This window comes from Porphyromonas pogonae (assembly GCF_036320655.1).
In the GTDB taxonomy this organism is placed as follows: Bacteria; Bacteroidota; Bacteroidia; order Bacteroidales; family Porphyromonadaceae; genus Porphyromonas; species Porphyromonas pogonae.
The window spans coordinates 115344-173014 of record NZ_CP143258.1 but is presented as its reverse complement, the minus strand read 5'-3'; the positions used below and the strand labels follow the sequence as shown (position 1 = coordinate 173014).

Below are 57671 nucleotides of genomic sequence, written 5' to 3'. Positions count from 1 at the left end.
AGACATGCCATATTTGCTGCCATCGATATTTATCGCAATAGAGCCGAGTATGATTATATTACCCGCAATCCTCTGCGCAAAATATATTACAGTGGTGGTAAAGATGATGAGAAGATTGATTTGACAGCCGATTCCGTCGATTAGACTTTATCACAATCCAGTCTCTGTTTTTTTAATATCTCTATTATTATTTACCTGTAGTGTCAGTGCAGAACCCTTCTTTATACGTATATACAGCATCGGCAGGTGCAGGCAAAACGCACACACTCACCGGGCGTTATCTCGAGCTTGCACTCTCTTCTTCTGATGCTTTCAGGCATATCCAAGCTGTGACTTTTACCAATAAAGCTACGGCAGAGATGAAAGAGCGTATTGTAAGCGAGCTGTACAATCTGGCATATGCGCCTGATCAATCGGCCTTCAGTACCGAGCTGATCAGCAAGTTAGGTTATTCTCAGGATAAATTGCAGGAGCAAGCCGCTGTTGTATTGCGGGAGATACTTCATGATTACTCTTCGTTCAGAGTCAAAACTATCGATGCCTTCTTTCAGGAAGTCACTCGGTCGTTTGCTCGTGAGTTGGGGCTGTCGGGTACCTATCGCATTGCGTTGGAAGAAGCTGTGGTTTTGGATCAGGCAGTGACTCGTCTCTTGGGTAAGCTGAGCGAAGAAGAGACCGAGTCGGACACTAACCGCTGGATTACGCGGCTTACCGAAGAAGAGATACAAAAGGGTAAAGGACACAATATAAAACGCATCCTACTCTCACTCGGCAAGGAGATATTCAAGGAAGATCTCAAGCAGATTACGTCACGTGGCGACCTCCCGTCCAAGGAGGATATCAGTCGCTTTGGCAGGGATATAAACCGACTCATGGATGATTTCACCATCGAGCTCCGTGCCATTGCCACAGAGGCTTTGGATATTATAGCTCGTCATGGACTTGAGGTCACCAGCTTTGCATACGGTAAAACGTCTGCTATGAACGAGTTTGCCAAGATCTCCGCAGGTGCTGATCCCATCCCTCCCGGTAAGCGATTTACCGATGCCGCACACAATCCCGATAAGCTCACGGCCAAGAGTGCACCACCACCCACCCGTGCCGCCATAGAAGCTGCTTTGGCTGGTGGTTTAGAGCAGTGTATGACTCGCTTGCTGTTGCTTTTTGAGAAGTCATACCCGGCCTTCAATACCGCCCGTGAGGCCGTGAAGCTACTGCCACGCTACGGGCTCATCGCTGATATATACAAAGAGGTGCAGGAGATAGAGAAAGAACAAAACATGATGCTCATCTCTGATGCCCCCACACTCATACATCGTATTATTGCCGGTAGTGATATTCCTTTTATCTATGAAAAGATAGGTAATAGGCTCAATCATCAGATGATAGATGAGTTTCAGGATACCAGCCGGATGCAATATCATAATTTCCTTCCATTGCTCACCGAAAGTCTTGCACAAGGTCATGACAATCTTATTGTGGGCGACGTGAAGCAGAGTATCTATCGCTTTCGCAATTCCGACAGCTCTCTGCTGAGCAGCGCCGTGGAGCAGGATTTTGTGCTTTATGCCAAGCCCGAAACTCTGCAACAAAACTGGCGTAGTTGCAAGGAGATCATCGAATTCAACAACGCTCTTTACCAACAACTGCCTGCGCTCCTTACCCACTATTTCCACTCACTCATCACGGCATCTATTGTCCCTGAAGCTGCCCCTATGGCAGAGATCTTCAAGCAAGCTTATCGTGAGGCTCCTCAGCTCTTACCCGAGTCCAAGGCTGATTACCATGGAGCCGTACGTATCCACAAATACTCCGTGCATGAAGCCGTGGAGGGAGATGCCGATCTGTGTGCACTATCAGATGATCTCATCACTTCCGATGATGTCACTGTGTTGCCCGGCGAACGCCAAATCGTGTGTGCACAAGTGGCACGTACTGTGATAGACATACAGCGAAGAGGTTTCAAGCCCTCCGACATAGCTATATTGGTACGTGACAAAGCCCAGGCACAACTCATAGCTCAAGCCCTATTGATGTACGAGCGTATGCCTGAAGAGATGTGCTTTTCTATGGATGTTATTTCCGCAGAGGCTTTGCGCATCGATCGCTCGTATGCTGTGAGGCTCGTAGTCTCCGCCATGAGATATATCAATGCTGCCGATGATACCATGACCCGCTATATCTTGGGCGAAGCATACGGTAGCTTGGTACGCCTCTCGCATCCTGAAGTCGTATCTCCACAGATTCCTGAGGATCATTACGCAGTACTGCTCGAGTACGGGCGTAAGAGTCTTTATGAGACGGCCGAGGGTGTTGTGGCGCTCTTCAATGAATATATTCCGGAGGAAGAAACTTCTTATATCCTGCGACTGCTCGATTTGGTCAATGACTTTCAGTTTGACCTCTCAGCAGACATTGCTTCTTTTTTAGTCTGGTGGGATCAGACCGGGCATAGGGAAACCATTGTAAGCCCTGATAGCGACAGAGCCATCTCGCTCATGACAGTGCACAAGAGCAAAGGTCTGGGATTTCCTGTGGTGCTTATGCCTTTTGCCAATTGGCCTGTGGGGCCTAAGGCCAATTTTGCACCTATTCTTTGGTGTGATCTCATGGGGCGAGCTCCTTTTGACAACCTGCCTGTGATACCTGTAGGCTATGTGGCGGAGCTGGCCAATACCTATTTTGCGAAAGATTACTTCCGTGAGCAAATACTCACGGCACAAGACAATCTCAATCTTCTCTATGTGGCTACTACAAGAGCTAAGCAAGAACTGCATATCTGGCTCAACGACGATGTACAGCCTGCTCCCGATGCCAAGTTAACGTCCATTGACCTTCTATTACACAGAGCTCTGGATGATGTCGATGCCTGTGTCCCTTATACCGTGACGGACGAGCAGCAGGGGATTGAGGATGCTTATCCCCCGTATACATTTCACGAGGCTCATGAAGAGGAGGATATGCCGGGTATTGTTCTTGACAAAATCAGGTCGTACTCTCTTGAGGATCGCTTGAGTATCCTCTTTGAAGGTCGCTCATTTTTTAGAGAAGATAGCCCTCGCAAACATGGGCGGACCATGCACCGCATACTTTCGGCAGTAGAGACATATCATGATCTACAAGCTTCCTTGGACAAGGCGGTGAGTGATGGCCTCATTACGGACGATGATGCCCTTGACTTGCAGGCGGAGCTGGAAGAGCTCATGACTGCGGGTGTGGCAGCACCGTGGTTCGATGGCTCAGGCACAGTGCTCAGTGAGGCTCCTATTATCGGAGGCGAAATAAGAGGCATTCGCAGGCCTGATAGAGTGATACTCTACCCGGATCAGAGTGCAGTGGTGGTCGATTATAAGTTCGGTGAGGAGCATGGTGCACATCGTCGCCAGGTCAAAGCCTATGCTACACTTCTTTCCGATATGGGATATGCTCCCGTGAGGGGTTTTCTGTGGTACGTAGCCAAAGGAGTGGTCAAGGAAGTATAACTACCCACTCCCGGACTTCTTATTGTATCATTATTCTTATGAATACATCCTTTGCCAATCAGCAATAACTTATTAGATATCTTATGTTTGTTCTTCTTATAATGAGACTGTTGCAAAAGTCAACAGTCTCATGGATTTTGGAGGCAAAGCCGACAAAATACACTTTGACCGGGCAGAGAAGGTAAAGTGCAAGGCGCTAAGAGTGAGTGCACAGGGAGTTTACTTCAGGTAAATGACCAAGCACGAATCTCGCAAGCAACGAAGCAATTTGCCTGCTATGCAACGGTCTCATAATCCCAGTCTTGTTTTGACACATTGATTGTTTATAAGCTAATACTGTGTCATTTTGCTGTGGATGAGGTGTTGTAATACTCCCAAAATATTATTGTAAGATCTTGGCAGTGTGGCAACTAAATTATTAGGACAAGTTGTTTTTAGTAAAAAAGACCTTCTTTTTCGGTAGAAAGAAGGTCTTTTGATAAGAAAATCGGGCCAAAATGAGTGCATCTGCAATGCTAATGACATAGCTTTGTGGATAGCAATTATACTCTGGTAAACACAGAGGTGTTTTAACTAAAATAGCGCCGTGTTTTAACTAAAATGTTTCGGTGTTTTAACTAAAATACGAAAGAGTCTTAACTAAAATGTTTTCGTGTTTTAGTTAAGATACGGGAATGTTTTAGTTGTAGTACTGCGACAAAAGAATATCATAAGAGTAGATGGAGCAATATATAAGTGACCGGGGGATGATGTAGCTATACCGGGAGTAGTACGTATCCGTAGGCTTGGGCATTATAAATCCTTATAAATTTGCTGATTGGTGAAGGTCTTGATTTCATGAGATAGACATAGTCTATATTCATCATATTGATGAATAAGTCATTATAACACGTGTGTGGGCAGGTCTTGTTATTGGTCTTGAATCCCATATTTGTCGAAATAAAATGAGTCTTTTAGGATAGATGTATGTTAGTAAAAGAACAAAGATACAACATACATACCCCCTTTGTCAAGCCTTGAAATAGAGTGGGTTTTTGTCAAATAGATATTTTAACCCTTAAAATTGCATCATTTTGTCAAATGTATCACGCCTTTATGTGATGTCGTATACTCTTACAAGGAGCCTAAGTTAGAGCTTGGATGGTAGGGAATTGTCTGAGGGGGCGATAGACTTACGGAGTATGATGGCAGCTTCGGGTCCCATGTTGAACAGCAGATCCAAGATGCTCAGGTTAGGGTGGAAGTGATTAGCTTCTGCCAAAACCTGATAGTAGGGGTGGGGGATGAAGAGGGGATCACTGGGCGAGTGCTTGGGTCTGATGGCATAGCGGTAGTCGCACGGGTTTTCCGTGACATAATCTGTGGTCTCTTCTATGCGGGTGTCTATCTCCAGCAGATCGCTGAGAAGGTGTATCATCTCCTTGTTGTAGTCCCACAAGTATTCATAGCGCTTCTCATAGAAGGGTGCCAGATCGTCCCAGTAAAACTCAAAAAAAGGAGTGCTGCCGTAGGAGGATATGAGTGCTTGGCTGTGGAGGTGTCGCCACTGTCCGTGGTCGGATATGCGCACATCTTTGATTGCTGTTTTGAGCTCGGGGCCTTTTTCTACCGGTATGGTGAGTGCCTGTATGCCTTGGGGTGCTAAGATGTGACAGCGATTGCGATAGGTCTGCTTCACAAAATTCTCGCGAGCCTCCAGCTGACACACGCCTTGGTGCCTGAATAGATGCGCGAAAAACTGTATGGGAGGGGCGTAAGCCGTAGAAAGTAATAACATGGGTATGGAGATATCAGAAGAGCACAACGCTCTCGATGTTTTGGGCCGGGATAATGCCTATGTGGCGTGAGTCAGGTTTGCCGTGAGCTTGATTGTCACAGAGAATCCAGTAATAGTCGCTTTTGAACACAAAGTCGTGCAGCCTCACGCCATCGAGAAAGAGCATGCCCGACTTGAATTTGTATTTGCCTTTGGCTATGTCTGCCGTCTCTGTCCTGATGGCGGATCTGTAAGCGATAAGGCTCAGGGGATCTATCTTGTACCGCCTACCGCCTACCGGTACGGCTATTGTGTAATTGTCCTGATACGTGACGCCGTGCGGTGACGATATTGCTTTGCCGTTGATCATGACCTTGCCCCTCACTACCTGTACGGTATCGCCCGGCATACCTATGATGCGTCCTATGGAGCGCATGCCTCGGGGCGAGAGGGAGTCAGGGTATGTGGTAAACACGATGCGGGAGTTGCGCCCGGGAGTCATGAGCTTGCAAGCTACGGTGTACTTGCCGCTACGCATTGAGGGCTCCATGGCGGTGGTATCTATCCGGAAGATGGTAAACACAAAGACACGAAGCAATATACCCAACACTACGATGGCGAGTGCTGCAAGTAGGAATTTGGTGCTATCCTTGAGCTTCTTTGGCTTTGTGTTTTCCATATATGGGTGTTATTTGTCTTTGACGGGGCGCATCATACGGCTCCATCTGATCTTACCGTTGAAGAGCCCTTTCTCGTCATTGGTAGATAGCCAGATAAATGCCGGTTTGCCCACGATGTGATCTTCCGGTACGAATCCCCAGTAACGGCTATCGGCAGACATGTGTCTGTTATCGCCCATCATGAAGTAGTAATCCTGACCGAAGGTGTAGGTGTCGGCGGGTTTGCCATCGATAAGCACGGTGCCGTCCGTATTGACTTTGAGGTCATGGCCTTCATAGTTCTTGATGCAGCGAGAATAAAGAGCCAAGGCATTCTCATTGAGCTTGACTTTCATGCCTTTACGGGGTATCCACACCGGGCCGTAGTTGTCACGTGTCCATCCCGTATTGATGGTGAGCGGGTATATGAGGTCGGTGCTGTTGTCTTGCTCCACAGATATACCCTTGACGTAAGGCTCTCTATTGATAGTCTCCAGCATCTTTGTGGTAAGCGGTAGGTGATAGATGACCCCGAATTGCCCATCGGCGAGGGCTTTGAAGCCTGTTCCTTTGATGAATTGTTGGGTAGCATCGCTTTGCATTACCGCCACATCACGATAGTTGATCCCGAGGTCATCGAGTAGTTCCTGATTGAGAGGAGTACCATCCGTCTGCACCCAGTAGTTGAGCTGCATGCGAGAGGGGTTGTGCTCGGGTTTGCCGTTGATGTATAGTTGATTGTTTATGATTTGCAAGTTGTCACCAGGCATCCCCACACATCTTTTCACAAAGTGGTCACGTCTGTCTACAGGTCTGTACACCACATTGCCAAACTGTATTTTGTCGCTCCATACGACATCTCGGCCGTATATCTTGCACAAGGTGTAGTAGTCGGGGTTGGTCTTTTTGAGCGCTACAGTGTCACCTGCGGGGAAGTTGAATACCACGAGATCTTCACGCTGTACATGCCCGAATCCTTTGAGACGCCTGTATTTCCACTGCGGGTGATCCATATATGACTTGCCCCCTGAAATGGGGAGGGTGTTGTGCGTAAGAGGTACGTGTATGGGTGTGATGGGCATGCGTGGGCCGTAAGCCAACTTGCTCACAAATAACTTATCACCGATGAGCATAGTCTTCTCAAGAGAAGATGAAGGTATAGCGAAATTCTGAAAGAAAAACATACTGATCAGTGCCACGCCTATCACAGCGAAGAGGATGTCTCCTATCCATGAGCAGGTGACTCTGACTGTTTTATTGGGGTGCGATCTGTACCAACTCCAGTGGATATATTTAGTGAAGTAAAGGTCGATAACCAAAGGAAGGCCTAGTAACCACCACGGACCCGCCCAAATGATAAAAAGGATATAAAGTATAGTTACTATGGCGCCTGTGATATAGCGCTTTTTCTTTTTGGCCGGAGTTTCGGCAGGGTTGATATGTTGCTTCAACATTGTAGTAAGTGTAGTATTCTGTGCTATTGGTTTAACATCTCTTGCATCGTAAGGTATCCGCTGTGCGATGCCGTGTATTCGGCAGCCAACACGGCGCCCAAAGCAAAGCCTTCACGGCCGAATGCTTCGTGGGTGATCGTTATACTGTCAACGGGCGATTTATATTCTATAGTATGAGTGCCCGGTACTTCACCTTGGCGCAAGGAGTAAATCGGCAGTACATCGCCTTCGCTCTTTTCTTCACTTTCCCACCGCCGCAACCTTTTGGACTCTGCTATAATGCCTTCTGCAAGGGTTATGGCTGTGCCGCTGGGGGCATCTACTTTGTGTATATGGTGCGTCTCGGTCATAGATACAGCGTACTGAGGTGCTGCATTCATGAGGCGTGCCAATGTTTTGTTGAGCTCGAAGAAGAGGTTCATCCCCACGCTGAAATTAGAAGCCCAGAAAAGGGTTTTATTTTCTTGTTCGCACCTTTTTTCCATCTCGGGTAAGTGCTCTGCCCAGCCTGTGGAGCCACACACCACAGGGATACTTCTATCCAAACAGCGGGAACAATTGAGGTAAGCCGATGCGGGGGAGGTGAATTCGATAGCTACATCAGCTTGTAAAAAACGGGGATCATCAAATAGTTCTTCTTGCCCGTGATCTATGGTAAGAACTATTTGGTGTCCCCGTTCTGTGGCGATACGTTCGATGATATGACCCATCTTACCGTATCCTATAATCGCTATATTCATATCTTATTTATTTCTGTACTTCGTCAGGGAGGCATAGCGCCTTCGCTCTATTATATTAAGTACAAAGATAATAAGATATTCAAATGTTACTTAAACTTTATTGAAGAAGCACCTGAACTCGATGTATTCTTTTGCTTGGGAGTGCCGTAGCAGTATATGTCCGAAGCTCCGGATGCTTGTGCATTAAGATTGTCGGAGACTCTGATATGTGCATTGGAAGAGCCTGAACTTTTGATGTACGCATTAACAGTGGAGAAGTCTTTGCCTTTGAAATCAGATGCTCCCGAAAGCATTATATCGGCCTGTCTGCAACTTCCTGTTACTTGCGTGTCGCTTGAGCCGGAAGCCTTTAGAATCAGTTGTGTACATACGAGTGTACCTGAGTAGTCACTGGAGCCTCCCAGCATGATGTTGCATACCCCGGCTTTAAGCTTTCCTTTCTTCATATCGGACGAGCCCGAAAGGGATACTTCTATTTGATTGTATTCGACATCGATATCTTTGATATCCGATGACCCTGATGCACTGATTCTCAACTTTTGTCCCTTGAATGGGGATTTGAAGTAAATATCAGATGCTCCTGAAGACCTTACACTACTTAGAGCTGTAGTGCTCACTGTGACAGAGATGGATCCCGTATTTCGATATGATCCGCTTTTTAGTCTGGCGTAAAGCGTATTGCCCTTCACATATACCAACACATTGTTTACTATATCGGATTTTGCCTTCACCGTAGCAATATTACTTGTGCCGTTGTAAATATAGACGTCAATGCTGGAGCTGGCATCTATCGCATTGAATGAGCCTACATTGACCTTTTTTTCTACGTATTTTCCGTTTTCGCTATCATATGCCGGTTTGTTGGCACAGCAGGATGTAGTCGAGATCCATGTAGTGATCATTATGAGCAATAGTGTGCTCAACCCTAAGTTCGTACCTTTTTTCATTGTCTTTTGTTTTAAGGTGAGTATTTCGTGTTTAACTATCTTATTGACGTATAATTCCGTGAGATGTTACAAGTTTCTTTTATTTTCTTGCTACAGCTTTTTTCTTTCTCTCTCCAGAATCTCTTGGAGGCGTTTCACTATTTCGGGGTTGTCTGATGCTACATTGGTATATTCAGCTGGGTCGTGCACAAGATCGTAGAGTTGGGGCTGTGCCAGAATACCAAGCTCGGTGTTCGTGGATTGTTGGTAGCTATTGCCCTCTTTGGGTTCGATATATTTCCAACCGTCCGAGATTACTGATAAGGTGTGACTCGCCTCTATTACATAGGCTCTGCCTATCTCTGTTTTTCCCAGCAGTGCCGCAAGCTCATCCCTGCTGTCTGCCGGTATATATTCCGGGCTACTTACTATTTTTGCTAATGACCCCATGAGGTCGACATGACTGATCAATGCTCTGCTTTTGGACCCAGCCCTTACTTTCCCTGCAGGCCAGCGTACGATAAAAGGTACTCGTGTGCCGGCCTCGAATGCACTATACTTTCCTCCTCGAAAAGGTCCCCAAGGTTTGTGTCGCCCCAGCTTCTCTACAGCCTGATCCTGATAGCCGTCGTCTACTACAGGTCCGTTGTCGCTAGTGAGTATCACGAGGGTGTTTTGCGTTATTCCCATAGAATCAATAGCCGCCAGCACTTGGCCTACGGAGCCGTCGAACTGGGCTATGGCATCGCCACGAGGCCCCATGTCTGTAGCACCTGCATAGCGAGGGTGTGGAACTCGTGGTACATGAATATCATTGGTACAAAAATAAAGGAAAAAGGGCTGATCTGTGCGGCTGTGCTCTTCTATATATTTCACCGCATGAGCGGTAATGCTATCGGCAATGTTTTCATCTTTCCAGAGAGCTTTGCGACCGCCTCTCATATAACCTATACGTGATATGCCGTTGACGATGCTCATGTCATGTCCGTGACTGGGCTTCAGCTTGGTAAGAAGTTCAGGATGGGACTTACCCGTGGGTTGGCCGGGAAAGTTATGGGTATAGCTTACTTCGATAGGGTCTTTGGGATCCAGATTGACCACTCGTTGGTTTTCCATATAAACGCAGGGAGTGCGATCTGCTGTTGCAGCCATGATATAGCTGTAATCAAAGCCGATCTCTTTGGGCCCGGGAGCTACGGTAGTATTCCAGTCCTGTCTGCCTGTCTCTGCACCCAAGCCCAAGTGCCACTTGCCTATGGCGGCCGTGTGGTAACCTGCCGACTTCATTACATCAGCCAGGGTGAGTGTCTCAGGACTAATAATCAGTTTGGCATCACCTGCAGCTATCCCTGTATCTTGGCGTCTCCACGGATATAGACCTGTAAGTATTCCGTAGCGACTGGGCGTACTCGTAGCAGCACATGCGTGTGCATCGGTAAACATGCAGCCTTCCTTAGCCAACCGATCTACATGAGGTGTCTTCACGGTATTGACACCTGAAGCGGCATAACAATGAAGATCACCATATCCCACATCGTCGGCTACTATCATGATAATATTTGGGAGCTGTTCGGCGATATTTTGTGATAGAAGTGAGGCGGGAAACAAGGACGCGAATCCGATAGGGAGAATAACTGTCTTCATCTCTTTTTAGTGTAAGAATTAATATCGATCCAACTTAGGTAATGCAATTTACTTATTCTATCTTATAAATCCAATATTTCTTTATTGTATACTTATTCTCATCCATGCGTGGCAAGAAGAGCATAGCAGACTATGCTTGCCCTGTTATCATCGGTCTTATCAAATCCCCTCACTGCTGTTCAAAGAGTTGTTCTATATTATAGTTTCACCCAACAGTACAAAAAGGAAATCTAATACCATACGTAGAAAAAATGGGGGCTACTAATACCTTTTCGTTGAAGACGTGTCTATATCGTAAAACACAGCTGTCAAAACTTTGGCAAGACGGAGCTACATAGAAGAACACAAGTCTTACCCTCTGTAACGCCTACTCCAAGACGGGCTGTGTATACAAGATAAAACACAAAAGGAAGTCTGACTAAAAAAACATTGCATCCATGAGAATCATGAGTAAGAAAAAAACATTTCATGTATTGCTGTTCTGCTCTATGCTTACTCTGCTGTTGTCTACACATGCCTATGGGCAAAAGGTGACGGTGGACTATAGGCAGCAATCGATCAAGGTTGTGCTGAAAGGTATAACCGATCAGCTCGGGTACACACTGGCTTATAGCAAAGAGGCTGCCAATCTTAATGACCAAGTCTCTATCAAGGCCTCCAATGAAGAGTTGAAAAGTGTACTGGGGCGTCTCTTGAGTTCAAGACATCTTGATTATGAGATTAAAGACAAGAAGCTTTACATCCTCTACAAGAATGAAATGACAACACATACAAATACCACTACAACTCAAAAACAACAAACCGGTAAGAGCATATCCGTAAAAGGCTCTGTAGTGGATGATAAGGGGGGACCTGTGATAGGAGCCAGCATTACGATAATAAACAAATCGGGTGGTGTGACATCGGACGTAGCGGGTAAATTTGTGTATAATTTTACCAAAGGGGATCGTATCAGAATCTCGTCCGTAGGTTATGCCTCGCAAGTCTTGGTGTACAACGGCGAGGCTACTCTCAAGATTGTACTCAAGGAAGACTCCGAACTTCTCAATGAAGTAGTGGTAATAGGTTACGGTACTATCAAAAAAAGCGATATGACGGGAGCTGTATCTTCTGTAGATACCAAAGAGCTGGGCAAGATAGCTACCACTAATCCTGCAGAAGCACTGCAAGGCAAAGTGTCCGGTGTGAGTGTGCGTAAGATGGGGGGTAATGCCGGTGCCGGTGTGAATGTGAAGATCAGGGGTATTAGCACCTTTGGCAGTAATGAGCCTCTTTACATCATTGACGGATTCCCGGGTGATATCAACAATGTAAACCCTCAGGATATAGAGTCTATGGAGATTCTCAAAGATGGTGCTGCTGCTGCGATCTATGGATCTGTTGCTGCTAACGGAGTGGTTATTATCACAACTAAAAACGGTAAGAAAGGTAAAACAAAGGTGGACTTCAACAGCTATGTAAGCTTTGTGAACGTAGCCAAGAAGTTGGAGATGCTTGATGCCCAAGGCTACAAGCAAGTACACAAGCAGATGTACGAAAACTATAATATGTACGCAACGGATGATGAGAAGATCAAGTTGCCTGCCTATATCACCAACCCTTCTGATGTGAATACGGACTGGCAGGACGCCATATTACGCACGGGACTTTCGCAGAGTTATCTGTTGAGCATTCGTGGAGGTGCAGACAATGCCACTTATTCCCTTTCTTATAACAGGGCTGCCGACAAGGGTATCTTCCTCGGTAATAACTACAGGCATGACAATGTGCATGCCAAGCTGAATCTGACCAAAGGGATATTCAAGATAGAATCTCATTTCGGATTTAAGTTCACCGATACCAAGCAACCCGGTTACTCACTCAAGGAGATGTATATGATATCCCCATTGGTGCCTATACTCGATCCCAAACAACCAAGTGGCTATGGACTCACAAATTTTGATGATCTGCCCAATAATAGAAATATTATGGCCGATTATAATTTTCAGAAGTATTCCAATAAGTCGTACCATACCACAGCCAATGGCGCACTTACTGTCAATATCACCGATTGGCTCAATTTCAAAACAGCTTACGGATACAGGGGCGAGCATCAGAGACGCGCTTATCATACCCCGGTGTATGTGGCGGACTACAAGTCTAAATCCGATTTCCCAACCAACAGCGAGACTACTGGCTACTGGGATGAGCAGGTGTTTGATAATATTCTTTCATTCAACAAGACTTTCGATAAACACTCTGTCAATGCTATGGCGGGTACTTCTATCACTGATCGTAAATACTCCTGGAACTCGGTATCGGTTGAGGGCAAGACTATTGTATATAAAGTAGAGAACGGCAGACTTGTTACTACTGAAGAGCCAAAGGGATTTCTCGACCAAAGTTTTGAGACGATCGATGCAGGGAAAGGCGGTACTTTCGATGGTAGCGGTTCCAAATGGATTTACAGAAGAGCGTCTTTCTTCGGGCGATTGAATTACAGCTATGATAGTCGTTACCTTCTTCAATTTACTATACGTCGTGATGGTTCTTCTAAGTTTGGTAAGGACTCTCGTTGGGGTACTTTCCCCTCTTTGGCACTCGGCTGGAAGATAAGCGAAGAAGACTTCTTCATTAAGGATGGCTTTATCAACAGTCTTAAGTTGAGAGCAAGTTGGGGTCGCCTTGGAAATGAGAATGCTTTGGGCTATTATGATTTCCAGGCTCTTATAAATACTGCCAACAACAAAGCTCAAGGCTATGTCAAAGGCAATGGTGAGAATCCGTGGCCGGGAAGTATAGCACGAGATCTTGAAAATAGGTCTCTGCAATGGGAGACTTCTGATAATAAGAATATCGGACTCGACTTCGGACTTTTCAATAATAAGCTCACCGGATCTTTCAACTATTTCTATAATCAGACCGAAGACCTCCTTATTACCAAAGTATTGCCCCCTTCTGCGGGGTATTATGACCCGGTGTTGAATGTGGGCAAGATACGTGACACCGGTATTGAATTTGAGTTGAAATACAATGGCAATATAGGTGACTTTAAATACGGTGCAGGCATGAACTTCAGCTTTATCAATAATAAAGTAGTGTCTCTGGCTGAAAAATACCAAGTATTATATGGCGAAGGCCTGAAATACGGATCAGAACATTTCCCTACCCAGACCCGAGAGGGTAAGCCTATCGGTAGCTTCTTCCTCTATAAAACGGATGGGTTGTTCCAGTCGGAATCAGAAGTGAAGGCATACAAAAACGATAAAGGAGTACTGCTCCAGCCTGAGGCTCATGCAGGAGACCTTAAATTTAAAGATATCAATGGAGACGGAGTTATTGATGAGAATGATAAAGAATATTGTGGCAATGCTACTCCTAAGTACGAGCTCAATTTCAACCTGAGTGCTGAGTACAAAGGCTGGGACTTCGTTGCCGTGTTAGGCGGTGCTTTCGGATACAAGCTTTATAATGGTAATAAATATTTCTATGAAGGGATGAATTCGGGATCCAATTTCCTCAAATCAGCCTTGGATGCATGGACACCCACTCATACCAATACATCTGTGCCACGAGCTGTGTACAAAGACCTCAACGGTAATCTCAAAGAGTCCGACCGATTCTTGGAAAAAGGCGACTTCTTCCGCCTGCGACAAGTGCAGCTTGGATATACATTGCCGACAGAGTGGACTCATAAACTGTACCTAGACAACCTCCGCTTCTATGTCAGCGGCGAGAATCTTTTTACCCTCACATCTTATAAGGGTATCGATCCGGAGTTCTCACGCTCCAGTGTCTTGAGCAACGGTATTGATAAGCTCATCTATCCGTTTACTCGTTCTTACACCATAGGTTTACAGCTATCATTCTAAAAAAGACAAACACAATGAAAAAGTATATATATAGTTCATTCCTGTTGATGTCTTTGTTATTGACATCATGCGACAATTTCCTTTCGGTAGAGTCTCCCGACAAGCTTACCACCAAGAAATTCTGGAGAGATAAGAAAGATGCTGAGTCTGCAATAGCTGCAGCGTATTCACAACTAGAGTACTCTGTAGATACATGGGCGTTTGCCGAAGTAAAGTGGCCTGTGGAGGCTTATAGGGAGGATATCATTACGCTTGGTAATGATGCTATGAATTATCCCAATTGGGTAGAATTGTCTACGTTTTCTTATACCAACGGTAATTCTCAGGTTACCGAATACTGGAAGAATAATTATGATGGAATCAATTTTTGTAATCAGATATTGGAGAATGTTCCCAAGATAGATAAGAATAAGATTGATGATGCTTCAAGAGCACAGATCTTGGGCGAAGCTCATTTCCTTAGAGCGTACTATCATCTCAAACTTTTGCTCAACTGGGAAAAGATTGTGATAAGAGATAAGTTCATCGCCGGCACACAAGACCTCAAGAAGCCTGTATCGGAGCGTGTGGCATGTTGGGATGCCATAGTGAGTGATTTGAAACAATCGCTTCGATTGCCTGCTCGATATGATGCAGACAATGTAGGACGTGCTACTTCCGGTGCGGCATATTCGTATTTGGGCTTTGCGTATCTTACTCGCGCATATGAAGAGAAGGCGAAGAAAGAGGAGTATTTGGGACAAGCTTTGGAGGCCTTCGAGCATGTCAAAGGGTATGAGTTGGAGGAGAAGTTCAGTAGCATGTTCTCCGGTGTTAACAAGAATTGTAAAGAATCTGTCTTTGAGCTTCAGTTTTCTATGAATACTGCCAGCGGAGCCAATTACCGTACCCAATTCCATAAGTGGATAGCAAGCTCTGAGCTTGGAGGCTGGGATGAAATACTTCCCAGCCAAATACTCATTAGTGAGTTCGAAAAAGAAGGAATGATCTCTACCCAGAGTTTGTATGATAAACGTATGTATGAGACTCTATTTTTCGACACACCCTTTTACAACGATGGTAAAAAGAAAGTGTTTGGCAGTGATTACAAAGATAAGTTCGGAACCTCCAAGCGCACTGTATTCCGTAAAATGTTACCATCCACACAGCAGGGGATGGATCAGAACTATTGTGCTATCAATATCCCTTTGATGCGATATGCCAATGTCATGCTTTTCAAAGCCGAAGTCCTGAATGCCTTGGGACGTTCGGCAGAAGCCATTCCTCTTATCAATGAGATACGAAAGGTACACGGCAATATGCCCCCGATGAAAGGCTCTTCACCGTCCGAGGTAATGGCACAGATAGAGCATGAGCGCATGATAGAATTCCCGTTGGAAAACTGGCGCTGGTACGATCTTCGCCGTTGGGGTAAGCTTACGCAGGCCATGAGCGCAGCCAAAAGAAGCGGTTTCAATGAGAGTAAAAATAGTTTCTATCCGTTACCGTTAAAAGAAGTATTGGCCAATCAATAATCTTTATGCAGGTATCGTATTTACGAAACCTGCTCAAAATATAAGCAGTAAATCTTTTCATGTCATGGCTTTGTCCGGGAGCGTCAGCTCCCGGTGCATTGCCTCATAACAACCTGTTGGTGATGGGTGATTGTACTGCTTTTTTCTCCGCATTTGACACAAAGCGATTACTTTTGCAGAGTAGCGGTACACTCTGTGTGTGCCCGTTATATTTATCGAGTAATCATCTTATAACATCTTTTTATTGACCATGCTTATTATCATATGCTTTCTGATTTTGGGGATAGGTATAGGCTATCTTTTCAGGCACAATAACCTCAAGTACGTAAGCAACATTATATCTGTGCTTACGTGGTTACTATTGTTTTTTATTGGTTATGAGTTTGGTTGCGACCGCAGTATCCTTGCCAATCTGACCAAAATCGGTTTTGATGCTTTGCTTATTACCCTTTTTGCAGTTCTTTTTAGCTGCTTGGCGGCCAAATGGACTTTAGGGTATTTTCAAAAATTCTATAAACGCACTGGTCATGAAAAGTAGTGTTATTACAGCCCTCATGTTTATTGCAGGACTCGTGCTTGGTGGTATGGGCAACGTTATTCCGCCACACGTCATCCCTGACAAATTATCTTTCTATCTACTCTGCTTCCTTCTCTTGTTTGTGGGCGTATCTATCGGGAGTGATGAGCGTGTAATAGGCAATTTTAGAAATTTTCAGGGGATACTCTTACTATTACCATTCGCCACTATGGCGGGTACGCTGTTGGGTAGCGCTGTAGTATCTTTACTCCTGCCTCATCGTTCTATCACAGAGTGCTTGGCTGTAGGCAGTGGTTTTGGTTATTATTCCTTATCCGGCATTATCATTACAGAGTACAAAGGAGCTGAGCTTGGTGCCACAGCATTATTATCCAATGTAATCCGGGAGATCTTTGCATTGCTGGGACCGCCCTTGTTCATCAAGTATTTCGGTAAATTGGCTCCCATTGCAGTAGGGGGTGCCACCAGTATGGATACCACACTGCCCATTATCCTCAAGTTTTCCGGAAAAGATGTTTTACTTATCTCTATTATTCATGGTATAACACTTGATTTTAGTGTTCCTTTTCTCGTTAATTTCTTTTGCTCATTTTAATACAACGGTGTAAAATATGAAACGAATTTCGACCTTGATTCTATGCTACATATTTGCTTTATGCTATGCAAGCCCTCAGCAACATACTCCTCAAAGAGTAAACTCTCCTTCTGATGCTTGGTGGCAGGATCCATTGGTCAATGGGGTCAATAGAGAGCCTATGCATGCTTTTTTCAGACCATTTCGCAATGAAGCGGCAGCAATAGCGCAGTTGCGCAAGCCTGATCACGAATGGCTCAGAAGAGATTATAAAACGGAGCGTGTTATCAGTCTTGACGGCATGTGGTCTTTCAAACTTACCAAGACAGTGGAGCAAATGCCTCATTTTTATCGTCGCGGTTTTGATTACTCCGGTTGGAAGTCTATTACAGTACCCGGAAGCTGGGAGTTGCAAGGCTTCGATGTTCCTATTTATACCGATGTACGCTATCCTTTCCCGGCCAATCCCCCTTTTGTGCCTAAGGATTACAACCCTTGCGGAGCTTATATCAAAGAATTTACAGTCCCGGCCGACTGGAACGGTGAAGACATATTCATTGATTTTGAGGGGGTGGAATCCGCCTTTTATTGTTATCTCAACGGCGAATTTATAGGTTACAGCGAAGATAGCCGGCTTCCTGCACACTTTAATATTACCAAGTATGTTCGACCGGCGGAGAAGAATATTCTTGCCGTCAAGGTGATACGTTATTCCGACGGGTCTTATCTCGAATGTCAGGACTATTGGAGGTACAGCGGTATAGAACGCAGTGTTTACATATATGCCCGTCCGCAAAATAGAGTGGCGGATTTTGTGATTCACAATAAGTTTTCTCCTGATTTCAGAGAGGCTACTTTGTCTTTCAATCTCACTCTCTGCAATCCCCGGGGGATGGAAGTCCAAGTCAAGTTGCTTGATGCCGAGTCCGAGCAACTATTCTCCCGCACGTTCACTCCCGCTTCAGCTCGCGACACACTGCATACCATCGATACTCGCATCACTTCACCTCGTTTGTGGAGTGCAGAAGACCCTTATCTCTATCGGTTGGTTGTAAATACGTTCGATAAAGATAGCCATAAACCGCTCGAATCATTTTGTCACCCATTCGGACTAAGGAGTGTAGAGCTCTATGACGGGCAACTTCTGGTCAATCGAGTTCCCATTCTTATCAAGGGGGTCAACCGACACGAGCACGAACCACTAAAGGGTCGCAGCATATCTGTAGAAAGTATGATCAGAGATATAACACTGATGAAGCAGCACAATATCAATGCCGTTCGTTGCAGCCATTACCCTAATTACCCTGAGTGGTACGCTCTATGTGATAAGTATGGTCTGTATGTCGTGGATGAAGCCAATATCGAAAGCCATGGGATGGAAAACCACAAGGATGGTACACTTGCCAATAACGATCCGTGGAAAGTGCCTTTTCGCGAGCGTATGCAACGTATGATCCATCGTGACCGCAACTTCTCGTCTGTAATTATTTGGTCTTTGGGCAACGAATCAGGGTATGGAAAACATTTTGAGTCCAATTACAAATGGAGCAAGCAGTATGACCCGTCTCGTCTTGTGCAGTACGAAGGCGGAGGAGAGGAAGGTATGTCTGATATTTTTTGTCCTATGTATGCGCGTTTGTGGCATTTGCAGAAGTTTGTTAACGAAAGACAGTCACGTCCGCTTATCCTCTGCGAATATGCCCATGCTATGGGCAACAGTGTCGGTAATCTAAGTGATTATTGGGATCTTATTTATAAGCACAAGAATCTTCAGGGTGGTTTTATCTGGGATTGGATAGACCAGACCTTTGAGCGACGTGACTCCGCAGGGCGGATTATACAAGCATACGGCGGAGATTTGGGGTGTGTGGGCGTGCCTAACGACTCTAATTTTTGTGCCAACGGGTTAGTGTCGGCAGAGAGGGTACTTCATCCGCACATTCATGAGGTAAAGAAGGTGTATCAGTATATCCGCTTTGCTCCCGCTGCTTTTTCAGAAAATAGCACCAAGATAACTAACTTGCATGATTTTATTGATTTAAGTGACTATTATTACCGTTGGACTATTCTTGCCGATGGTCATCCCATCCGTACAGTGACAGGTGATTTCCCTTCTACTCCCCCGGGTAAAAGCTCTTTCATCAATATCCCCTTGGGGGCTTATGCTCATGCTTCCGACGGTAAAGAATACTTTCTCAATATAGAAGCTTTGACTCGAAAAGATAAGGGGGTATTGCCACACGATTTTGTAGTGGCTGTGGAGCAGATCCCTCTCAACTCTGTAATCTTGCCCAAACCGCATCTTACTTCTGAAAGTAAAAGTATCGATGTGCGGGAAACCTCGCTCATGATAAATATAGGATCGCCTTTTGTGAAAATCGGATTTGATAAATCTTCCGGAGAGATGACTTCCCTTGACTATGGTTACGGTAACATCCTACTTAGGGGGTTGCAACCCAATTTTTGGCGTGCCCTTACAGACAATGATGTGGCCAACGGTACTGCCGAGCGCTGTGGCGTATGGAAAAGAGCATGGAGCAATAAACGATTGCTATCCATACGGCACGACAAGGTGAAAGGAGGTGCCGTACGTGTATCATGTAAATATCTGCTTACTCAAGCTCACTGTGCGGTAGACCTTTTCTATGATATTTATCCCGGCGGACTCATCGGTGTGACTCTGAATTTCTCTCCTGTCGACAGGAAGTTAGCACTGCCCGAACTACCACGGTTGGGTATGAGCATGACGGTGTGGAAGCATTTTGACCAAGTAACTTGGTATGGCCGTGGCCCTCATGAGAACTATCAGGATCGTAAGTCTTCCGCTCTTATCGGTATGTACCGATCATCCGTTTGGAATCTGTTTACACCCTATGTGCGCCCACAGGAGACAGGCAATATGTGTGACGTCAGGTGGATGAGTTTTACTGATCATGAGGGTAAAGGGTTCAAGGTCATGGCGCATCAAGCCCCATTGAGCATGAGTGCGTGGAATTTCGAACAGGAAGATATCGACTACATCCCATTCAAGATCAATCGTAAACACGGGGGTAGCATTGCCCAAAAAGAATTTGTAAGGGTAAATATAGATAAAGTGCAGATGGGTGTAGGTGGTGATAACTCATGGGGAGCTAAGGTGCACCCTGAGTATACCGTAAGTCCCGTAGATCAGCAGTACTCGTTCTATATCATGCCCTTGGGGATAAAGCGTTCAACTTCGGAATAAATAATAATATCGTATAATCAATGAAATATATCAAATATAGTATCGCTTCCGTATTGCTCCATATCTCTGTATGTAGTATAGTGTACTTATTCATGCCCCTAAGGATGGTGGCGCAACATGACTGTACTCACACTCTGTCTCGGTACCGTCTTGATGTCGCATATCCCAATATTTTTGACATCTCATACACCCCACAGGAGAAAGCGAAACCCAACGGATTCTTTTCCGATTGCGGTGCGTGGTTCGGATACACTATGCCACAACGAGATCGTTGGGTCAACGGCTTTTGCGGGCCATTCAGCTTGGACAAGTATAAATGGTTTGCTCGCTCGCTTGTACGTGTCGATATCCCTTTGAGCAGTTCTGACTCTTTAGTGGCGGATAGTACCAATTATTATCCCGGTGGCTTATACCTTAGTTCACGTAACACACATGCTGCCGTGGAGCAGCGATTGGTGATTACCGATAGTACTACTTCTTTATTGCATATACGTTGTCATGGTGTAGACCTATTCTCCCTCTCTGCTGAGGGGTTAGCCCCCGATACTGAGATTACAGCCAAAGACAATTTGATCTGCTTTTATAATAAATCATTCGATGAGAGTGTGCTTTTGCAGTTGCCCCCTTCTTCCCGTCTTACGGTGAAAGGGGATAATTACGCAGCTACTGTGCCTGCCAAAGAGGCGTATCTCACGCTTACATTCCGCTCAGGTCGTTTGTCGGCTGATAGTATATGCCCCTTGCCTATAAAACCTTGTGAGATACTCAAGAGCCATCATCAGCGTTGGGAACAGTATATTTCTCAAGTATTACGTCCGGACATGCCCCAAGCTTACAATCGTATTGCTGTCAAGTGTATAGCTACGCTTATCACCAACTGGAGGGCGCCCAAGGGTGACTTGTTGCATGCGGGTGTTGTGCCCAGCCATGCTGCCGGTTATTTCATGGGTTTTTGGGCTTGGGATTCATGGAAGCATGCTGTAGCCCTAGCTTACTTCCATCCCTCACTTGCCAAAGAACAGATCAAGGCGATGTTTGATTACCAGTTGCCTGATGGCATGGTTGTCGATTGTGTGTATGCCGATAAACGGGAAAATAATTTGCGAGACAGCAAACCGCCTTTGGCTGCATGGGCGGTAAATGAGGTGTATCAGCTCACGGGCGATGTAGACTTTGTGCGGGAGATGTATCCCAAGTTGATGAAGTATTATTTGTGGTGGTATCAGAAACGGGATCACGATGGCAATGGTATCTGCGAATACGGTTCCACTGACGGCACACGCGAAGCTGCTGCATGGGAGAGTGGTATGGACAATGCCATACGCTTTGACGCCGCCGCTATGTTGAAGTCTGCTGATGATGCCTGGAGTTATAATCAGGAAAGTGTCGATCTCAATTATTACCTGTGCTATGAGCAAATGTTGCTCAAGCGTATGGCCGGGCTTTTGGGTTTAGAGTTCAAAGGCTCTCGTACCGATCTCGATAAGCTTTCCCGTGCATTTTTCGATGAGCAAACCGGCTTTTTCTATGACAGGCGTTTGGGCTCCGGGGCTCTCATACGTCATCAGGGTTGTGAAGCCTATACTCCCATGTGGACGGGTTTGGCAGCGCCTGCACAGGTAAAGGCCATGTATCCCATTTTGCGCAAAAGCTTTAAGTTTTCTACCTATATTCCTTTCCCTACTGTTGCTGCCGATAACAAGAGATATAAGACCGATGGCTACTGGAGAGGTTCTATTTGGTTGGATCAGACTTATTTTGCAATCCGAGGGCTTAGAAATTATGGTTACAGAGCTGTCGCAGATGTTTATACACGGCAGGTTTTCGACCGTCTTCAAGGCCTTCAGGGCTCATCGGCAATATATGAAAATTATGATTGTCATTCGGGTAAGCCGCTTCAGGCAGCCCATTTTAGCTGGAGTGCTGCCCATTTGCTGATGCTATACCACGATTACGGCCGCTAAGACTGTGTCGAATAGAGCTCTGTATTTTAGATTTCCGGTTTGGGCAGGAGGTCGTTTTACCCCCCCCCCAATTTATTCCCTTATTAGAGCTGGTTTCCTGATTGGACACCGTTGCATAGCAGGCCAATTGCTTCGTTGCTTGCGAGATTCGGGCTTGGTCATTTACCTGAAGTAAACTCCCTGTGCACTCACTCTTAGCGCCTTGCACTTTACCTTCTCTGCCCGGTCAAAGTGTCTTTTGTCGGCTTTGCCTCCAAAATCCATGAGACTGTTGACTTTTGCAACAGTCTCGATTGACATTTTGTCAAAATATGCGTCCGTCTCTTTGGGTATAAGAATAATTGGAAAGGTCTGTTTGAAAGTAAACTAAATATATTGTGGATAGGTATATCAGCGTTGAAATTTATCGTGTTTAAGTTAAGAGGTAGGGCTTATTTGTACAAAGTATAAATAAGAAATGGCTTTTATAGGAATAAAACCTTCACAGTTACACCCCTTAATAAAATGGGTGTTAGGATTTAGACTACAAAGCGAATAATTATAAGATATACCCGCCATATATTTCATTCCATTGTCTTTATACTTGCCTGGGCTTGATTAGCTGTTATGTTCAAAATCCTATTAGGCTGGGTCAACCGTCCGTGCATAATAAGTCAACAGACCTTATATGACAAGTCGATCGACGGTCTATGATAGGTCTGTTGTCTTTATACATGAAACTGCCAACTTATTATGATCGGTTGGAGCTGTTAGCACATGACTGTAAAGTTTGGGAAGTGGTGTTGAGGGTAGTCTTGAAAGAAAATGCAGGCTCCTGTACAAGCTAATGATTAACTATCTTGGAAGAACGGATAGATGCAATATGGGGTATAGGATTTCGGTATTTAGGAGCTATGATGCATCGGCTGTATTCGGGTGAGGATAAGCTATACGCTGTATAGGTTTGTAATGTATCATAGCTAATGGACTTCATATTTATGTATTGAGACCGTTGCATAGCAGGCCAATTGCTTCGTTGCTTGCGAGATTCGCGCTTGGTCATTTACCTGAAGTAAACTCCCTGTGCACTCACTCTTAGTGCCTTGCACTTTACCCTCTCTGCCCGGTCAAAGAGTCTTTTGTCGGCTTTGCCTCCAAAATCCACAAGACTGTTGACTTTTGCAACAGTCTCGTATTGGTATCAATTAGGATTAATTCGTGAGTAGTCAGCACAATTTAGGATAAGCATCAATCTGTACAATGACAAAGATACAACATCATGCACCCTCTTGTCAAGACCTCGTCTTGATGTGACACACTGCGTAAAAGCTGCATTCAATGTCCCCTCTCTTTTTCTGACAAAATGGTAGTTCTATAGGGAGTTTGGACCCTAATCTTAAAAAAAGAGGCTATATCATGGATCGATCGGATTCGATTGGTGATATAGCCTCTTGTCCCTCGCGTAAAAAGGGATGATGTGAAAGAATATTTTGTGAGATTACTTTCTCTTCAATATCTGCGCACTTCTTGCGGGTATGTAGATATTGAAGTGGTATCCTTCGATTTCTTTACCGTCTTCATCCACGTTGCGCATGGTCTGGTGCGTGATGCTGTCATCGGATAGGCCGAAACCGCCGAATGCTTTGTCATCAGTATTGAGTAGTACTCCATACTCACCTTTAGGTGCGGGGATGGGATAGTCTGTATAGGAGTTTTCGGGGCTGAAATTGAAGATGAAAAGCATATCACCTCTGGAGTAGCAGAGTACCTGGTCATCATTGTTGGCATATAGCTCAGTGAGATCGAGTTTCTCGAAATGCTTGACGGAATTGATGAATTCGATCATGGCTTTGTCAAACTCCAACAGCTGATGGTATTTGAGGTCTTTGTTATCGGCAAGGCTCCATTGGCGACGTGCATGCTGATATGACCAATCATTGCCCGCTCTGGGGAAATCTATCCATTCAGGATGTCCGAATTCATTACCCATAAAGTTGAGATAGCCACCATTGATAGTCGTAGCTGTGATGAGTTTCATCATCTTGCTTTTGGCAATACCGCTATCTACTCTGATGTTTTTGTCCTCTTTGGACATGTGCCAGTACATATCGGAGTCGATCATGCGGAAGATAAACGTTTTGTCTCCTACCAGTGCTTGGTCGTGGCTCTCTACATAGCTGATGGTCTTCTCATCATCCCTTCTATTGGTAATCTGGTAGAAGATATCGCCCGGTTTCCAGTCTTCGTCACGGAGCTTGGCTATAGCTTCTGCCCAGAAGTCGGGTATATTCATCGCCATGCGATAATCAAAACCGAAGCCTCCGTCCTCAACCTTGACTGCCAAGCCCGGCATACCGCTTACTTCCTCTGCTATGGTGATAGCCTGAGGATGAAGTTGGTGAATGAGCTTGTTGGCTATGGTGAGATAAGCCATGGCATCGGCATCCTGGTGGCCATTGAAGTAATCGGCGTAGCTATTGAATGTTTCGCCCAACCCGTGAGAGTAGTATAACATAGACGATACGCCGTCGAAGCGGAAACCGTCGAGCTGGAACTCCTCAAGCCAGTACTTGCAGTTCGAGAGTAGGAAGTGCACTACATTGTTGCGTCCGTAGTCGAAACAAAGAGAATCCCATGCCGGGTGTTCGCCACGGGGGCCTTCGTGGAAGAAAAGGGTGCGTGTGCCGTCATATCTTGCCAGACCTTCCACTTCGTTTTTCACTGCGTGCGAGTGTACCAGATCCATGATTACTCTGATGCCCATGCCGTGAGCGGTATCGATGAGTTCTTTTAGCTCTTCGGGAGTACCAAAGCGACTGCTCGGTGCAAAAAAGTTGGAAACGTGGTAGCCAAACGAAGCATAATAAGGATGCTCCTGAATCCCCATAATCTGTATGGTGTTGTATCCAAGATCTTTGATTCGGGGCAATATGTTCTGAGTAAAATCGCTGTATGTATTGACTTTCCCTTCTTCTGATGACATCCCAATGTGGCATTCATAGATCAGCAAGGGCTCATCGGTATGATCGATCCTCAGGTTCTGAAAGGCATATTTCTTTTCCGGATTCCATATTTGAGCACTGAATATGCCTGTATCGGGATCCTGCACTACTCTGTTGGCCCATGCCGGGATTCTCTGGCCTGATCCGTGGCTCCAAACTACAAAGAGCTTGTAGTGATCGCCATGTTTCAGAGAATCACCAAGGATGTTTATCTCCCAGTTGCCGTAGTCGTCTATTCTGGAAAGGCTCCATACAGACATGACTTGCCAGTCGTTGAACGAACCGATGAGATACACTTCAGCAGCTCCCGGCAGGAAATCTCTGATCACCCATGAACCGTCGGTTTTCTTGTGTGCTCCGTAATACAAATATCCGTCTGCAAAGTCTCTGAGGAGGATATCACCGCCTTGTGTCAATGAGCGCTCTCGCTGTTGAGTATAAAGATTCCTTCTTCTTATTCTCTCTTCGTATGGCTTAAGCCAAGGGTCTTTATCTGTTAATTTCATAATAACCAATAAGGTAAATGTCTCAAATATTATGGAAAGGTAATACTAAATTTTCAAATTGAGGATAAGTGTTGATGGTATGAGCTGTAAAGAGTCGGAAAAATCTTCAAATAGTCTCTTCCATAAGTCGTAACTTACAATCATGAAAGTTGACTCCTCGAGAAGTTCCTTGGAAGGAAGAGCAGCCGAAGGTAACAGGGTTTCATGTTGCGGGTTTATTTTGTCTTTGATGTCGAGTTGGGTAGCCAAAGGCTGCACCTTGATTTCACCGTGGTTGTTCTCGCGTATTGCTCTGGCATAGGACATGAGGCTGCAGTCTTTCTCATTGTCGATCAATACCAATATATTTTTGGGCTTGACAAAGTCACGGTCTACCAGAATACCTACGGAGCATGGTGAGTGCTTGACGAAGAAGTCCATCTTGTCCTTGAGCATTCTGTGCATCATCAGCAGGCTTTCTGCTGTGGCTACAGGCAAGCTGCCGAGTTTGCGTCGCATTCTTTTGCGGTAGCTGGTAGCTTCCTTGTCGTTTACTCTGCTGGAGAGTCCCAATCCTGCACCTACGAGTAGGAGATTATACCCCCCCTCGGCCAATTTCTGCATTACGGTATGCTCTACATTATCTGCTACCTCATAATGTATTTTTACAGGAAGGTTTAGCTTTTCGGATTCTATGAGCAGCGGCTTGAAACTTTCCTTGTAATAAGTATCGGCATATACGGGGTTGAGCTCTTTGTCCAGGGTAATGTGCATGGCGGTGATCTCCGGATGTACATTACCTCGGCGGAGCAATTGGTTGGCAAGGTTGAGCAGAAGGGCTCCCGATGAAGGTCTACCGAACGAAACCAATACTCGACCCATAGAGTATATGCTGGTGGTGTCAATTTCTTTTTTCTTGCGACGTTTGTAGAAGATATTGATGAAATCTATGAGGGGAGCTGTCATCACGGTGGTGATGATGGTCATCAGTACCAATATAGCATAAACCATGGGGGGCAGTACTCCCAACTCAAACCCTATGGCCAGTACTACAAGCTCCATCAGACCTCGGGTATTCATGAGAGCCCCCAGATAGAGACTTTCTTTGACCGGCTCGCCACATGCTCTGGCTGCGATGAATGTCCCGCCTACTTTGCCTACTACGGCTATGGCTACAAAGGCCAAAAGAAGTAGCCACATGTACATGTTATTGATGAGTCCGAGCTCGGTTTGCAGACCGGATGCTACGAAGAACAAAGGCAGGAAGAGCATAAGGGATACATCCTCCACCTTGTCGGTAATAATCCTCCTGAAGTTGACATCTTCCGGCATGATCAATCCGAGGATAAATGCCCCGAAGAGAGCATGCATGCTGAGCAACTCCGTAACGTAAGAGGAGAGGAGTAGGAGGATGAATATAATACCCACGAGTGTGTGACTTACAACCTCAGTATTGTCGAATACCTTTCCTATTACCTTGAACAGAGGTCGTATGATGCCGAACATGATGCCCAGATAGACGAGTAAGAACCCTAGGTTGTATATGCTGCTTAGCATGGAACCGCTCTGGGTGATGGCCAAGATACCCGCAAGGATGAGCCATGCTGTGATATCACCGTTAGCCGCTGAGGATAGAGCCAGCTTGCCCAGATGGGTGCGTGACATATTGTTTTCCTGAATGATACGTGCCAATACGGGAAACGCGGTGATACTCATGGCGATACCTACGAATAAGGCAAAGGGGACGAAGGGAATGTGCCCGTCTGCCGAAACGGTACTATATATATAGTAACTTATAGGAAGCGAGAGTGCGAAGGGTATGAATATCCCGGCATGACTGATAATAACACTGCTCGTAAATCGTTCTTTGATATCCCCAATGCGTAGCTCCATGCCCACTGCGAACATAAAAAGGATAAGCCCGAACTGGCTGAGAAGTTGCACATTCTGGAGGCTTTCCTTGGGGAAAAGGAAAGCAAATGTTTCGGGAAATACGGCTCCCAGCAAGGACGGGCCGAGCAGGATGCCTGCCACGATCTCACCGATGACTGCAGGTTGCTTCATCTTACTGAAGAGCCATCCCATAGTGCGGGCAGCAATAAGTATGACAAGTATCTGAAGCAGCAGTAATCCTATAGTGGATACTACGTGGTGCTGTACCGTTTCCTGAAAGATGCCGAAAGCTCCCGTAAGAGAGTCGGGCTGTGAAGAGGCTTGGCTCCCTCCATGATGCGGAAAAGCCGTAGTGCCGGCTTTGAGGGCAAAGAATAATGCTGCGGAAAACATCCCCAGCATCAATACGTAAAATAGAGAAGCCTTGAACTTGTTATCTTTCATCAAATAGTGAAAATATTTACTTAGGGAGGCTAAATTTACTAATTATTCACCATTTCTAAAGTATATTTGTGGTCAAAATCAATAGTTTGTGTAATGTTTTTTGGGATTCATTCGCAACGATGCTTCATGAAATGATGAAAAAACTCAAAACAATAGAAATAGAGCGACTGGATACAGATGCTTTCAGAGCTGTACGCAAGGTTCCCATCACGGTAGTATTGGATAGTGTGAGAAGTATGAACAATGTGGGAGCCGTATTCCGTACAGCCGATGCTTTTCGTATTGATCAAGTGATGTTGTGTGGTATTACGGCTTGCCCACCGCATCCGGATATCCATAAGACAGCCTTGGGCGCGGAAGAGAGTATGACGTGGTGCTACCGTGCCTCTGCAGAAGAAGCCGTGACTGAGCTCAAAAGCGCCGGTGTCAGAGTATATGCTTTGGAACAAGCCACAGATAGCATTTCATTGGAAACCTTCCAGGTAGATACTTCTCTGCAATATGCTTTGGTACTCGGCAATGAAGTGAAAGGTGTACGGCAAAGCGTGATAGACCTCTGCGACGGCTGTATAGAAATACCCCAATACGGTACTAAACACTCTCTCAATGTAAGTGTGGCGGCAGGCATAACTATGTGGCATTTGTCACATCCTTTTTTTGAAGATTTGTAGTATTAGGCCAAAGAGAGATGATTACTAAGTCCGAGATTGTTTCTACAGAAGACGGTAGTGTTACGATTTATCATGCCGGAGTGGGCGAGCATTACCATTCTACCCATGGAGCCATGCAGGAGAGCAGGCACATCTTTATGCAGTCGGGGTTGGACTATCGAATTGCAACATTGCCTCAGGATCGGCATAGCCCTCTTACAATATTTGAAGTCGGTTTCGGTACCGGGCTCAATGCTCTGCTTACAATCCACGAATCCGAGATAAGACACACCTCCATACGATACTATTCTATAGAAAAATATCCCCTTCTTCCCGATGTATATAACCGCTTGTCATACGAGGTAAATGGTATGCCCGATGCTGACCCATTATTAAACAAGCTTCATGTGGCTGAGTGGGATAAGGACGTTGCTTTAACGGCTAACTTCACGTTACATAAGTTAAAAGGAGATCTCTTGGATGGATTATTCCTTAGACATCCCATTGACTTAATATATTTCGATGCTTTTTCACCCGAAGCCCAACCGTTGTTATGGGAAGAGCGCGTATTCAGGTCATTGTATGATAAATGTGCTGAAGGTGCAGTGTTGGTCACGTATTGTGCCAAAGGAGAGGTGCGCAGGCGCCTCGGGCGAGCTGGGTTTATAGTGGAAAGGCTTGCGGGACCTCCCGGCAAACGGGAGATATTGCGAGCAGTGAAACCTATTGTATGAGTTGTAATAACCATAATAAAAGCCCCGGCTCTCCAGTGGAGTGTCGGGGCTTTCATCGTGGTCTGCGTGCAGGCAGACACACTTCTCACAAATCACTAAACAGTATATAAAAACAGTAAAGGGTAGTTATTCTAAATCAGGGATCTTGGACCAATCGATCTCCATTACTTTATTAAGATCAAATTTTTCGGTACTGATATTCACTGATGTGATAATGGGGATGTAATTCAATTGCCAGAATAGACCCCTGTAAGGAGCAGTAAGATTGGACAAATCGAATTTGATACCGGTCTTTATCTTCACATTTTGAAGATCTTTGTTCACTTCATAGATTGCTGTATGCTCCAGAGTCCAATGTTTTAGGAATATATCAGGAAGTTCCTGCAAAGGAGTCATACCATTGTAGCCATAAGGGTGGGCAAAACCTACCGTGGCCTCTCTGAAGAAGGATGCTTCGCGTTGGACATTGGGGTATGCAAATCTGTCATAATCGTGGGTCCATGTTACAGCATTTGATACGGGGCTCACAACAGTTTTGGTATCTGCATTCTGCTGAGTATACTTGATTTCACGTCCTATATTGATTCCTGTAGAAAATACACCGGTTGAACTGACTCCGAGATTAAAACTGGTTTTGTCTGTAACCGTTTTTGTCTTGGGGGGGATAGTCTTGGGTGCATATGCCGATAGTCTTACTTGTGCTCCGCTTGACGGAGATATGGGTTCGATGTAATATGTGATGCCGGAAGGTACATTCAAGACCTTGTTGTTTACCCAGCTGAACCAGTTGCCTTCTGAGTAGTCTTGTGCCAGATTGGCCAGCGTACCGGGACCTTCGTTGTAAAACTCGATAACATTGTCGTTGCCGTATTTCTGCACTTTGAGTAATCGTGCTACCCAAGTAACCTGCACTACAAAACGAGCGTTGGACAGGTTGGAGGCAGGAGTACCTGATACTAATTTGTTGTTATAATCTACATAATAGAATGCCACAAATTTGATACTTGGTACTTTAAGATCTCCACGACCCGCTTTGAGCCCTACTTTGCCAATAGTTTTGCTTTCCGCCAGATCACGATCGATTTGGGTTTTTATGCTCATGTTCAAGTCCATGGCATGGTTGCTATTATTGCCGTAGATTACTTTGGGTGTGTTGAGATGTTGAGTGAGTTTGTCTTTTATTTCACTCCATCTTGTTTGAGAGTTTACCTTTTCCAAACTATCAAGTTGGGCTTGTGTGTAACCTGCTTTCTTGGCAGAATCAATAGCTTCAGGGGTTTTGTACTCCTTAACTATGTTTTCATACCCTCCTTCTAAGTAGGTCATAGGTATACTTGTAGCACTTCTGGGTTTTACATCTGATGTGATGTCATGCGGCTGATATACATTGACCTGATAAGAATCGTCTTTGTCATGGCTAAAGAAATAAAGTCCCTCTCCCAAGTTGATACCTGTGACTTCCTTTACTTTATTTTGTCCGTCTTTGTCTGTAACATTGATGAGTAAACTTCTACGATCGGTATAAGCTTTTGCAAGAAACTTCAGATTGTCCTCAGACGTAGCTTTGTCAAGTGCGGTGTAAATTAAGTTTACACTATCGAGCATGGGTAACATCTCATTGTAAGATTTGCCGTTTGCATGCACTTGGTTGCCCGATACCCATTGAGAGGAGTTGCCGGAAAGAGTAAGAATCTCCACAGATGCAAAGCTGCGAGGTGTTTGGTGCAAAACCTTGTCAGAGATGTCTTTGCTACATGAGCCTAAAGCAAAGAGTGACACTGTTGCTACCAGTAAAAGTTTTATTCTTCTGTTCATAATTCAACAAAAATTTAAACGAATAACAATAATTTGCTTCGATTCCGAATTTGCATCATCGGAAGTCATTAAAAATTATAGCTTGTAGCTGTAATGTTTTAATGGAATATTGTAGGTTTTGATTAATGGTTGATCCTCACATTGAAAAGTTTCTTGCTTTTCAATGAATGAATTAGAGCTACAAATTCATAGAAACGAAGCTAAAACAAACATCATCTCTCTATAGATGATATATCAAGAGGGTAATAAAGGTGGACATAACTGACAATGGTTGGGATTTTTTCTCAATCGATAAATAAGTATGTCCGTGCTCTCGTAGAGCAACCTTGATTAAATCAAAACTCTGTCTTTAATCCAAAGGGTGTATCGCCTTTTTGGGGGAAATCCTTTCAATCACAAAGATTACTCTATTGCCAAAACACGTAATCTCCGTATCAGAAGAGTCTGAAAAAAGAATAATTTTAATTGTTATTCATTTAATGCGCATTAAACGGATTGCACAAAAACAATCATTCTGTGCACAAAAGTATGATAAGAATTCTGATTATACAAGTTTAGAATGCTTTTTTACAATAAATTTTATCAATAAGTGTATAAATCGGGATGATTATAACCCGATGTTTAGAACCAAGATATACAGATGAAGACTTATATATCTCGTATCTTTTTTGCCGGATTACCTGCCCAAAGGGTATTGCCCGGTACATCCTTTGTAACCACACTGCCTGCCCCTATCACAGCGTTGTCTCCTATAGTAATCCCCGGCACTACCGTGACATTGCCTCCTATCCATACATTGTTGCCGATGATAATGGGTCTGCCTCGCTCTACTCCTGATTTTCTAAGATCAGCATCAAGCGGATGTCCCACAGTATAGAGGTGCACTCCCGGGGCTATAAGCACATCATCGCCGATAATAATGGGTGCAGAGTCCAAAAAGATAGCATTGTGATTGATAAAAACACGTTGCCCCAGTCTTATATTGTATCCGTAATCACAGATAAAAGGAGAGAGTATATTGGAGCCTTCGCCTATGCCTCCCAGCAATGATACGAGAATTTCATGAACATAATCGTATTGGTCGGGAGCAAGGCTATTGAAGTCGTGTAATAATTTTTTTGCATGCATGATCTCGGCAAATACTTCTTTGTCCATGGGGTGATACCATTGGCCTTGCGCTTTTTTTTCTTTTTCAGTCATGCTCAAAGTGGAGTTATTGTTTGTAACAAAAATAAACCGTTTCAGCGAGGTTTACAGCCTTATTCTATTAATAAAATAGAGAGAGGAAGAATTTATCATAGAATAATATGAATTATATTTGTGATATATACAATGTCCAAACTAAGTTTATTATGCCTTTGTGTCCTTATTGCTCGCTATGCGGTATTATGATGGAAAATCCTGCTTTGTATGGCACGGATGCCCATGGGGAAGTAGACAATCGCTATTGCATCTACTGCTATTCCCGAGGTGTCTTGCACCCGGTGGAAGATAACAAAGTAGCTGAAGATATATAATAGACCGATATTACCCACCGTTGACTTCCATGAAAATAATATCTTACATAGAAAAAATCATATTGCTTATCATATTTATGAGTGCTGCTTTTGTTGATAGTCGTACAGCTTTGGCTCAGGGAAAAGACTATAGTGTTTTCAGAGTAATGAGCTACAATGTGGAAAACTTGTTTGACTGTGCCCATGACGAAGGTAAAGATGATACTGACTTTACCCCTGAGGGCTCTATGCACTGGACAGAGAGTAAGTATAGGCGTAAGCTTCATGCTATAGCAGAGGTGATCTCGAGTGTGGGGCAGTGGGGTTGGCCTGCATTGGTGGGACTTGTGGAGGTTGAAAATGACGAAGCTCTGCAGGCTCTTCTCTCCTATACCCCTCTGGGACGTGTGGGGTATAAGTACATCATGACACATAGTCCTGATAGACGTGGTGTAGATGTGGCTTTACTTTATCTCCCGGACAAATTCAAACTGATCACAAGCTATGAGTACCAAGTGGAATTTTCGGATTCTCCGGACAAAGTATCGAGAAATGTATTGCATGTTCAGGGACAATTGGAGAATGGAGCCACTCTTCATGCTATGGTTTGTCATTTGCCGTCTCGTCGCGAAGGAGCCCGAAAAACGTCATTCTTCAGACGTGATGCTACAGGGCTGATCAGAGAGAAGTGTGACAGCTTGGCAGGAGTGGATCGTAGTGTCCGAGTAATCATTATGGGAGACTTCAACGGTGAGCCGGAAGAAGCTGCTACTACACTGGAGCTAAGAGCAGGTTTGCTATTGCCACATCGAGAGGCAAGTGATATAGAGTTCCCTCCTCAGCTTTACAATCTCTTCGGTAAGCATGCATCATTGAACCCTCCCGGCAGCTATGTTTACAAAGGCCGTTGGACACAGCTGGATCAAATCATTATATCACAGTCACTCATCCTCAAAGATGCTCCTCTTGTATATAAGAGAGGTACTGCACGTACAGTATATATACCGCGACTGGTAAAGCCCGCAGATAATGTGGGGCAGATGCAACCCTACCGCACCTATTTGGGGACTTATTACCAAGGAGGGTATAGCGATCACTTACCTGTAATAGCGGATTTTGTGTTGCAGTGACATCTTGTCACTTGCATCACTTTGGCACACACGTTGTATCTAAAGAGAATAGAAGCATTTTTAATGTTAAATATTAATTTAATAACTAACAAAAATAAGATTATGAACATTAAACCATTGGCAGACCGTGTGCTCGTAAAGCCGGCTCCGGCTGAAGAGAAAACTATCAGCGGTATCATTATTCCGGACTCAGCAAAAGAAAAACCTCTCAAAGGCGAAGTATTGGCTATTGGCAACGGTACTAAAGACGAAGAAATGGTAGTAAAACCCGGTGATGAGGTACTATATGGTAAATATGCAGGTACCGAACTGGAATTGGATGGTGAGAAATATCTCATCATGCGCCAAAGCGATATCCTCGCTATTATTTAATTACATCTATCTTATCTTAAATTTTTAACGATAATGCCATATTCCGCATAGGACATGAATGTGGATTATCAGCATATTGAAACAAACAACTAATTATAATGGCTAAAGAAATTAAGTTTAACATGGAGGCCCGCGACCTGCTAAAAAAGGGCGTGGATGAACTGGCAAATGCCGTAAAAGTAACTTTAGGGCCTAAAGGACGTAATGTGATTTTGAGCAAAACTTACGGTGCTCCACACATTACTAAAGATGGGGTATCGGTTGCGAAAGAAATCGAACTCGAGTGTCCTTATCAAAACATGGGAGCACAACTCGTAAAAGAAGTGGCAAGCAAAACCAATGATGATGCCGGTGATGGTACTACTACTGCCACCATATTGGCTCAAAGTATCATCAGTGTAGGTCTCAAAAACGTTACTGCCGGTGCTAATCCTATGGATCTCAAGAGAGGTATCGACAAGGCTGTGGAGACTGTAGTGGCTGATATCAAAGCACAGGCACAAGAGATCGGTGATGATTTCGGCAAGATTGAGCATGTAGCTAAGATTTCTGCTAATGGTGATGAAAACATTGGAGCTCTTATCGCTGAAGCTATGCGCAAGGTGAAAAAGGAAGGTGTAATCACCGTTGAGGAAGCCAAAGGTACCGAAACGACTGTAGATATTGTAGAAGGTATGCAGTTTGACAGAGGATATATCTCTCCCTACTTTGTAACCAATACAGATAAGATGGAAGCTCAGCTCGAGAATCCTTATATTCTTATCTACGACAAGAAGATATCTGTTCTCAAAGAAGTACTCCCCATCCTCGAACAAACTGTACAGTCAGGACGTCCTTTACTTATCATCGCTGAAGATATTGATAGCGAAGCATTGACTACCTTGGTCGTGAACAGACTGAGAGGTAGCCTCAAGATTTGTGCTGTGAAAGCTCCTGGATTTGGCGATCGTAGAAAAGCTATGCTTGAAGATATTGCTACTCTTACCGGGGGTACGGTGATCAGCGAAGAGGTAGGCCTTAAGCTTGATGCTGTGACAATGGATATGTTGGGTACCGCAGAGAAAGTAACTGTGGACAAAGACAACACAACCATCGTGAATGGAGCCGGGGAGAAAGGTAAAATTGCCGATCGTGTAGCTCAAATCAAAGCTCAGATGGAAAGCACTACGTCTGACTATGACAGAGAAAAACTTCAAGAGCGTTTGGCAAAGCTTGCCGGCGGTGTGGCTGTACTCTATGTAGGTGCTGCCAGCGAAGTGGAAATGAAAGAGAAGAAGGATCGCGTTGAAGATGCTTTAAGCGCAACTCGTGCTGCTGTTGAAGAAGGTACAGTACCCGGTGGTGGCACTGCTTATATTCGTGCTATAGCTGCGTTGGATAACCTCAAAGGCGAAAACGAAGACGAAAGCACGGGTATTGATATTGTAAAGAGAGCTATTGAAGAGCCTCTTCGTCAGATTGTAGCTAACTCAGGTAAAGAAGGAGCTGTGATCGTACAACGAGTGAAAGAAGGTGAAGCTGACTTTGGATACAATGCACGTACTGATAAGTTCGAGCATCTGTATGCTTCCGGAGTTATTGATCCTGCTAAGGTTACACGTGTGGCTCTTGAGAATGCTGCTTCCATAGCAGGAATGTTCTTGACCACAGAGTGTGTAGTAGCAGACAAGAAAGAAGAAGGTGCTCCAGCCATGCCTCCTATGAACCCAGGTATGGGCATGGGCGGTATGATGTAGTCTATAAAAGAATAAATAGGAGAGCATTGTTGTAAACTAATGCTCTATATAAAAAATAACCCTCTGCAGGAAGCTGCAGAGGGTTATTTTTTATTTGATATTTTGTTATCTTCTTTTGGGGAAGGGCACTCCTTTGAGCATATTTGCAGAGGGTTTGTCAGTAGTGTCTTTACCATTTGTAAGCCACTCCAGCGATACTCGTGTGAAGTAAATATCATATGCGGGATGATCATCTTCTTCAGAGATAATCCCGATAGTTCCGTCAGGCATTACAGTGAGTTCACTGTACGCAGCTTCCCCTTTGCAGATTACTTTCTTTACAGGCCAAGTTTTACCTTCATCCGTACTAAGGAACAAAGTTAGATTAGTTCTTTCTTCATTAGCAGGCAGGGTGTGCAGTAGACGATCTTTTTTTGCTCCTTCCTTGATCAATGAATATCGTAGAATAGAGGCGTTGCAATTATTACCGTTTATCTCAGGCCATTGAGCCAGTTGTGTCCATGTCATCCCTAAGTTTGATGTAATAGCATAGCTACGGTTATTGGGGTTTTTATCCCTGTTGCGACTCGATACTAGTAGTCTGCCATCAGCAAGTTCTACCACTTTGGACTCGTCTCCGTTGAATCGTAACGGGTTAGAAGTCTTCCATGTCTTACCCCCATCTTCAGAGTAAACGAGTACATTAGCCATTTTACCGCCCCATTCGGCAGATGTGCGGAAAGCACCCACAAATATGATCACACCTTTGGAGGTCACAATGCCTCTTCCCGAACCTATAAATCCTCCCGGCCATTTGCCTTTTTTGTACAAAGGATCGCTTATCTTTCTGGGAGCCGACCATGAACGCCCGCTGTTGAAACTCTGCGAAACATATATATTGAGTCTGTTTTCCGGTGTTGACCCCCATAGCCCTGTTTTTCCTCCGATAAACATCATGGTGATTGTATTACCATTTACAGCTATAGCCGCATCCCCATATCCGTAAGAAGGTGAGCCTTTGGCTACCGTAATCGGTTGTGACCATGTTTTGCCACCATCAAAACTCCGCTTTACTTCTACGTCAATGTCATTGGGCAGATCCGCAGAGTTGTTTTTGCGACGGTCTGCGCTTACAACCAAAGAGCCATCGGCACACGTCACAATGCCCGGTATTCTATAACTTGCTGCACCTTTGTCTCCCGGTGACCACAATAGGGTTCTTTGCAAAACTATTTCATAGCTTGTGGGCGGTGTGGAGACAAAATCAAATGAATCACAATTGTCCATTTGCAGTTTCACCGGTTTTGTTTGTACTATATTACCTTCTTTGGCATTGTCGGCAATCGTATACACCAGCCACACGCACTTATTAGGGGTCCATCTTATAGGCCCTTTATTGCCTTTGATAGCCAGCTTATCTCCTTCGGGAGCACCTTCACCTATCAGTTGCAAAGGATGAGTAGGGCTGTATCTGTCGTTGATGTCAGAGAGATAAAGCCTTGCCGATACAATGTCTTTGGGGTCTGTGGATCCTGTGAGATCGAATGTAAATTCTTTGATGCCTCCAGCTTTATCGGCTTTGTCGAAATAGGGGATGTACACACTGATGGGCTGATTAGATCCTCTACCGATAAGGCTTGCATTAGTGGCATGCGAAGCAATGCTGTCAAGATTTGTTTTGTTGGGAACGGGCTTCGCTGTCGAACGTGTCTGTGCACCCGCCACCATAGTGGCCGATATACATAACGTAGAAAATAAAAGTGTTTTAAAAGCTCTACCTAAGTAAGTCATTTTATTGTTGTTTGATTTCTTTTTTCAATAACGTAGTAATAGGTTATTTTCTTATTTTGAAATAATAGACAACCTGTACAAAAGAAAGGGTGGAAGTAAAAATAAGGATGAAGTTATAAAAGGCCGTTAAAGGATGTTAACTTCTATTTATATTAAATAATTTACTTTCCAATATTTACAAAGATAGGTATTTTATCCAACTAAAGCCAAAACATACCATGGGTATAGTCACTATAGTAAATACACAAAAAATGGAAGCTCTGAGTGGGCTTCCATTTTTTATTGTATCATCCAACGCTCCCTCTTACACGGGGTTGCCATGGTTAGTTTATATGATTTTAGCCGTCGTGTTTGTCCCACGACTTACATCATCTTGAGAGCAATTTTTGTGAATTTGAGCATTTGGTCAAAAGCAATAAGCCACTCCCATAACCAGGAAGTTGTAGCCCAATTGTGTGGAGGTGCTACTAATAGCTTTTTCATTATTGTTTATTAACGTGAGTTCGGTCTAAGCGTGGTGTACTAAGTGGGTTGATGGATTGTGTATGATTTCTAGGTTTAATTCCGGCTTTTTGGGTAGCAGATTGTAGGCAATTATGCCGGCAATCAAATTAATGGCGAAATTATTGACGCTTCTATGTCGTGTATGCTCTATTTGACAAACGTTTTTGAGTAGATCATTAACGGTTTCCACAAGTGCTCTTTTTCTGAGTAATATCCTATCATACAGGCTCATCAGAGTGTTTTTCATGTTTTTCTTTATCTTCGTAATCATGTGTATGTCGTCAATGAAGAGCTTATCGAAAAGACTTTGTGAGATGTATCCTCTGTCGGCAACAAGTTTGCCGAATAGTTTCTTCGTGAAGGTTCCGCCTTTAAGTGGAGCACGGTCATCCGTATTCCCCGGTGTGATTTGATATTGAATGATTTCCCCCCGGTCGTTAATCACAATATGTAGTTTGAAACCATAGAACCATCCCATACTGCATTTGCCCTTTTGGGCCCATCCTTTCATGGTCTTATGCCCGTGTGCCCGCTTGATATGGCAGGTGCGTAAAGGTGTGGAATCAATGAATGAGATACCGGTGCATTCGCCCAGACAACACATATTGAGAAATGAAATTAGTTTGAATGCCACCTTGCTTTGTAATTCCACAAAACGATTGTAAGAGACCAACGAAGGAAAATCCGAATGACATTGTTGCGTAATATATTGAAGATAAAAGGACTTAAAATCGCGATACCTCGAATGATGGAAAAGAATCAGAATAGTCATGATTTCAGCATCGGACATCCTAAACTTGCGATTTCTTCGCTTTTTGTTTCCTTCGCAAAGGGTTCTTTGCTGAATCAAGGTATCGAAAAGTTTGGAAAAATCATCGGTAAGACAGAAAATTTCAACTATATTTTTTTTCATAAAGTGGTGTTTTGTTTGTTTATATCTTATTGATTATCAACTACTAAGATACAAATAATTCACCACTTTTGCAATGAAACACATAAGAAATTACACTGATTTACAACACCTTGTAAACTCTATTATTCCTATTATCCCTTATATCGAACTCACGTTTTATTATGTAATTGTAATTATTTTCTCCCTCAGCTTAATGGCGTAAAATTGTTCCCCGCCCCTTGCTTATATACTTCTTATCTCGCACTAAGACAGAAAAAATCGTAATATTAAAGAGCCAAACAGCATTGCTCTTCCTTTATATTTCTTATCTGAGTTTTGCGTCGCAAATCAATACATTAAAAATGAATTTATGGAGTCTCTCTTAATTTTTCTTTAGCGTCGGTTTCTTGAGCTTAAGGTGGGAATGTTTGCAGAGAAATTGATATTAAAGTCAATGCATTTTACAGATGAAGATTTCTCGACTAATATTTCACTTTACCCACAATTGTCTTGCTCAAAAGTCTTGCCTATATAATTTGATACTCCCCCTATTGGTAATGTCACTTTTATGGCATTAGAGACAAGAAAATTTTATTTTTGTTTTGTGTTTTCGATGCCCTGCTTATTTATATTTTGTGTAAATAACGATGCTATGCAAAACTTTTCTAACTCCAATTTCTAACGCCTTATCTCAACGCCTGTTACGAAATAAAGGTGCGTTGTTGATAACTTTCGATATGTGCTGATGTTGTTGGTGTAATTGATTCTTTTGTAGTTTATTACGACTATTCTGTTAGGTGTTGGTAACTTTGTTTCGTAACATATTGATAACAAAACCAATACATTTTATTTTAAAAAAACAAGAGAAAATGAGGCTTTTTTATTTCAATCTTAATGACAATCTTTGTAGTATAGATTAACGAAAAATACGTTCTCAAGTTTATGTCTAACAGCACCGATGTTCACGGCCTCTGGCAAGAGTGCCTCAAGACCCTACGCTCTTTGGTTGAATCCAAAGCGTTCGAGACATGGTTCCTTCCCATAGTCCCGATCTCTATAGAGCAGCAGAAATTGACATTGGAAGTCCCTTCTCCCTATTTTGGCGAATATTTGGAAACGCATTTCCCTCGTGAGATCAGCCATGTATTGGCTCAACATATTGGTCCCGGTGCCTCACTCTACTTTGACATCCTTGTAGACAGCAAAGCTCCCAAAAGAGAAGATGCTACCATGACAGTAGCGTCCAGCTCCACATCCAAAGCACCTGCACCGCTTGCTTCGGGCAATGTGCTCAATGATCCGCTTGCCCGGAAGAACGAGTTCAATTCTTTCCTCAATGACAAGCTTAGCTTTGAGACATTCTATGAGAGTGACTGCAACCACGTAGCCAGAGCTGTGGCAGAAGCTGTAGCGGCCAAGCCCGGCCAATCGCCCCTCAACCCTTTCTTTCTTTATGGTCCCAGCGGTGTAGGTAAGACCCATCTCTGCCAAGCTATAGGTCTTAGGGTCAAAGCTCAGCATCCGGAAATGCGTGTACTCTATGTTTCCAGCCAGCAATTCGAAGCTCAATATGTGACTGCTTCCCGTTTTCATGAGAGAACGGACTTTATCAATTTCTATCAGCAAATTGATCTCTTGATCATTGATGATATTCAGGGATTGATAGGCAAGACCAAAACGCAGCAGGCCTTTTTTGAAGTGTTTAACCATTTGTACTTGCTCAACAAACAAATAGTACTCACCTCCGACAAGCCACCTGTGGATCTGAGCGGTATGGAAGACAGGCTTATCAGTCGCATCAAAGGCTCAGTGACCCTTTCTCTGGCACGACCCGATATCGACCTCAGGCGTAAGATACTCCAGGAAAAAGTGGCGGAGAGTGGCATTCGTTTGGGTGACGAAGTCATGGAGTTTATAGCTAGTAATGTACAAAATAATGTACGTGAACTCGAAGGCACTCTGAGCTCTTTGCTTACCTATGCCCTTATCACCAAAAGAAAAATTGATCTCGACTTTACTCGCGATATTGTGAGCCAATCCGTTTCTATGGAGAAGCATGAGATCACCATAGAAGGTATCCAAAGTGTAATCAGCAAGGTCTTTCATATTGAGATAGACCAGATGAAAGATAAAACCCGCAGGCAGGACGTAGTGGCCGCTCGTCAAGCTGTCATGTATCTTGCCAAAAAACACACTTCTCACTCACTTGTTGCCATAGGTGAGATGCTGGGTAGGCGCAATCATGCCACAGTACTACACGGTTGCAACTCTGTAGCCACACGTATGGAGCAGGACAATGCTTTCCGTGCTACTATAGAGCGTGTAGAGGAGATGTTGTCCGCTTCGTAAATAATTACAAAGGTCAAAAAAGAAGCCTATAAAACAGTCAATACTTATTTTATCTCTGTAACATATCCTCTTTCATACTTTACAGAGAACAAACAACGAATGTCACCTGCTCTTTCAGGTGGCATTTTTTATTTTTATCTTCGTAGTATGTCACAAGATACTTACCGCACCATAGAAACCCCTTCCGAAGGCCTATTCACAGACAAGCGGAGCAAGTTTATCAGTTTTGCTCTGCCGGTCACATCTGTGGAGCAAGCCATGGAGATCTTGAGCATATATCGCAAGAAGTTCTATGATGCCCGACACATATGCTGGGCATATCGCCTGGGGTCGCAAGGCGAACTCTATAGATTCAATGACGATGGCGAACCCTCAGGCACAGCCGGCAAACCTATATATGGGCAGTTACTATCCTATGACCTCACGGACATCATGGTATTGGTGGTACGCTACTTTGGTGGTGTCAAGTTGGGTACGGGCGGGCTCATCGTTGCTTATCGCAATGCTACTATTTCCGCTTTGGAAATTGTCAATGTGATAGAAAAAATTGTAAATTCTGAAATTATTGTTAACTTTGCATACGAATTGCTCGGGGAAGTCATGAGGATTGTCAAAGATTTTGATGCCAAGATCACGGAGCAAGATTTTAGAGAAAATTGCCGAATCAAGCTATCGGTAAGGATGGACAATGAAGTTCCGATAAGGAATAAACTTGAAAGTATTTATGGTATTGCTCTTGAGGAGTAGAAACACATAGATGATAATCGCAAAGAATAAAAAACAAATCAACACTAAAAAAAATGAAAAAGAATAATAGATTTTTGATCGCATTATTTGCTTTGGTCGCTCTCATCCCTGCGCTCATAAGTTGTGGTAAGAACGATGATATCAAACCTCCCAAAGCTATTGATATTACCTATGAAGTCACAGTAGACAAAGATAAGACGGATTATGAGTTTAGAATGAAAGATGGCTTCTACATTGATAATAATGGGAAAAAAGTTGATTTCCCTGCTATCGGTATGGAGCTCCCTTGGAAAGTTGAGTTTAAAAAGTGTGACCCCAATATCAAGCCTCAGCTCAAAGGATATCTTTTCAGTATAATCGGAAAGAGATTTGCAGGTAAAATGGTTCTAATTGTTAAAGATTCAGAAACGGGTAGAATTATCAATCGTAATATCCAGGATTTGGACATGACTCTTGGGTCAGGTGAAACTTTCAAGGATAAATTTGCTTTTGATCTACGCTGATCAGATATTTATTCTCGCCCCATACAGTCCCCTGCTAGGCGTTTCAGTCGGTGCAGGGGATTCTTGTTTTTGTAGGAGTGCTATCCGAAAAAACGGCAATGATGCTCCATTAGTCTTATGGCTCCATGGACTCAAGCCTTTCAAGCTTTTAGCTATCTAAAGGGCGTTCCCGAAAGCAAATAATAATTATTGATAAATTTGTTTCTACCTCTTGACAAAGGGGGGTATAGTGTTGTATCTTTGTCTCGGTACAATCTCTGCAAAGATGCTTGTTGCTCAATTATAAACGAACAAACTTAAACACACCCGGGACTGCATGAATATAAGGATTGAGTCACATCACCTATTACATCGAATACGGATAAACTCTTATCTCGAGGATATGCGTGTGCAAAGATATCACTCCTCCGATTTACAAAATGTCAGAATAGGATTGAAGAGTCGAAAATATCAAATTGTCAGATTGTAAGATCCATTAAAACAAATACGGATAATAGATCCGCAAGGAGACTCTTGGAGTCTGCTTGCGGATCTATTATTTTATCCCTATTAAATCGCTTTACTACAGCTGATACACAATCATATTATAACTAAAACAGGCCTCTTGTTTAACTAAAATGTTTTCGTGTTTTAGTTAAAGCGTTGGCGTGTTTTAACTAAAATGTTTTTGTGTTCTAACTAAAGTGTTGGCGTATGATAACTAAAAAGATTTTACCACGCTACATTCTCCATAAATTATCCTCATTATCCAGACTCTCAGCGTAAAATACCGCTGAGTTGCAGATATTATGCTTTTCATATTGTTTGTGATTTAGTGTTTTTTTTCTGCCATATTGATGTGTTTTGCGTCTATATGCTGTGGTTTTGTTGTTTGGATTTGGTGCTCTATATGGTATTATTGGGTGGTGTAAAATAAGATATGTGGCACAAATAGTATCACAATGTTGCTCCTGATTTCCTATGCACAGAACGAAATGATTGGTATTAAAAATACAATGTACAAAAATATATATCACAGGGTATGAATGTTTATTTACGGGGCTAATTTATTTGCTATCACTAAGATTGATGACCTGTTTTAAATATTGTGGAATAAATTTTTATCAAAATAAAATAGTCTCATACTATACCATGAACTTGTTTCACTATTACTGATAAAATATTTAAAAGTAGTATCACAGAAGTGGCATTAAAGGAGATGTTCAAAAAAAAATATCTGTTGAGTTGTCAGGATTTCATGAAAACGCAGACTAAGCTTATAAAAGAAGTTCAATAATGAAATAAGCAGTACATAACAATGAAATCAATTGTAAGAATCCTCACCACACCTTCTCCTTTGCTGGCACGCATAGGGTATTATATCGCAGCATTGGGAATAGTCATGATCATGATATGGATAGGTATCTTCAAGTTTACGCCCACTGAGGCTGCCGCCATCAAGCCACTTGTAGAAAATCACTTCCTGATGTCGTGGCTATATCACTTCTTGACCGTGCAGCAGGTATCAAACCTCTTTGGCATTATAGAGATCATTACAGGCTTGTTCTTGCTACTGAGCCTTATGTACGATGCACTACGTCCTTACGCTGCTCTCTGTGTAACAAGTACCTTTTTGCTCACGCTGAGTTTTCTTTTCACTACACCCGGTGTGTGGAGAGTGGTAGATGGAGTAACCGTCACAGACTTCTTTATTCTCAAAGATCTGCCTATGCTGGGGCTGGGATTGATGTATATGCGACCTTCGCCTTATTCACTTCAATAATAATATAAGAGATATGAAACATATAATAGCTTCTCTGGCTATACTCCTGGGGGGAGTATGGCTGGTATCACAAAAAACAATGACAGCACAACAAGCTGCCCAACCGAATATGAAAACGATGAAAGAAATCTATTTTGCAGGAGGATGCTTCTGGGGTACGGAGCATTTTATGAAACAGATACACGGTGTGGAGGCTACGGAGGTAGGCTATTCCAATGGCGATAAAAACCTCAAAAAACCTACCTACGAACAAGTATCCCGTGGTAATACCGGCTTTGCCGAAACGGTAAAGGTGACCTATGATCCCGATATTGTATCGTTGGAGTTATTGGTAGAGCTATACTTCAAGACTACAGATCCTACAAGTGTAAATAAGCAAGGCAATGACCGTGGCGAGCAGTACCGTACAGGCATATACTATACCGATAAGGCAGATGAGCCTGTAATACGCACGGCTGTAGCAGCATTGTCCAAGCAATATACCCGGCCGGTAGTGGTGCAGGTAGAACCTCTCACTCACTTCTATGTAGCAGAGGCATACCATCAGGATTATCTCGACAAGCACCCCCAAGGTTATTGCCATATCAGCCCGGACTTGTTTGACTTTGCCAGAAAAGCCAACGCCAGTAGAGCCAAGAAATCCAGGCCCGAACCGCAAGCACAATATACAAGGCCGGACGATGCCACACTCAAGGCTCGTCTCTCCGCCGAGCAGTATGCCGTGACGCAGCACAATGCTACCGAGCGAGCTTTCCAAAATGAATACTGGAACGAAAAAAGAGCGGGTATCTATGTGGATATCACCACTGGCGAACCACTCTTTATCTCTACCGATAAGTTTGAGTCGGGTTGTGGCTGGCCCAGTTTCTCTAAACCTATAGATAAGAGCCTCATTGTTGATAAACGAGATCTCTCATACGGAATGCAGCGTACCGAGGTGCGTAGCAAGACCGGCAATGCTCATCTGGGACATGTCTTTACCGATGGACCCAAAGAGAAGGGGGGACTACGCTACTGCATCAATAGTGCTTCGCTCAAGTTTATTCCTAAAGACAAAATGAAAGCAGCAGGGTATGGAGATTACCTACCACTCCTGGAAAAGAAATAACAATGATATCAACAACATTTTTACAAATAAAACAGCAACGAGTATGAAAAAGTCCCGATTAGTAGCAACACTGTTTGCATTGGCTTCTATAGCTATGGTCTCCTGTAATAAAGGTGATGACAAGGCTATGCCCGAGCACAAATCCTCCATGATCTCATTTGAAAATGTGGTGAAGCCTAAAGATTTTGTACAGAGTGGTTCGTTCAAGGGTGTGGGTGGTCCCGGTGTAAATATGCCAGTAGTATTGCCTGGGTCGAGCATAAGCTTTAAGTTCAACGCCGGTAAAGGGCAGGCACTCATGTTTGCCACTATGTATGGCAAATCCAAAGACTGGTTCTTCGCTCCGGAAAATCCAGGACTCAATCTTTACGACGATAAAGGAATGCCCATGACAGGTGACGTTTCTAATCAAATAAAGTTGTGGGATAATGGCTCTAAAAATAATGAAACGGGTGCAGCTGAGAATAATAACGTAATGCAAGTACCCGGTGTAGATGCTTCCAAACTCATGCGGCTCATGCTCGATTACAATGCCACTACTTCCGAGTTTACTCTCACCATCACCAATACCTCGCGGGGTACGTCGCACGAGACTCCTTTCTCTCCCGGTGTATGGGCGGTATCGAATGTGCTGGGTGGCAAACTACTCAATGATATGCCATTTTACAAAGCCGGGGCAAAATCCAATCCCGAGATTACAGCTATAGCAGAGATGGGCAATAATATGCCTCTCGTCAAGAAGATTGCCGATAATACCGGTATCATCACAGGTATATCTCCAGCCATCGTGGTTATTTATACCGGCAATGTGAATCCTTTGTTTGTAGTAGGAAAGAAAGATGCCGGTATGGGCCTTTCCAGTTTGGCACAGAAAGACGATGCTACTGCGCTCAAATCTGCTTTGGAAAAGATGCCGCAGGTAAAGAAGGTGTATATTGCCGGCAATGCTCCTATAGGGCCGGGACAGAAGGCTCATGTAATGTACGACTTTGCAGAAGGTGATCACATCGCTTACGCTACGATGTTTGGCTACTCCAACGACTGGTTTTATGCCAATAATAGTATGATTGCTGCCGGCCTCAAAGGCGATGTTACGGCCATGACTGCTCTCTTCGACGATGGTACGGCTGTAGATCAGTATCCCGGTGCGGGCAATGCCCAAGCACTCTTCGGAGGCAAGCCCATCAAAGAAGACAAAAACATCATAGAGGTAGGTAAGATGTTCCCTGTACTAGCTACGGATAAGGTATTGAGAGTTATTCTCAAATAAAATATTATATTTGGAATTGTATTGATCCAGAGTATCGGTCATTTTGTGATCATACTCTGGATTATCCATTATAATATTTATGAACAGTATGCGACAAACCGCAAATGAGACATCAGGCTTTGATTTGGAGAAATGGATTGATGACTACTATAAAAAGCTTTTGGACAAAGCATATTATTTACTCTCCGATAAAGAGGATGCCAAAGACGTAGTGCAGGAGGTTTTCTTATCGGCGTACAAAAGCCAAAGCTCGTTCGAAGGCAAGAGCTCTCCTCTGACGTGGCTCACCAGCATCTTGCAAAACAAAGTCGCAGATATTTATAAGAAGCGATACAATACCTCGGCACAATCGGCCTCTTTCGAAACCTTTTTCGATAAAAACGGTGAGTGGATGGATACCGACGTTGCAGACTCGTGGGGCGATGACTATACGGTGAGTGCTTTACTCGACGATGACAGCTTCTGCACCATACTCGATGAATGCCTCGGCTATCTCCCTCAGCAATGGCAGGTAGTGGTAAATAAATGCTATCTCCAACAACAAAAAGCAAAAGAGATATGCGACGAACTCAACCTCTCGATGAGTAATTACTGGAAACTCTTACAAAGGAGTCGTCTCCAACTGAGAAAATGTATCGATGTCAATTGGTTCAAAAATTAATGCTATGGTAAAAAGATTTATACACCTATTTACGCTCTCTTGCAAACAAGCTACTTATCTCATCGAAAAACGCCTACACACTTCTTTGTCTCGTACAGAGCGATTGCGCCTTTCTATACACTTTGCGCTATGTAAGCTCTGTAGGGAATACGATACTAAGGCTGCGTTAATAGATGGATGGCTCAGAATACGAAAAAATCCGGAGAACTGTGATTGCATCTTTGAGGATGAACAAGTAGAGCGATTTAAGGCAGAGGTGAAAGAGAAAATGAAGCAATAACCTGCTTCAACTTCTTTTATTTTGTATAGAGACAGGTAAGCTATGTTGTAAATATCTATATTATGCGCCGTGTCCCGAAGGCTCATTGGTGCTGTAAGCATTGCTTATAGAGTCTTATATCTCTTATTATTCGTTTGCTCTTGTTCCATCTGATACCTCATGTATATGCAATTTTATGAGGCCTTTTTTACTTTTGTTTTCCACTGTCAGTCATACATGGCCTTGAGGATATCGGGCGATTTGAGCGGTGGGAATGGCGGCAGATGGAGTCTGTAGTAAGAGATCAGATGGTCGATGATCATGCGACGTTGCAACCGATTGAAGCGAAAGTAGCGCATGTTACTGTAATTCATTCTTACAATCAGAGGTAAGAAGACTGCTTCACTTGGGGGAATACCCGTGTTGGCTAACGGGGCAGACGGTACAAAGCGGGTTTCGTGCAGATCAAACCAATAATGAGGGTGTAGGCGCTGTTGTATGACTATGTCTTCATAGTCTGCTGATATACCGAGATAAATGGGTAGCCTAAGGAGAAATACCAAATGAAAGTTGGCAAACCCGGTAGTGATGGATTCGAGGAGGTTGAGGGATTGGCTTACGAAATGGTACAGCTCATCGTCTTTTTCGCTTACGGTGAGTATGCGGTAGAGTATTTCGGAGAGCATTATGGCTATGCCCTGCTTGGCCACATGTTGCTGTAGAGTGGGGTGGGGTGATACCGGGTAGGCTTCTTTGAGGTAGTGCAACGTGCGGTGCGCACGTACTTCGCAGCTAAAGGCTATCTCTGCGAGAAGGGGATATGAGATCTTTCCTTTTTTGCCTTTGGATGTGCGTGAGGCTGCCGGTACAAGCAGATTTACTCTTCCTGCTTCCTGCGAATAGGTATGCAGGATGTTGAAGCGGTCATTGTACCGAGTCGTATGCAGCACTATGGCGTTAGTCTCGAGAAGCACAATAAGGGTGAGGTTTCTAAAAGATGTGAGTGAGTTCGGTGAGATGCTCTATGATATGCAGGGGGGAACAGACACTTTGTGCCGGCACACTCTGTTTTTTGGGATTGTACCATACTGATGGTAATTGGGCTTGGTGAGCTCCTATGATATCTGCTTCCCAGCTGTCTCCGATCATGATCGATTCCGTACGGCGGGAAGCGGTTCTCATCAGTGCAAAGTCAAATATTTTCTTGTGAGGCTTGTTGATCCCTGCATCTTCGGAAAGTATCATCTGATGCACATAAGGCTCCAGCCCGCTATGGTGTAGTTTGGCCTGCTGTATTTCCCTGAAGCCGTTGCTCAGGATATATACTTTGTAATATCTGTGCAGGTATTCCATCACCTCAATAGCTCCTTCGCACAGCCCGGTCTTGCGACCGGTGGTGAGTAAGAAGTCTTTGTTCAGACTTAGTATTTCATGATCCGAAAGCTCGAGATATCCTTTGAGCGGTTGTCTGAAGCGCTCTACTATGAGTGTGGACTTGTCTATATTACCCTGTCTGTACTGCCCCCACAGGTATTCATTGTGAGGCATGTAGATAGAGAAAAAAGTCTCGAAAGACTCATAGTAACGCCCCCAATCGAGGGCGTCAAAGAGTTCTTCGAGACTTTCTTTATTGTTGTGGTACGTATCCCACAGGGTATCATCCAGATCAATAAAGATGTTTTTGATCATTCGGATAATTCCTTAATCTACTTCTACAATCAAAATTTTAGTGCTACTCCAGAAGGCTTTGGGATCCTTGATGCTTAGAGTGAGCATTTTGTCATTGCCACGTACCAGCTCGTAAGAAGAAGCGGGGTGTATGGTCAGGAGCTTAGCTTTCTTGGACATCAAAGGTATCTGGCTGAGCTCTCGCATGTCAGTGGTGGTAAAGTAATTCATGTTGGCATTTTCTGTCACCACACGTCCGTTCTTCATCAGATTCATATCTTTGAGGTCGGATGAAGTACCGATACAGAAGCGTACTGTATTGAGGGCTTTGTCTTGAGCTGCGAGGTCTGCAGCTTGCTTAGCAGTAGCTTCGTTGAGGCGTGATACATCGCCATGCAGGTTGTTTACCATTGAATCCAAAGAGCCGATAGCAATGTCTTTTCTCTTGAGTTCTTCGGTCAGCTGGGTTACACGTGCTTTCTGATCTTCGAGTTGTTTTTTGAGAGCGTTCAGTGTATTGCGCAGTCTGTAATTTTCTTTACCGCTTTTGGCAAGTTTTTCGTTGAGTTCGTTGATGGCATTGTTGCTGGCCTGTAGTTTATCGCTGATGAGCTGCATGTTGTCCTTGATACGATCTTTGTCGCTCATCTTCATATCGCCCTTCATGGGGTTTACGTTGATCATGCCTTCTACAGCAGATATCTCCTGAAAGTTTGTCAATACGGAAGCCACCAAAGAGTCTGTTTCTCTCAGGTCTTGCTCGTAGTTTTGGTTGACGAGGGCTATAGAGTCGTATTGAACCTTAAGATCTTTGTACGACTTTGAATTTTTTCCGCAAGATGCCAAAGCCAATACCATAGCACCTGCTACCAATAAATTCTTCTTCATATTCGTATTAATTAGTTAGTATTATTATCCAATATCTGATTTCTTCCTATTACGATTACAAATTCACCGCGAGGCTCATGGACCGTAAAGTGAGCAATGAGTTCTTGCAGGGAGCCTCTTACAGTTTGTTCGTGTAGCTTACTTATCTCTCGCATTGCTGCTGCGGGAGTTTCCGGGTTATAAAAATCTGCAAGTTGCGTGAGTGTTTTGAGTACGCGGTATGGCGATTCGTATATAATCACCGTTTTGTCCTCCTGAGCCATATGTCTCATTTTGGTTTGGCGACCTTTCTTGACGGGAAGAAATCCCTCAAATATAAATTTGTCTGCCGGTAGTCCTGAGGATACCAGAGCCGGTACAAAGGCAGTGGCTCCCGGCAGGCACTCTACTTCTATACCACGGCTTACACACTCTCTCACCAGCAAAAAACCGGGATCACTTATACCCGGTGTACCTGCATCGGTAATCAGGGCTATGTTTTCTCCCGCATCAATACGTTGGGCTATAGAATCCACTGTCTTATGCTCATTAAATTTATGGTGACTAAGCATGGGACATTTGATTTCATAGTGATTCAGAAGCACCTTGCTGGTGCGGGTGTCTTCTGCCAAGATCAGGTCACTCTCCTTCAACACACGGATGGCTCTGAGAGTAATATCCTCAAGATTGCCTATAGGTGTAGGTACAAGAGTGAGCTTTGCCATTTTATAATCAGGGTTTTATTCAAAGAACGCTTTTACGTTTATAATATTTCTCTACAACTTGGAGGAACTCTTTAGTCTCCGGCTTTTTGGGGTTCCAGTGATAATTTTCTGTCAGCATCTCGGCGCATTTTTCGTAATCGGTCTCATTGCTGATGAGCTCCATGGCTGTTTTGATTTTTTCAGCATCGTTTCCGAATAGCTCTTTGAAAAATCGGTAATAGTCCATGATAGGAACCAGTCGTTTAAGCTCGAATACGTCTGTGGTAGGAGTTTTAGTTGACGGAGCCGTTTCGCAATGTACCATATATGCCCTTGTCACTGATGTTTTCTTCTCATCCGTGGGGGTGTTTGTCTCGGAAGTATCATCCATGACAGAGCTATGCGAGGTCAGGGGAGTATCGGTGCAGGTTTGCTCTTTGTCCTGAAGCATCGTTGGCTCCTCAGGGCTCTCATCTGCTGAGACAGGCTCTTCCTGCTCAACTTCAGGGTCAATATAATGAGGAGGTTCGGTGAGGCATGTCGGTTGTTGTGTTGCATGCTTTTGTTCTCGCTCCTCATCACACAATGTCTCAGCATCTACCATAGTAGGGGCTGTAGAGGCATTGATAAAGTCCTCTTTTGAAACTATGACCTCCTCGCCGTGCTGCTCCCGTACCAAGTCATGTGTGCCGGATTTGGTCTCGAGGTAAGTAGCCGTATGAGAGTATAACAACTCCAGAGCTTCTGTGCTGATACGCTGAAGTCTTTCTATTATATTGATACACTCTTTGCGTTCGGATTTGTCTCCGTCCGCCAACTTGCTAAGCTGTAATTCTATCTCATTACAGCTTGCGTAGAGTCGATTTATAAGATTTGTATCCATAGAGATCGTCTTTCAGTTTAGACAAATTTAAGAAAAAACATCAAATATATACACTTAATGAATAAAGAAGCATCATTTGAAGCACATAAAGTTCGCTTTATACAGCTTTATCATGTGCCAATGATACTATTTGGGCGATAAAATCAGGGTATATTGCTATTTATTTGCCGGCGTATGCTCTACCCAGATAAGCTTATCTACATCGAATCCTATTTCCACGGCTTTTTTGAGAAAGCGGTCCTTGATCTTGGCCGGAATGGTAGTCTCACGTGATAAGATCCAGAGGTAATCGAGGCTTTTGCCTGCGATCAAAGCATATCTGTAGTCATCGTCAAGATCTATAACATTGTATCCTGAATAAAAAGGCCCGAAGAACGAAACCTTGAGCATGGCTACTGTGGGGTCTCCCACAAATTTGGCCTTACCTGTGGATTCGGACCAATGTTTCTTTTTATAATTGTATCCTTTGTTAATAACTCTGATGGAGCCGTCTTTATTGAGCGAATAGTTGGCTGTAGTGTTGTTGAGGTTGCGTTCGAATGAGAAATCAAACCTTGCAATCTCATACCATTTGCCAAGATACCGATCTTTGTCGAAGTTTGTCACGGGTACGGCTTTCGGCGGTTTTTGTGATCCGCACCCTGCCATTAATGTAATAAGCCCTGTAAAAGCCAGCGTGGCTACAATGATTTTCTTCTCTACTTTCATGATTGTTGGGTTTATGTGTTTCGCAATCCGTTTATTTATAAAGTTTTAACAAGTTGAGGTGTATATAAGTTTCGATTTGGCAGTTTGCTTTCGGTGGAAGTTGTATCTTTGTGGGAACCTCTTTGATCAAAAACATTTAGTATAATACAATGAACAAGAAAATATCTTTTACCTTATTTATTATCGCGTTGATGAGCCTGCCTCTCATGGCTCAGAACGGTTCTAAGAAGATAGAAATCAGAGATATCACATCCGGAGTCTTCTATGCCAGAGGAGCAGGAAAGGGCTTTCGCTCTATGCCAGATGGAGAGCACTATACTATAACGAGCCCTGACCGCAAGGCGATACTAAAATATAGTTTTGCCACAGGCAAGCTCACTGATACTCTATTCAGCGTGAAGACAGCCCATGAGTGCACCTTCGACAAATTCGATGATTATGAGATCAGTGACAACGGACTTCATATCTTATTATATACTGATACGGAACCTATTTATCGCAGATCATCACGCTTCGATGCCTTTCATTATGATGTGCGTCGCAACCGTGTAGAGCCACTGAGTAAGCAGAAAGGCAAGGTGATGATACCTACCTTTAGCCCTGATGGTCGTATGGTGGCTTTTGTGCGTGACAATAATATCTTTATCAAGAAATTTGATTTTGATACAGAAGTACAGGTTACGGATGATGGTAAGTTCAACAGTATAATTAACGGCGCTACCGACTGGGTGTATGAAGAAGAGTTCGAAGTGACCAACCTGATGTCTTGGAGTGCCGATAATAACTACCTCAGCTATGTGCGCTCGGACGAAACCAAGGTGCCACAATATAATATGCCTATATATATGGGTTCTCTTTATCCTGTGGATTACTCGTACAAATACCCTAAGGCTGGAGAACCGAATTCTATCGTTACACTATTTATATATAATGTAGGGGATAGAAGTACGAAAAATGTAAATCTGGGACTCACTCCTGATGATTATATCCCGCGTATCGCCTTTACTAAAGAAGCGGATGCTTTGGCTGTAATGACGCTGAATCGTGATCAGAATGATTTTAAGATGTACTATGTGCATCCGCAAACTCTTATCCCCAAGATGGTATTTCAGGAGAAGAATAAAGCTTATATAGATAATAAACATATCAACAAGATAGAATTTATCCCCAATGGGTTTGTTTATATCAGTGAAAAAAGCGGTTATTCACACATTGGGCTCTACAGCTCCAAAGGAGTGGAGCAGCGACAGATCACTCAGGGTAATTGGGATGTAACGGAGTATTACGGCATGGATGGTAAGGGCAACGTCTATTATCAGTCGGCAGAGGAGAGCCCTATGCGCCGTAGCGTATATAAAGTAGATGCCAAGGGGAACAAAACTAAGCTGAGTACCGAGGAGGGAACCAACAATGCCATCTTTAGCAGTAATATGGCTTATTACTTCAATACTTACAGTAATATCAACACACCTTCAGTAACCGCTGTATATGCCACCGGCAAGACCACGCCTCTGCGTGTGCTGGAGGATAATGCCAAGCTCAATACATTTCTTGAGCAATACAATTTCGGACAAAAGGAATTTATAACGCTCAAAAACGGTGTGGGCGATGACCTGAACGCTTGGATACTAAGGCCTAAGAATTTCGACTCCGCCAAGAAATACCCCGTGCTCATGGTGCAATATAGTGGGCCTAACTCTCAGGAAGTACTGGATAAGTATGACTTCGGATGGGAATACTACCTTGCCAACCAAGGTTATATAGTAGCCTGTGTAGACGGCAGAGGCACCGGTGCCAGAGGTGAAGCATGGCGTAAGTGTACTTATTTGCGACTGGGTATCCTTGAGAGTGACGACCAGATCGCTGCAGCCAAGAGCTTGGGAGCTTTGCCTTATGTAGATGCATCACGCATCGGTATCTGGGGGTGGAGTTTCGGCGGGTATACTACGCTCATGTGTATGTCACGCGGCAATGGTGTGTTCAAAGCCGGTATCGCCGTAGCAGCTCCCACCGACTGGCACTTCTACGATACGATCTATACGGAGCGATATATGCGCACGCCCAAGCAGAATCCTCAAGGCTATAAGGAGACTTCGGTATTGGGCGTTGTAAACAATCTCAAAGGAAATCTGCTTCTTATACATGGAAGTGCCGATGATAACGTGCATCTCCAAAACTATATGTATGTAACGGAAGCGATGGTTCAGAGTAATATACAGTATGAAACAGCTATTTATACCGATAAAAATCACGGTATCTATGGCGGCCATACGCGCAATCATCTTTATACGCGTATGGCAGACTTCGTGCTCAAGAACCTTTAATCCTTTTTAACCCACAAAGTAAATACTATTATAATTGTGCCTCCACATGTAAAAAAGCCGGACTGGCTAAAGATAAAATTAGGAGACAATTCCACCTTTACGCACACCAAAAAAGTGGTAGAAGGACATTGTCTCCACACAATATGCTCCAGTGGCAAGTGCCCCAATATGGGTGAGTGCTGGAGCCATGGTACCGCTACGTTTATGATAGGCGGAGAGATATGTACCCGGGCTTGTAAGTTCTGTAATACCCTTACGGGCAGACCCAAACCCCTCAATCCTGATGAGCCTAAAAACTTGGCGGAAAGCGTCAGGCTGATGAAGTTGCGCCATGCAGTGATCACAAGCGTGGATCGTGATGACCTCCCCGACTATGGAGCCCAACATTGGGTAAACACGATCAGGGAGATCAAGAGAGTAAACCCCACGGTAACGATAGAAGTACTGATCCCCGATTTTCGTGGTGACCTAGAGCTCGTAGACAAGATCATTGAGACGAAGCCGAATATAATCTCTCACAATTTGGAGACGGTACGACGCCTCACTCCCAATGTACGCAGCGTAGCTACCTATGATGTGAGTTTAAGTGTGCTCCGGAGGATAGCACAGTCAGGCATTCCTGCCAAAACAGGGATGATGCTTGGCTTGGGCGAGACCGAAGAGGAAGTAATGCAACTCATGGATGATGCTTTGGCTATGGGGGTCTCTATCATTACTATAGGACAGTACCTGCAACCTACTCGTAAGCATCTGCCCGTAGCGGAGTATGTAAGTCCCGAGCAGTTTGAGAAGCTCAGACTTATAGGGCTGGAAAAAGGTTTTCGTAAGATTGAGAGTGCACCCTTGGTGCGGTCGTCTTATCATGCGGAACGTCACGTATAATTACTTTTACATCTCAATACATGGTTTATATCTGCGATACATTCTCTATCTTGTCCAATCCTCTCGGTACAGAGTCCGACACTTTGTTCGACATCTTATCCGACCTTATTGCACCGTTGGGGTTCGAAAGCTTCGATACTTCCGATGGAGTTCTCAAAGCTTACATCCCGGCTTTACAAAAAGATGATGTTGCGCTTCATGGCATCTTGCAGTCTTTCCCGATCGAAGGAGTGGTTTTTGCCATTAGTTCCGAAGAGCAACCCGATATCAACTGGAATGAAGAATGGGAGAAAAATTATTTCCAACCCATAGAATTCCTTGGGGGGCGTTGCGTCATACGGGCACCTTTTCACCCTGAAGCTCCAAATGCAGAAGCGGAGATTGTTATATCTCCCAAGATGGCATTTGGGACAGGCAATCATGAGACCACATCTCTCATGATTACCTATCTCATGGAACACGATGTGCAAGGAGCCAAGGTACTTGATATGGGCTGCGGAACCGGCGTGTTGGGCATACTTGCTCTTAAGTTGGGTGCTAATAACCTAACTGCTATAGATATTGATCATTGGGCTTATCAGAATGTGTGCGAGAATGCTCGACTCAATCATGTTCAAAACATAGTACCTATTGAAGGGGATGCAACAGCTCTTGAAGGGCTTGGACTGTTCGATGTGATTTTGGCAAATATTACTCGCAATATCTTATTGGCAGACATGGATCAGTATGACAAGGTGCTAGCACCCGGCGGGCGTATCGTGTTTAGTGGGTTCTATCAAGAGGATTGTGAGCTGATCCGTTCCAAAGCTTCATTACTGGGGTTAATTCCCGTAGAAGAGCATACCCTTAACAATTGGGCACAGGTAGTTGTCTGCAAACCTTGAGAAGCTTCCACTCTCATGTGATGTAAAAACTCTATCCAATTTATAAAACAATAATCCGTAGGGCTGTTTGTGGCTGATACCATGACAGCCCTATACATTTTATACGTATACATATATATAGGGATTTTGCAAGATTTTCATCCATAATATGCAGAAATATATACGATTTCGATAAAAAAGAGTAACTTTGCAGAGTTCTCTCTGAGACGTGGACGGATTTGTAACGCTTGCAACCACGAGAAAAAATGCTAAAACTTTTCTGTTTTCACTTCTTGAAAACCTTTAAGCTTAGCACTTCCGGTAAATTCGTCTGATACGTTACAGAGAGTAACGTATTTTTTTTGTTATAACTATAATTATAAGACGTATATGAGTTATTTGTTTACATCGGAGTCTGTGTCCGAAGGACATCCCGATAAAGTAGCGGATCAGATATCCGATGCTATACTGGATAGGTTCATGGCAGCCGATCCGGAGTCAAAAGTAGCATGCGAAACCCTTGTGACTACAGGGCAGGTAGTTCTGGCCGGTGAAGTCAAAAGTCAGGCCTATGTAGATGTGCAGACTACTACACGTGATGTGATCAAAAGGATCGGTTACACCAAGAGTGAGTATTGTTTCGAGTCGGTAAGCTGTGGTATATTATCATCTATCCATGAGCAAAGCGCCGATATCAATCGTGGTGTAGAGCGTTGTGATCTAGAGAACCAAGGCGCAGGCGACCAAGGGATGATGTTTGGGTATGCCACTAAGGAGACCCCGAGTTTCATGCCGTTGCCCATAGACCTTGCTCATGCTTTACTGCTCGAACTCGCCAATATCCGCAAGAATGAACCGGCTCTCATGCCTTATCTCAGGCCTG

General features: G+C 44.0%; 45 protein-coding genes (2 of these 45 cut by a window edge). 26 read left to right on the top strand and 19 right to left on the bottom strand.

Features of this window, described 5'->3' with window-relative positions; genetic code table 11:
- Window positions 1-144 carry the 3' portion of a 4-hydroxythreonine-4-phosphate dehydrogenase PdxA gene (pdxA, locus tag VYJ22_RS00675; RefSeq protein ID WP_329904428.1) on the top strand. The gene continues 957 nt to the left of window position 1, outside the view, so 144 of the gene's 1101 nt are visible here — the last part of the coding sequence; the start codon falls outside the window, past its left edge; it ends in the stop codon at window positions 142-144.
- Between the two features lie 62 nt (window positions 145-206).
- Window positions 207-3482, top strand: coding sequence for a UvrD-helicase domain-containing protein (locus tag VYJ22_RS00670; RefSeq protein WP_329904427.1), 3276 nt, complete (start codon window positions 207-209; stop codon window positions 3480-3482).
- 1129 nt (window positions 3483-4611) lie between these two features.
- Here the strand turns inward: VYJ22_RS00670 and VYJ22_RS00665 are convergent.
- The 6 genes from VYJ22_RS00665 to VYJ22_RS00640 all read right to left on the bottom strand — a co-directional run bounded on the left by VYJ22_RS00665 (window position 4612) and on the right by VYJ22_RS00640 (window position 10661).
- Window positions 4612-5259: a WbqC family protein gene (locus tag VYJ22_RS00665; RefSeq protein WP_407989091.1), complete on the bottom strand. Its 648-nt coding sequence runs from the start codon at window positions 5257-5259 to the stop codon at window positions 4612-4614.
- A 13-nt stretch (window positions 5260-5272) separates the two neighbouring features.
- Complete coding sequence (gene lepB / locus VYJ22_RS00660; protein ID WP_329904426.1) at window positions 5273-5917, bottom strand: signal peptidase I; 645 nt, start codon at window positions 5915-5917, stop codon at window positions 5273-5275.
- A 9-nt stretch (window positions 5918-5926) separates the two neighbouring features.
- Window positions 5927-7351: a signal peptidase I gene (gene lepB / locus VYJ22_RS00655; RefSeq protein ID WP_329904425.1), complete on the bottom strand. Its 1425-nt coding sequence runs from the start codon at window positions 7349-7351 to the stop codon at window positions 5927-5929.
- Window positions 7352-7374: 23 nt separating this feature from the next.
- Entirely contained in the window at window positions 7375-8091 is a 717-nt protein-coding gene (locus tag VYJ22_RS00650) for a 4-hydroxy-tetrahydrodipicolinate reductase (RefSeq protein WP_329904424.1), read from the bottom strand.
- 86 nt (window positions 8092-8177) lie between these two features.
- Complete coding sequence (locus tag VYJ22_RS00645; RefSeq protein WP_329904423.1) at window positions 8178-9038, bottom strand: head GIN domain-containing protein; 861 nt, start codon at window positions 9036-9038, stop codon at window positions 8178-8180.
- 90 nt (window positions 9039-9128) lie between these two features.
- A complete protein-coding gene (locus tag VYJ22_RS00640) occupies window positions 9129-10661 on the bottom strand; it encodes a sulfatase-like hydrolase/transferase (RefSeq protein ID WP_329904422.1) in 1533 nt (510 codons plus the stop codon).
- A gap of 758 nt (window positions 10662-11419) precedes the next feature.
- Here VYJ22_RS00640 and VYJ22_RS00635 point away from each other — a divergent pair.
- From VYJ22_RS00635 to VYJ22_RS00610, 6 genes are all read left to right on the top strand, one after another.
- Window positions 11420-14512, top strand: coding sequence for a SusC/RagA family TonB-linked outer membrane protein (locus VYJ22_RS00635; RefSeq protein WP_407989485.1), 3093 nt, complete (start codon window positions 11420-11422; stop codon window positions 14510-14512).
- Window positions 14513-14526: 14 nt separating this feature from the next.
- Entirely contained in the window at window positions 14527-16026 is a 1500-nt protein-coding gene (locus tag VYJ22_RS00630; protein WP_329904419.1) for a RagB/SusD family nutrient uptake outer membrane protein, read from the top strand.
- Window positions 16027-16276: 250 nt separating this feature from the next.
- Window positions 16277-16564: a LysO family transporter gene (locus tag VYJ22_RS00625; protein WP_329904418.1), complete on the top strand. Its 288-nt coding sequence runs from the start codon at window positions 16277-16279 to the stop codon at window positions 16562-16564.
- On the top strand, window positions 16554-17159 hold the full coding sequence (locus VYJ22_RS00620; protein WP_329904417.1) for a lysine exporter LysO family protein: 606 nt from the start codon (window positions 16554-16556) through the stop codon (window positions 17157-17159). The genes VYJ22_RS00625 and VYJ22_RS00620 overlap by 11 nt, the downstream gene beginning before the upstream one ends.
- Window positions 17160-17175: 16 nt before the next feature.
- The gene (locus VYJ22_RS00615; protein WP_329904416.1) at window positions 17176-20364 is read left to right on the top strand and encodes a glycoside hydrolase family 2 TIM barrel-domain containing protein; all 3189 of its coding nucleotides are present in this window, start codon (window positions 17176-17178) and stop codon (window positions 20362-20364) included.
- Window positions 20365-20384: 20 nt separating this feature from the next.
- Window positions 20385-22328 (top strand): MGH1-like glycoside hydrolase domain-containing protein, encoded by a 1944-nt coding sequence (locus VYJ22_RS00610; RefSeq protein WP_329904415.1) that lies wholly within the window; start codon window positions 20385-20387, stop codon window positions 22326-22328.
- An 823-nt stretch (window positions 22329-23151) separates the two neighbouring features.
- Here the strand turns inward: VYJ22_RS00610 and VYJ22_RS00605 are convergent.
- The 3 genes from VYJ22_RS00605 to VYJ22_RS00595 all read right to left on the bottom strand — a co-directional run bounded on the left by VYJ22_RS00605 (window position 23152) and on the right by VYJ22_RS00595 (window position 28131).
- On the bottom strand, window positions 23152-23370 hold the full coding sequence (locus tag VYJ22_RS00605) for a hypothetical protein (protein ID WP_329904413.1): 219 nt from the start codon (window positions 23368-23370) through the stop codon (window positions 23152-23154).
- Window positions 23371-23805: 435 nt separating this feature from the next.
- The gene (locus tag VYJ22_RS00600; RefSeq protein ID WP_407989085.1) at window positions 23806-25824 is read right to left on the bottom strand and encodes an alpha-amylase family glycosyl hydrolase; all 2019 of its coding nucleotides are present in this window, start codon (window positions 25822-25824) and stop codon (window positions 23806-23808) included.
- Between the two features lie 36 nt (window positions 25825-25860).
- Window positions 25861-28131, bottom strand: a complete 2271-nt coding sequence (locus VYJ22_RS00595) for a cation:proton antiporter (RefSeq protein WP_329904411.1) — start codon at window positions 28129-28131, stop codon at window positions 25861-25863.
- A 134-nt stretch (window positions 28132-28265) separates the two neighbouring features.
- Between VYJ22_RS00595 and VYJ22_RS00590 the strand changes: the two genes are divergently transcribed.
- Together VYJ22_RS00590 and mnmD are read left to right on the top strand one after the other, a co-directional pair.
- Window positions 28266-28802 (top strand): RNA methyltransferase, encoded by a 537-nt coding sequence (locus VYJ22_RS00590; protein WP_329905625.1) that lies wholly within the window; start codon window positions 28266-28268, stop codon window positions 28800-28802.
- A gap of 17 nt (window positions 28803-28819) precedes the next feature.
- A complete protein-coding gene (gene mnmD / locus VYJ22_RS00585) occupies window positions 28820-29515 on the top strand; it encodes a tRNA (5-methylaminomethyl-2-thiouridine)(34)-methyltransferase MnmD (RefSeq protein ID WP_329904410.1) in 696 nt (231 codons plus the stop codon).
- A 126-nt stretch (window positions 29516-29641) separates the two neighbouring features.
- On the opposite strand, the gene VYJ22_RS00580 is transcribed toward mnmD, so the two are convergent.
- Complete coding sequence (locus tag VYJ22_RS00580) at window positions 29642-31330, bottom strand: hypothetical protein (RefSeq protein WP_329904409.1); 1689 nt, start codon at window positions 31328-31330, stop codon at window positions 29642-29644.
- 648 nt (window positions 31331-31978) lie between these two features.
- Window positions 31979-32530 carry a sugar O-acetyltransferase gene (locus tag VYJ22_RS00575; protein WP_329904408.1) on the bottom strand — a complete coding sequence of 184 codons (552 nt, stop codon included), beginning with the start codon at window positions 32528-32530 and terminating at the stop codon, window positions 31979-31981.
- Window positions 32531-32637: 107 nt separating this feature from the next.
- Between VYJ22_RS00575 and VYJ22_RS00570 the strand changes: the two genes are divergently transcribed.
- From VYJ22_RS00570 to groL, 4 genes are all read left to right on the top strand, one after another.
- Entirely contained in the window at window positions 32638-32847 is a 210-nt protein-coding gene (locus VYJ22_RS00570) for a zinc ribbon domain-containing protein (RefSeq protein ID WP_329904407.1), read from the top strand.
- Window positions 32848-32876: 29 nt separating this feature from the next.
- A complete protein-coding gene (locus tag VYJ22_RS00565) occupies window positions 32877-33956 on the top strand; it encodes an endonuclease/exonuclease/phosphatase family protein (protein ID WP_329904406.1) in 1080 nt (359 codons plus the stop codon).
- A 102-nt stretch (window positions 33957-34058) separates the two neighbouring features.
- Window positions 34059-34328, top strand: a complete 270-nt coding sequence (locus VYJ22_RS00560) for a co-chaperone GroES (protein ID WP_329904405.1) — start codon at window positions 34059-34061, stop codon at window positions 34326-34328.
- 98 nt (window positions 34329-34426) lie between these two features.
- A complete protein-coding gene (gene groL, locus VYJ22_RS00555) occupies window positions 34427-36064 on the top strand; it encodes a chaperonin GroEL (RefSeq protein WP_329904404.1) in 1638 nt (545 codons plus the stop codon).
- A gap of 105 nt (window positions 36065-36169) precedes the next feature.
- On the opposite strand, the gene VYJ22_RS00550 is transcribed toward groL, so the two are convergent.
- The gene (locus VYJ22_RS00550; RefSeq protein ID WP_329904403.1) at window positions 36170-37834 is read right to left on the bottom strand and encodes a sialidase family protein; all 1665 of its coding nucleotides are present in this window, start codon (window positions 37832-37834) and stop codon (window positions 36170-36172) included.
- Window positions 37835-38342: 508 nt separating this feature from the next.
- Window positions 38343-39251, bottom strand: a complete 909-nt coding sequence (locus tag VYJ22_RS00545; protein WP_329904402.1) for an IS982 family transposase — start codon at window positions 39249-39251, stop codon at window positions 38343-38345.
- Between the two features lie 921 nt (window positions 39252-40172).
- Here VYJ22_RS00545 and dnaA point away from each other — a divergent pair.
- From dnaA to VYJ22_RS00505, 8 genes are all read left to right on the top strand, one after another.
- Window positions 40173-41579 carry a chromosomal replication initiator protein DnaA gene (gene dnaA, locus VYJ22_RS00540; RefSeq protein ID WP_329904400.1) on the top strand — a complete coding sequence of 469 codons (1407 nt, stop codon included), beginning with the start codon at window positions 40173-40175 and terminating at the stop codon, window positions 41577-41579.
- A 147-nt stretch (window positions 41580-41726) separates the two neighbouring features.
- Window positions 41727-42326, top strand: coding sequence for an IMPACT family protein (locus VYJ22_RS00535; protein WP_329904398.1), 600 nt, complete (start codon window positions 41727-41729; stop codon window positions 42324-42326).
- A gap of 53 nt (window positions 42327-42379) precedes the next feature.
- On the top strand, window positions 42380-42829 hold the full coding sequence (locus tag VYJ22_RS00530) for a hypothetical protein (RefSeq protein ID WP_329904397.1): 450 nt from the start codon (window positions 42380-42382) through the stop codon (window positions 42827-42829).
- 1297 nt (window positions 42830-44126) lie between these two features.
- Window positions 44127-44591, top strand: coding sequence for a DUF417 family protein (locus tag VYJ22_RS00525; RefSeq protein ID WP_329904395.1), 465 nt, complete (start codon window positions 44127-44129; stop codon window positions 44589-44591).
- Window positions 44592-44604: 13 nt separating this feature from the next.
- Entirely contained in the window at window positions 44605-45699 is a 1095-nt protein-coding gene (gene msrB / locus VYJ22_RS00520; RefSeq protein WP_407989078.1) for a peptide-methionine (R)-S-oxide reductase MsrB, read from the top strand.
- A 43-nt stretch (window positions 45700-45742) separates the two neighbouring features.
- Window positions 45743-46969 (top strand): spondin domain-containing protein, encoded by a 1227-nt coding sequence (locus tag VYJ22_RS00515; protein WP_329904394.1) that lies wholly within the window; start codon window positions 45743-45745, stop codon window positions 46967-46969.
- An 88-nt stretch (window positions 46970-47057) separates the two neighbouring features.
- Complete coding sequence (locus tag VYJ22_RS00510) at window positions 47058-47630, top strand: sigma-70 family RNA polymerase sigma factor (protein ID WP_329904393.1); 573 nt, start codon at window positions 47058-47060, stop codon at window positions 47628-47630.
- Window positions 47608-47910, top strand: a complete 303-nt coding sequence (locus tag VYJ22_RS00505; RefSeq protein WP_329904392.1) for a hypothetical protein — start codon at window positions 47608-47610, stop codon at window positions 47908-47910. Before VYJ22_RS00510 ends, VYJ22_RS00505 begins: the two co-directional genes overlap by 23 nt.
- 206 nt (window positions 47911-48116) lie before the next feature.
- Here VYJ22_RS00505 and recO read toward each other — a convergent pair whose 3' ends face one another.
- From recO to VYJ22_RS00475, 6 genes are all read right to left on the bottom strand, one after another.
- Window positions 48117-48863: a DNA repair protein RecO gene (recO, locus tag VYJ22_RS00500; protein WP_329904391.1), complete on the bottom strand. Its 747-nt coding sequence runs from the start codon at window positions 48861-48863 to the stop codon at window positions 48117-48119.
- A 16-nt stretch (window positions 48864-48879) separates the two neighbouring features.
- Window positions 48880-49578: a YjjG family noncanonical pyrimidine nucleotidase gene (locus VYJ22_RS00495; RefSeq protein WP_329904390.1), complete on the bottom strand. Its 699-nt coding sequence runs from the start codon at window positions 49576-49578 to the stop codon at window positions 48880-48882.
- Between the two features lie 12 nt (window positions 49579-49590).
- The gene (locus VYJ22_RS00490) at window positions 49591-50445 is read right to left on the bottom strand and encodes a Cbp1 family collagen-binding glycoprotein adhesin (protein ID WP_329904389.1); all 855 of its coding nucleotides are present in this window, start codon (window positions 50443-50445) and stop codon (window positions 49591-49593) included.
- An 11-nt stretch (window positions 50446-50456) separates the two neighbouring features.
- Window positions 50457-51149, bottom strand: coding sequence for a 16S rRNA (cytidine(1402)-2'-O)-methyltransferase (gene rsmI / locus VYJ22_RS00485; protein ID WP_329904388.1), 693 nt, complete (start codon window positions 51147-51149; stop codon window positions 50457-50459).
- Between the two features lie 19 nt (window positions 51150-51168).
- Entirely contained in the window at window positions 51169-52011 is an 843-nt protein-coding gene (locus VYJ22_RS00480; RefSeq protein ID WP_329904387.1) for a hypothetical protein, read from the bottom strand.
- A 156-nt stretch (window positions 52012-52167) separates the two neighbouring features.
- Window positions 52168-52719: a lipocalin family protein gene (locus VYJ22_RS00475; protein ID WP_329904385.1), complete on the bottom strand. Its 552-nt coding sequence runs from the start codon at window positions 52717-52719 to the stop codon at window positions 52168-52170.
- Window positions 52720-52868: 149 nt separating this feature from the next.
- Between VYJ22_RS00475 and VYJ22_RS00470 the strand changes: the two genes are divergently transcribed.
- The 4 genes from VYJ22_RS00470 to metK all read left to right on the top strand — a co-directional run.
- Window positions 52869-55043 (top strand): S9 family peptidase, encoded by a 2175-nt coding sequence (locus tag VYJ22_RS00470; RefSeq protein ID WP_329904383.1) that lies wholly within the window; start codon window positions 52869-52871, stop codon window positions 55041-55043.
- A 36-nt stretch (window positions 55044-55079) separates the two neighbouring features.
- The gene (lipA, locus tag VYJ22_RS00465; protein WP_329904381.1) at window positions 55080-55925 is read left to right on the top strand and encodes a lipoyl synthase; all 846 of its coding nucleotides are present in this window, start codon (window positions 55080-55082) and stop codon (window positions 55923-55925) included.
- A gap of 20 nt (window positions 55926-55945) precedes the next feature.
- Window positions 55946-56809 carry a 50S ribosomal protein L11 methyltransferase gene (gene prmA, locus VYJ22_RS00460; protein ID WP_329904379.1) on the top strand — a complete coding sequence of 288 codons (864 nt, stop codon included), beginning with the start codon at window positions 55946-55948 and terminating at the stop codon, window positions 56807-56809.
- A 369-nt stretch (window positions 56810-57178) separates the two neighbouring features.
- On the top strand, window positions 57179-57671 hold the 5' end (the start) of the coding sequence (gene metK / locus VYJ22_RS00455) for a methionine adenosyltransferase (protein WP_329904378.1). It continues 800 nt past the right edge of the window; the window shows 493 of its 1293 coding nt (coding positions 1-493); the start codon lies at window positions 57179-57181; its stop codon lies off the right edge, out of view.

Bases quoted from the DNA above. Each gene is read 5' to 3' on its own strand.
- VYJ22_RS00580 (WP_329904409.1), bottom strand. From the start codon at position 31,330: ATGAACAGAAGAATAAAACTTTTACTGGTAGCAACAGTGTCACTCTTT.
- VYJ22_RS00480 (WP_329904387.1), bottom strand. From the start codon at position 52,011: ATGGATACAAATCTTATAAATCGACTCTACGCAAGCTGTAATGAGATA.
- VYJ22_RS00595 (WP_329904411.1), bottom strand. From the start codon at position 28,131: ATGAAAGATAACAAGTTCAAGGCTTCTCTATTTTACGTATTGATGCTG.
- VYJ22_RS00475 (WP_329904385.1), bottom strand. From the start codon at position 52,719: ATGAAAGTAGAGAAGAAAATCATTGTAGCCACGCTGGCTTTTACAGGG.
- VYJ22_RS00545 (WP_329904402.1), bottom strand. From the start codon at position 39,251: ATGAAAAAAAATATAGTTGAAATTTTCTGTCTTACCGATGATTTTTCC.
- groL (WP_329904404.1), top strand. From the start codon at position 34,427: ATGGCTAAAGAAATTAAGTTTAACATGGAGGCCCGCGACCTGCTAAAA.
- VYJ22_RS00665 (WP_407989091.1), bottom strand. From the start codon at position 5,259: ATGTTATTACTTTCTACGGCTTACGCCCCTCCCATACAGTTTTTCGCG.
- VYJ22_RS00495 (WP_329904390.1), bottom strand. From the start codon at position 49,578: ATGATCAAAAACATCTTTATTGATCTGGATGATACCCTGTGGGATACG.
- VYJ22_RS00535 (WP_329904398.1), top strand. From the start codon at position 41,727: ATGTCACAAGATACTTACCGCACCATAGAAACCCCTTCCGAAGGCCTA.
- VYJ22_RS00610 (WP_329904415.1), top strand. From the start codon at position 20,385: ATGAAATATATCAAATATAGTATCGCTTCCGTATTGCTCCATATCTCT.
- msrB (WP_407989078.1), top strand. From the start codon at position 44,605: ATGAAACATATAATAGCTTCTCTGGCTATACTCCTGGGGGGAGTATGG.
- VYJ22_RS00490 (WP_329904389.1), bottom strand. From the start codon at position 50,445: ATGAAGAAGAATTTATTGGTAGCAGGTGCTATGGTATTGGCTTTGGCA.
- prmA (WP_329904379.1), top strand. From the start codon at position 55,946: ATGGTTTATATCTGCGATACATTCTCTATCTTGTCCAATCCTCTCGGT.
- lepB (WP_329904425.1), bottom strand. From the start codon at position 7,351: ATGTTGAAGCAACATATCAACCCTGCCGAAACTCCGGCCAAAAAGAAA.
- VYJ22_RS00570 (WP_329904407.1), top strand. From the start codon at position 32,638: ATGAATTATATTTGTGATATATACAATGTCCAAACTAAGTTTATTATG.
- VYJ22_RS00505 (WP_329904392.1), top strand. From the start codon at position 47,608: ATGTCAATTGGTTCAAAAATTAATGCTATGGTAAAAAGATTTATACAC.
- VYJ22_RS00560 (WP_329904405.1), top strand. From the start codon at position 34,059: ATGAACATTAAACCATTGGCAGACCGTGTGCTCGTAAAGCCGGCTCCG.
- VYJ22_RS00625 (WP_329904418.1), top strand. From the start codon at position 16,277: ATGCTTATTATCATATGCTTTCTGATTTTGGGGATAGGTATAGGCTAT.
- VYJ22_RS00530 (WP_329904397.1), top strand. From the start codon at position 42,380: ATGAAAAAGAATAATAGATTTTTGATCGCATTATTTGCTTTGGTCGCT.
- mnmD (WP_329904410.1), top strand. From the start codon at position 28,820: ATGATTACTAAGTCCGAGATTGTTTCTACAGAAGACGGTAGTGTTACG.
- VYJ22_RS00525 (WP_329904395.1), top strand. From the start codon at position 44,127: ATGAAATCAATTGTAAGAATCCTCACCACACCTTCTCCTTTGCTGGCA.
- dnaA (WP_329904400.1), top strand. From the start codon at position 40,173: ATGTCTAACAGCACCGATGTTCACGGCCTCTGGCAAGAGTGCCTCAAG.
- VYJ22_RS00590 (WP_329905625.1), top strand. From the start codon at position 28,266: ATGAAAAAACTCAAAACAATAGAAATAGAGCGACTGGATACAGATGCT.
- VYJ22_RS00635 (WP_407989485.1), top strand. From the start codon at position 11,420: ATGACAACACATACAAATACCACTACAACTCAAAAACAACAAACCGGT.
- rsmI (WP_329904388.1), bottom strand. From the start codon at position 51,149: ATGGCAAAGCTCACTCTTGTACCTACACCTATAGGCAATCTTGAGGAT.
- VYJ22_RS00550 (WP_329904403.1), bottom strand. From the start codon at position 37,834: ATGACTTACTTAGGTAGAGCTTTTAAAACACTTTTATTTTCTACGTTA.
- VYJ22_RS00575 (WP_329904408.1), bottom strand. From the start codon at position 32,530: ATGACTGAAAAAGAAAAAAAAGCGCAAGGCCAATGGTATCACCCCATG.
- VYJ22_RS00605 (WP_329904413.1), bottom strand. From the start codon at position 23,370: ATGACCAAGCGCGAATCTCGCAAGCAACGAAGCAATTGGCCTGCTATG.
- VYJ22_RS00470 (WP_329904383.1), top strand. From the start codon at position 52,869: ATGAACAAGAAAATATCTTTTACCTTATTTATTATCGCGTTGATGAGC.
- VYJ22_RS00640 (WP_329904422.1), bottom strand. From the start codon at position 10,661: ATGAAGACAGTTATTCTCCCTATCGGATTCGCGTCCTTGTTTCCCGCC.
- lepB (WP_329904426.1), bottom strand. From the start codon at position 5,917: ATGGAAAACACAAAGCCAAAGAAGCTCAAGGATAGCACCAAATTCCTA.
- VYJ22_RS00630 (WP_329904419.1), top strand. From the start codon at position 14,527: ATGAAAAAGTATATATATAGTTCATTCCTGTTGATGTCTTTGTTATTG.
- VYJ22_RS00650 (WP_329904424.1), bottom strand. From the start codon at position 8,091: ATGAATATAGCGATTATAGGATACGGTAAGATGGGTCATATCATCGAA.
- VYJ22_RS00565 (WP_329904406.1), top strand. From the start codon at position 32,877: ATGAAAATAATATCTTACATAGAAAAAATCATATTGCTTATCATATTT.
- VYJ22_RS00615 (WP_329904416.1), top strand. From the start codon at position 17,176: ATGAAACGAATTTCGACCTTGATTCTATGCTACATATTTGCTTTATGC.
- VYJ22_RS00620 (WP_329904417.1), top strand. From the start codon at position 16,554: ATGAAAAGTAGTGTTATTACAGCCCTCATGTTTATTGCAGGACTCGTG.
- VYJ22_RS00510 (WP_329904393.1), top strand. From the start codon at position 47,058: ATGCGACAAACCGCAAATGAGACATCAGGCTTTGATTTGGAGAAATGG.
- VYJ22_RS00645 (WP_329904423.1), bottom strand. From the start codon at position 9,038: ATGAAAAAAGGTACGAACTTAGGGTTGAGCACACTATTGCTCATAATG.
- VYJ22_RS00515 (WP_329904394.1), top strand. From the start codon at position 45,743: ATGAAAAAGTCCCGATTAGTAGCAACACTGTTTGCATTGGCTTCTATA.